Source organism: Amaricoccus tamworthensis (assembly GCF_049800875.1).
Lineage (GTDB): Bacteria > Pseudomonadota > Alphaproteobacteria > Rhodobacterales > Rhodobacteraceae > Amaricoccus > Amaricoccus tamworthensis.
Window position 1 is genome coordinate 117,924 of the sequence record NZ_JBNAFV010000008.1, and the last position, 44,493, is coordinate 162,416.

Consider the following 44,493-nt stretch of genomic DNA (forward strand, 5'->3'; position numbering starts at 1 on the left):
CCAGCTGCCATCAACGAAAGCTGAACCAGAGCTGAGCAGTCGAGACCAGAGGCGGTTTTGCCGCCCCACAGATAGGGAACACCAAGAAAACGCAGGGCGTGATCGACAAAATCCCCATTGAGCGGGGCGACATGCTGTAAAGGCACGTAGCCGCCGGACTTCAAAGCGATAAAATTACCCTCGGGAGTGCCTACACCCATTTCGCCCAGAAAATGAACTTCCGAGAGAGTGCGGGACTTTATGTCCGCCTCTGAATAAACGTGACTGCGCAGGGCCATGATACGATACTGCGGGACAATTCTTTCCCCAAGACCGGACGATAAGACAAAACCGACATAACCGTCCCGGTTGGACTGCCCGAAACTCATCCCATTCGGAGCTTCCCGATAAACGGTGAAGGGTTCTCCGCGCAGAAGTTGCGTGGCCGGACTGCTGTCGGGGCTGGGCCCCGTCGTCAGGTTCAGGACCGGAACGCTGACCGATTTCCCGGCACCTCCCGCTGCCAGTCGGTCCGGCGGCACCTGAAGCCTGGACGCGAATTTTTCAGCAAAGCTGGTCAATACCGCTCCTCCAGGACATCGAAAATGGCCCGCGCCCCCTGAAACGCGCCCCCCTTCGGTCTTGCGGGCTTGGCGGCCGGGGTCCAGCCATAAAGATCGAGATGGAGATATGTGCTGCTCTCAACAAACCGGCGGAGAAATAATGCGGCAGTGATTGATCCGGCCATACCGCCCGCCGGTGCGTTGTCGAGGTCGGCTATTCCGGGTTCGATCATGTATTCGTAAGGGTTCCAGAACGGCAGACGCCAGAGCGGGTCAGCCACGGACTGCGCGGATGCCGCAAGACTGCCGGCCAGATCCTCATCATCTGTATAAAACGGCGGCACATCCGGGCCCAGCGCCACCCGTGCCGCCCCCGTGAGAGTCGCGAGACTGATAATCAGATCAGGTGATTCCTCATCCGCGAGTGCCAGGGCGTCGGCGAGGACGAGCCTGCCCTCGGCGTCAGTGTTGTTGACCTCAACGGTCAAACCCTTGCGACTTGGAAGGATGTCGCCGGGCCGGAACGCGGGGCCGGATATGGCATTCTCCACGGCCGGAACCAAGACGCGCAAACGTATGTCGAGACCGAGTGCCATCACCATCAGCGCAAGACCGAGCGATGTTGCGGCGCCGCCCATGTCTTTTTTCATCAAACCCATTGAGGCACCGGGCTTGATGTTCAGTCCACCGGTATCAAAACAGACGCCCTTACCGACGATCGTGACCTTTGGAGCGTCGGCCCGCCCCCATGTCATGTCGAGCAGTCGAGGCTCCCTGTGCGAAGCCGCGCCGACTGCGGCGATCATTGGGAAGTTGCCTGTCTCAAGCTCTTCGCCCCGGATCACCGTCGTTTCTGCACCGTATTTCTGCGCCAGATCGAGGAAAGCGGACTCGAGTTCATCCGGGCCCATGTCGCGGGCGGGTGTATTGATCAGGTCCTGACAAAGCGCCGCGGCCTCCGCCATTGCGCGAACGCGGTCCGTACCCACGCCATCGGGACAGACCAGATTTACATCCCGTTCACCCCGTTCGCGGTAACGGTCAAACGAGTATTCGGCAAGAAGCCAACCCAAAACCTCCTGAGAGACACTCATCTCAACCGCTTCCGGGTTTAGTCTGTACGTGCCGTCAGGCAGTTTCGGAACAATTCCGGCAAGATGAAACCGGTCGCGTGAACGCGCCTGTGGCGTTCCCCATCCGACGAGTATTCCGGCTAGGTTTCCTTGCGCACCGGGCAGGGTCAAAATTTCCCCTAGGCCCGCGCCAAAACGGCTGCTTTCAACCCAGGTTTTGATCGCCGGGTCGGCAGCCTCAATCCATTTCGTCAGACCGTCAGGGTCCAGCATGGTCAGTTCAGTTGCGGTGTCTATTGCTTCGGTAAGGATAGGCATGTATGTGCTTTCTGTCGGATCGCGATGATCCTAGATTGAAAGCTTGGAAACCTGAACCCGTATTTCGGCTTCGCCACGCGCACCCGCGACGCCTGCTCCCGTCAGACGCCGTTCGACTTTCCCGTAGATTAGATGCTGTTCAGAGAGCGGACTGGTCCGCATAAACCATGACCGAGTAGAGGCTGTCCTCACCCAGACGGATCAAACGCGCACCGACCGCGCTGATCGCATTTGTGTCGCCGACCGTCACACACTGCACCAGATCCCGGGCAACACGTGCCAGAACGACCAGACCGATCTGCTCACACAGACCCGCCAGACGCGACGCGAGAATACTGACATCCTCGAGGTCGTTTTCCTCGAAAGCGGTCTGCAGAAGGCCGAGGCGATCGGTCATGTGGAACACCACTTCCTCAACGATTTCACGGCAACGCTGGTCGCCAAGGGATTGTCGAAGAATAAGGATACGCGTGGTATCAAGAGACGCATTCTCCTGCGCCTCGAATTCATAAAGCTCTGCACCCATTTACATGGCCCCCAATTTCACCCGCGGGCAAACTGCCCCATATATTTGAAACAAGTGTTAATGGAGCAGTTCTCACGGCCGGAAAGATAGTCTAAAAGTGTCCGGTAGTTTAGGTAAACTAAGTCCTGGTCACGAGAATGGTGGTGCCTCAATGCACAATGCTTCCCCGCTTCCAGGTTTTTTAATTGAGCGTCACCGCCGTTGGCGAGGAGAACTTCAGCCCGAGGTTAATGCCCGTCTGGGTGAACTCGCGGATGATGGTCAGTCACCACCCTCGATGATCATCGCTTGCTGCGACAGCCGCGTTATGGCTGCGGACGTGTTCGGCGCCGAACCGGGCGAGATTTTCGTTCACCGCAACATCGCCAACCTCGTTCCTCCCTATCAGCCGGACGGAATGCAGCGCGGCACCTCGGCCACGGTCGAATTTGCCGTGAAAGCCCTGAAAGTAAAGCACCTGATTGTTATGGGGCATTTCGGGTGTGGTGGCGTTGAGGGCTGCATGGACATGCACTGCCACCCGGAGCGTGAATCAGACCTGACGTTTGTTGAACAGTGGCTGGAAATCCTCGAGCCTCGGGTGGAACCCGTTCTGCAACGGGGTCTTGAGCGGCAGGAGGCGTTGCGGGCGCTTGAGCATGAAGCGATCCTTTTGAGCATCAGGAATCTGATGACGTTCCCCTTTGTTGCGGAAGCCGTTGAACGCGGCGAGCTGCAGCTGCACGGCATCTGGAATTACATCAAGGACGGGATTTTGGAATATTACGACGCCGGTCAGAACAGGTTCGTGGAGGTCTGAAGCCTGTCCTGTAACTTCAATGTGAAGTGCTCCGGCGAAAAAAACTTTGAACGGTTTCGGGATTTTGCAATGGTTGAGCGGAGTCCAACACAACGACCGGCCGGTCTAAAAATGCAAATGGAGAAAACCGTGAACAAGCTCGCACTCGCCTTCGGCACGCTAGCCATCCTTGCCACCCCTGCCGTTGCCGCCGAAGACCCGGTCATGGTCCGCAAAATTCTCATGCAGGGTAACGCCGCCGGTGCAGGCCTGGCCGGCGCCATGCTCAAGGGCGAGATGGAATACAGCCCCGCGGCCGGAAAAGCTGCGATTGCCTCCATGAACGCCGCGTCCCATGCCTTTGGTGACTATTTCCCGAAAGGCAGCGCAGAGGGAGACACGACCGCTGCACCTGCGATCTGGGAGGATGCAGCAGGGTGGGAAGCTGAGCTCGCGAAATTCACGTCGGCCACCTCGGCAGCGGCAGAGGCGTCGGGACGGGAGGGGCCGGCTGACCTCGACACATTCAAGGCGGCTGTCGGGCCGGTGCTTGGAACCTGTAAAAGCTGTCATGAGGGCTACCGGGTCAAACGGTAGTCATGCTCGGCTTTCTCCGACTGCTCACCGCGCTGGTAATCCTCGCGGTCGTTGGCAGCGTGACATGGTGGATCATTGCGCCGGACCGATTGCCTGCTGAAACCGTCGCGATGCTCGCCGATGGTGACGCTGTCCGGGGCGAGACCATGTTCATTGCGGGCGGGTGTGCATCCTGCCACGCGGCACCGGACAGCACGGGCGAGGCGCATCTGGAGTTGGGTGGCGGTCTGGTTCTGAAAACCGATTTCGGTGATTTCGTGGTTCCCAACATCTCGATGCATCCAGTAGACGGCATTGGTTCCTGGGACGCCGGGGATTTCGGTAATGCGATGCTCGAAGGCACGTCGCCCGGCGGCCAGCACTATTACCCGTCCTTTCCATGGACGTCGTTTGAGCGCATGGAGACGCAGGACGTTGCTGATCTTTGGGCCTATTTCCAAACGCTGCCTCCGGTGGAGGGCCCAGCTGCCAGCCACGACCTGGCATTTCCATTCAACATGCGGATCGGACTTGGTGTGTGGAAAACTGCCTTCCCCTCACCGGATCGGGCTGTTGAGATTGACGCATCTGACGCCCTGATTGCCCGCGGTCAATATATTGTGGAAGGACCGGGCCATTGCGGCGAGTGTCACAGCCCACGCAATTTTGGCGGCGCCATAGACTACGGCCGCTGGCTGGGTGGCGCACCTGCGGCCGATGGGCCGGGTTTTGTGCCGAACATCACGCAGGGAGCAGGCGGGTTGGAAGGCTGGTCAGCAGGCGATATCGCCTACTATCTCGAGTCGGGTTTTGACACTGATTTCGACTCCGTTGGCGGTTCGATGGTGGCGGTTCAGGAGAACATGGCCAAACTCTCATCAGAGGACAGGGAGGCAATTGCGGCGTATCTTATCGCAATCCCGCCTGTGGATTCCGAGCCGCGGAAGTGACCGTCTGAACTGCACCAAAGCATGCGCCACACAATTGCGTGGCGCATGGAATTCACCGCTTCAGTAATCAGGACGCTTTAGCCGCCGCCGCTCTACCACGGGGCGGCGCCTGTATGCCGACGATACTGTCGACAACGTCGATATACTGAGCTTTTGCACCGAGCTTGAAAGCAGTGGCCGCCTCGTGAATCTTTTCGAGCGAGTCGGCCCTGATAACGGTCACCTGGTCATAGCGAGCGTCGAAGCTGCTGCACACAACGTGGGTGAGCATCTCGGAGTAAGGGGTCAGTTCCTTCGCATGCGGCACCGAGATTTTGCGGATGCCATCGCGCCCAAGCCCCCAATATTCCTTACTCATTTTCAGGAACATCATGGCGATATACGGATTCTTGTCGTCAAGTGGATGCATTGCCTAAGTCCTTCGTAAAAATAGCGCGGGTTAAAGCGGGAAATTCCGCACCCTGGCTGTACTAAGAAAAACGGCAAGATCAGCCGCAGCATCTAAATTCAACGGCGGCGACCGGGTCCGACCGTGAAGACATGCTACCACAGTCGGGCCCGAAAGTCATGGTTTGGTGCCTGGTGGCCGGATACCCGGCCAAAGACCTCAGCCTTTCTTAAGAATACGGCGTCCGAGCAGCTCCGCAATCTGAACCGCATTGAGTGCCGCACCCTTGCGCAGGTTGTCGGAAACTACCCACATGTTCAGGCCGTTCTCAATGGTCGCATCCTCGCGGATACGGCTAACGAAAGTGGCAAAATCGCCTACGCATTCGACAGGTGTGACGTAGCCGCCGTCCTCGCGCTTGTCGACGACAAGGATGCCAGGGCTTTCGCGCAGGATTTCACGTGCCTCATCGGCATCAAGCGGTTCCTCAAATTCAAGGTTCACGGCTTCGGAATGGCCAACAAAGACCGGCACCCGCACACAGGTCGCGGTGACCTTGATTTTGGGATCAACGATCTTCTTGGTTTCGGCCACCATTTTCCACTCTTCCTTGGTGGTGCCATCTTCCATGAACACATCGATATGCGGAATGACGTTGAAAGCGATCTGCTTCGGATAGACGCTCGGCTCAACTTCCTGCCCTGGTACGTAGAGACCTTTGGTCTGGTTCCACAGTTCGTCGATGGCTTCCTTGCCTGAACCCGAAACGGACTGGTAAGTCGAAACCACAACACGTTTCACGGTCGCGCGGTCATGCAACGGCTTAAGCGCGACAACCATTTGCGCGGTGGAGCAGTTGGGGTTGGCGATGATGTTTTTCTTCGCGTAGCCCTCAATCGCATCCGGGTTCACCTCGGGCACGATCAACGGAATATCCGGATCGTAACGGTAGAGCGACGAGTTATCGATCACCACACAGCCGGCTTTGGCGGCGATCGGTGCGTATTTTTTCGTTGCTTCCGACCCAATGGCAAACAGGGCCATGTCCCAGCCGGTGAAGTCAAACCGGTCGAGATCCTCTGTCTTGAGTGTCTTGTCGCCAAAAGAACATTCGGTGCCCTGGCTCTTGCGAGAAGCAAGTGCCACGATCTCATCAACGGGGAATTCCCGCTCTGCAAGGATGTTCAGCATTTCGCGGCCCACATTACCCGTGGCCCCGACTACGGCGATACGATAACCCATATTTCCTACTCCGGTTACAACGGTCGCGCTTTTGCGGGTTTTATGCGCAAATGTAAATCGCTGCCGGACGAATAGTTGGCGACGATTCTGGTTTGGGCTTCACGATCCGTTTTTTCGTGCCGCCTGAACCCCGTTTTTGATGAGGCCACTTAACTGGCTGATCCTTGGCATTGTTCCCGGTACGAAGCGCGAACGGGTGTTGAGGACCGGAGACTTTCCTGGCACGGATTTGGTTTCCTCGCGGAACACGATGTAGACGCCGCTGGCAATGATGATCACCGAACCAACCGCGGTGTTCCAGTCAGCGGTTTCGCTGAAGAAAAAGTAGCCGAAAATTACGGCCCAAATGATCTGGGAATACTGCATCGGGGCAACCACACCCGCGCTTGCCGTCCTGTAGGCCATGATGTGGAACATGGCGGCAACAAAGCCAAAAATTGCCACCAGTGCAGTGCCGATCAGGTGATAGAGCGGCATGGGTTGGTACACGAAGGGCATCATGCAGCCCATCAGAATGAAGTTGGCCATCATCGGGTAGAGGAGAAGAACGGCGCTGCGCTCCTCTGACCCGATTTTGCGCATAATTACCGCGGCACCGGCTGAGCATCCGGCACCGCAAAGTGCCGCCAGATGTCCGGCTGAAAACGCTGTCGTGCCGGGATTTAGAACCACGATCACGCCGATCAGGCCGACAAAGATCGCGAGGGACCGTCTCCAGCCAACCTGCTCACCCAGAACGGGAATTGCCAGAAGGGTGATCAGCAGTGGCGAGGCAAAGATGATGGCGTATGTCTGCGCCATCGGCAAAACCGAGAACGCATAGAACACGCAGGCGGCCGTGATTACCGCGAGGGCGGTGCGCAACAGAACCAGCCAGGGATGTTTCGGGATCAGGTTGCCGTCCGTGGGATCCCGCATCAGCATGAGGGTGATCACCGGGAACTGGAACAGCGTAAAAAAGAAAATGATCTGAAAGGGTGCGTAAAAGCCACCGAGGAATTTAATGAAAACGTCGTGGGTCGAGAATATCGCAAAACCCGTCAGTGCGTAGGCCGCACCACGAACGTTTGCATTTTGGGTTGTGTGGCTCATTGCCTCACCTGCAGATCAAAATGTCGGGTATGTCCGCCTTCAAACCCTGTTCCGAATTGACCCACAAGGGAAAACTGAAACGCGGAATGCATTTATCCGGGCAGTGTATGATTTCTGCTCAAGTGGCGGGCAGACGCCAGTCAACCGGCTTTCGACCTCTTTCGATCAGCCATGAATTTGCCCGGGAAAATGGCCGTGATCCGAAAAAACCCCGGCGGGCAGATAATGGTGACGGGTGCGGAGATTCGATCACGAGGTGACGCGAATGATCAATCAGACGCTTTTTGGCTTGGGCATGGCGCCCCCAGAGAATGAATACGGTGGGGTTTGCACAGTCCGAAATGGCGGAAATCATCGCGTCCGTTACATCCTGCCAACCCCAGGCCGCGTGGGATGCTGGCTGTCCCTCCGTTACGCTCAAAACGGTATTCAGGAGCAAAACGCCCTGTTCCGCCCAAAGAACCAAAGATCCGGATTTGGGTCGCGGCAGGCCGAGATCGCTTTCAAGCTCTGTGAATATATTGCCAAGACTTCGGGGAATCGCGACGCCCGGCCGAACGGAGAAGCACAAACCATCCGCATGACCTGGCGTCGGATAGGGGTCCTGACCAAGTATGACCACGCGGATGTCCAACATGGACGTTGTGCTCAACGCCCTCAGAAGGTCTCCATCAGAAGGGGCGATTGCCAAGCCGTCGGCCCGTTCCGCACCCACCCGCGACACCAGTTCCTGAAGCCTCGACAGCGCGCCGCGATCCCGCAGCGCATCCGCCCAGTCAGTCTTAAGGGCTTGTTCCAGTTCAGACAGAGGCATCAAGGGCCGCCAGGACGGCATCCCCCATCTCGGAAGTCGAAATGGGCGTGCCGCCTTCCGGACCAAGCAGGTCCGCCGTCCGGGCACCCTGCGCGAGAACGGCTTCAACAGCGGATTCAAGCCGCGTGGCTTCCTCACCCTCGTCAAACGAATACCGCAGCGCCATGGCGAACGACAGGATACATGCGATCGGGTTTGCCTTGCCCTGCCCCGCAATGTCCGGCGCCGATCCGTGAACCGGTTCGTACATGGCTTTGGGGCGACCATTCGCCATGGGCGCACCGAGGGATGCGGACGGCAGCATGCCGAGGGACCCGGTCAGCATGGCCGCCGCATCGGACAGAAGATCACCGAAAAGATTGTCGGTGACGATCACGTCGAACTGCTTCGGCCAGCGGCAGAGCTGCATGGCACCGGCATCCGCATACATATGGCTCAATTCGACATCGGAATATTCCGCTGCGTGGATCTCATTGACGACTTTACGCCAAAGAACGCCGGATTCCATGACATTGGCCTTCTCCATCGAGCAGACCTTGTTGGACCGCCGACGCGCGAGCTCAAATGCGGAGCGCGCGACGCGGGCAATTTCGCTCTCAGTGTAACGCTGCGTATTAATTCCGATGCGCTCATTGCCCTCGGTGATGATGCCGCGGGGCTCGCCGAAATAAATGCCGGAGGTCAGTTCGCGCACGATCATGATGTCGAGGCCTGCGACCACGTCGCGTTTGAGCGATGAAAAGTCTGCGAGCGCGTCGAAACACTGGGCCGGGCGGAGGTTTGCGAAAAGATCCATTTCCTTGCGCAGACGCAGAAGTCCGCGCTCGGGCTTCAGAGAGAAATCCAGATCGTCGTAGTTCGGGCCGCCGACGGCGCCGAGCAGAACCGCATCGACTTCCTGTGCCTTAGCCATTGTCTCATCGGTCAGCGGGACGCCGTGCGCGTCATAGGCCGCGCCACCCACGAGATCTTCGGACACATCGAAATTCAGACCACGCCTGTCCCCGTACCATGAAATCACCCGACGAACCTGGGCCATTACTTCCGGACCAATGCCGTCGCCGGCCAGTATCAACAGGGATGGAGCAGTCATCAGGGCTTCCTCTAGGTCATTTTTCGATGGGCTTGCGGTAACGGCAGACCCACCCGAGGTCAAGGCAGGCCGTCAGGCCCGAAAAGGCGCAATTGCCTTATTGGGCAGGCGCACGATCACACCGGCATTGACGATGACGCATTCGGCTCCGGTGACATCCTCAACATTGAGACCGCCCTTGACGGCCCTCGCGGTGACCTGGCCAAAGGGTAGAACGGCTGCGGCGGCGTCGATGTCGACCTTCTCGGGTTCCTGTGCCGCAATGGTCAGTTCGACCGCCACGGTAGCGGGATCAATTCCAAGGCTCGAGAGAACCGTCAGTTTCGAGTGCCGGATCGCTTCCTCAACTGCGCGTTTCGCGGCTTTGGTGTAGTCGCGGTTCCGGAGGGAGTTGCCCGAACCCATCTCAAGAATGACACGTGTGACATCGTTATTCATGCCGCATCCTCCGTTTCGCCATCAGGCAGGTCCAAAAAAACACTGACAGCCGCGTTGGCCATCGTGGTTATCCCGGTGCCGTCATCGGTGGGGATCTCCATGCCGCCCTCAACGACACGCACGTCGACCATGCCGTAAGGAAAAACTGCGACGACGTCCTCTCGGACAACCTCTTCAGGTTTGGTCACGCCGATATCGACGCGGATGCGCATTTGGGTACGCTCAAGACCGAACGCATCCGCGAACAGAATAGTGTTGTGCCGAATGGCTGCACTTACCGCGCGAACGGCGGCTTTCGTGTAGTCGCCGCCACGGATATCCACTCCAGTGCCAAACTCGATAACCATGCTTTTGAGTGTCATTATCTCCCCCGACTCGCTCGTCAGGGCGGAGGCTACAGTATGGTATGCCGGGGCTAAACCAAGAAGTCAGGGAAGCACGACATCAACCCAGACGAGGCGATGCGATGAGGCAGCCACGGCCTGCGCATGCATGGTTTCGTCCGGGGCGGGCCAGAAAACACCGGCGCCGACAACTTTCAGACGGCGGTCCGGCAGGACATAATCGACCCGAAGGTTCCCCGGGCCATCCTCATCGCGCCAGTCGGCAGTATCGAGCGCGGGATTGCCGCTGTGACCGGGGTTCGCAGCCGAAACGCTACCCGCGCTTTCGGGCTGGGGATCCTGAAGCCGGGCGTGGTTCAGGAGCGGAGCAACACTATCGGACAGCCCCGCCCCGTCGACCGGGTCCCGGTTCAGGTTGCCGATGACCACGACCGGTTCAAGGGGGGCAGCTTTCGTAGCGCCCTGGTCGTCCTCGAATTGCGTTCCGTCCAGGTACTGCACCCAAAACCGCAACTCGTCCCGGTGCCGCAGACGATTTAGCATCTCATCGCCGTCAAACAATGGAGGTGTTGGATTGGATGCGAGAAGGTGAATTCTCCCAGAGGGGAGATCGACCGGTACATCCCAATGGGACCTGGAGGACAGTCTGCGCGCCTGAGCAGTCTCCGCGTCAGGCCAAAGACTTCCATCGGACCTGACCGGCAATTCGGCGCCAGGCAGGTCATTCCAAAGAAACTCCTGAAAAGTCCGCGCCTCGGAAGAGTCGATGGGATAGCGGGACAGAACCGCCATACCGCCATGACCGGGGAATTTCCCCCAGCCCCAGGCGTCATTCCAACCGAGAAGCATCCCGTCACCGTCGAGATCCAGCCCGGATGGTTCGCCAGCGTTAACACCGGCATTGAACCGATGGGGATAGGCGATCCCACCAGCGCCCTGCGCCAGCAGATCCACAAAGGCCGCCAGCGCACGCCCCTTCAGGTCATGATCAAACCCGGTGACCAACATCACGTCAGGGCGAACCTCCTGAATGACGGCGATAATACCCGAAAGCGCCTCATCGGGCTCGCGTTGAAGATCGCGCAGCAACAGACCCGCCCCGTCCCGTGTTAGTCCGACATCATAAGTTGCGATCCGCACTGGTTCTGATGCCAGGGCAGCACCGCTGAATACGAACTGAAGCAATAAGAGGGCGGCGCGTGTGAAACGGGGAAACATGTGCCAGACGCTGGGGGTTCCGTCTTAATTCCCGGTTAACCGCTCCTCGCCCGACGACGGGTTTCCTCATCTACGACTTCGCGCAGTGCTGCGACGAGCGGGTTACTGTCCGTATGCTCATGACCATATGTCAGGTTGAAAGCGTAGTCGAAACCGGGTTCGTTTTCGCCCTCGATATGCTGCATCACGGTTTCGAGACGGTCGAGAGCCTTGGCCAGTTGGGCTTCAGGGGTTCTTACGGCACTGTACTCCTCCCAAATGTCCAAAAGTTGCGAGGCCGTTTCATTCGGCAGGCCGCCCAGAATTTCCTCCATGGCTATGCGTTCATCGGCGGTTTTGTCGCACACCTGTTCCGTGGCAGGTATATCGCCGGTCACTGACTCACCGATATCGTGGATTATCAGTATCTCAAGCAGTCGCCCGAAATCGACACCTGGTGGGAAGCGGTTTTTCAGGGTTAGCGCCACAAGACACAGTCGCCACGTATGTTCGGCGGTACTTTCGCGCTTGCCCTGCGCGGTTCGCGCGCTGCGCAGGGTGTCCTTCAACTTCCCCGCCCGTTCGAAGAACGCCAGAAAGCTCCGCACGTCTTCTTCGGAAGCAGGATTTTGATCTTCCATTGCGATGCACTTTCATGTTTTGTTCTCATGCAATCACATTTGGAGCGGCAATGAAACAGCGTGTTCACCTGATTACTCTTGGAACCGACAATCTGGAGCGTGCCGCAGATTTCTATGACAGTCTCGGCTGGAAAAGGGCGGAAAACTGTCCACCAGGGCTCGTAGCCTATGACCTCTATGGAGCGACTTTGGGCCTGTACGGCCGAGAAAGCCTGATGAAAGACATTGGAATCGAGCTTCCGCCCGGGTCAGGGAGCATGACCCTCTCGTGTAACTCCCGCACCAAAGAAGATGTGGACGCGGTCATGGCCTCCGCAGAGGAGGCCGGCGCAAAAATCCTGAAGCCGCCACAGGACATGTTCTGGGGCGGATACGGCGGCTATTTTGCCGACCCCGATGCACACATCTGGGAAGTGACGTTCAACCCTTTCGCCCAGCCGGGCGAAAACGACGAATTTCAGTGGAACGGGGTGTAACCGACCCGATTACACCCTTCCGTGGCAATGTTTGTACTTCTTGCCAGACCCACAGGGGCACGGCTCATTACGTCCGCACTGCGACCAGGTCGTGGGGTCGTTCGGGTCAACACCGCCTGAAGCGACCGGTTGCGGCGTCGGCGCAGGCGCCTCACCACCAGTTGCACCGGGATGACTGGCGACTGAGCCAGCCTGCTGCGCACGGGCACGTTCCTGCATTTTTGCGATCATTGCCTGCTGCTCCTCCGCAGACATGATCTGCACATGCGCGAGCATGCGGGTCACCTCAAAGCGCAGTTTGTGCAGAAGGCTCTCGAACAACTGAAAGGCTTCGGACTTGTACTCATTCAGCGGATCGCGCTGGGCGTAGCCGCGGAAACCGACGACACTGCGCAGATGGTCAAGCGTGATCAGGTGTTCGCGCCAGTTGTTGTCTATCGTTTGCAACAGGATCTGCTTCTCGACGGACCGCATGGTTTCCGGACCATAGCGGGCGGCCTTAGCAGCCATCAACTTGTCGGTCTCGGCAGTCAGACGCTCGAGAATGCCCTCATCATCGACGCCTTCCTCAGCGGCCCATTCCTGGATCGGGAGCTTGACGCCGAAGATTTCCTCGACGCGCTTCTCAAGTCCCTCAATGTCCCACTGCTCGGCATAGGCGCGGGCGGGCACGTGTTCCCCAACGATTTCCTCCAGCACCTCATGGCGCATGTCGTTGGTAACCTCCGACAGGTCAGAGGCCTCCATGATTTCCCGGCGCTGGCCAAAAATGGCCTTACGCTGATCGTTCATGACATCATCGAACTTCAGCAGGTTTTTACGGATATCGAAGTTGCGGGCCTCAACCTTGCCCTGTGCCTTTTCGAGAGCCTTGTTTACCCAGGGGTGAACAATGGCCTCTCCCTCTTTCATGCCAAGCTTGCCCAACATGCTGTCGAGCCGCTCCGACCCGAAGATCCGCATCAGGTCGTCGTCGAGACTGAGATAGAAGTTGGTGCGGCCCGGGTCGCCCTGGCGGCCAGAACGTCCGCGCAACTGGTTGTCGATACGGCGGCTTTCATGCCGCTCCGTCGCGAGTACATACAACCCGCCAGCAGCAATCGCTTTCTCGCGGGCAGCGGCGATTTCCGCCTCCACGCGCTTGCGAATCTCGACCGGGTCGGCACCCTCGCCAGCCTTTTCCAATTCCTCAAAAACACGCATCTCGACATTGCCGCCGAGCTGAATGTCGGTACCGCGACCAGCCATGTTGGTAGCAATCGTCACCGCGCCCGGAACTCCGGCATCCGCAATGATCTTGGCTTCCTGCTCGTGATAGCGGGCATTCAGCACGTTATGTTTCACACCGGCCTTCTTCAGCAATGCTGACAGTTCTTCCGACTTCTCAATAGAGGTCGTGCCCACGAGTATAGGCTGGCCTTCCTTGTTCGCGCGGGCGATTTCTTCGGCGACTGCATCGTATTTCTCACGCGCCGTGCGGAACACCTGGTCGTCGTGGTCGACGCGGGCAATCGGTTTGTTGGTCGGAACCTCGACCACACCGAGCTTGTAGATTTCAAAGAACTCGTCCGCCTCGGTCGCGGCCGTACCGGTCATGCCGCCGAGTTTTTCGTAAAGGCGGAAGTAGTTCTGGAATGTCACGCTTGCCAGAGTTACGTTTTCCGGACGGATCTGGACACCTTCCTTGGCCTCGATAGCCTGGTGCAAACCCTCGGAAAGCCGGCGGCCTGCCATCATGCGGCCCGTGAACTCGTCAATCAGAACAATCTCATCGTTACGAACGATGTAGTCCTTGTCCCGTTTGAACAGCACATGCGCCCGAAGCGCCTGGTTCACGTGGTGGACGATATTGGTGCTTTCCGGGTCATAGAGCGTCGCGCCATCTTCGAGGAAGCCGAGTTCGCGCAGACGATTGTCGAGGAACTCGTTGCCCTCTTCCGTGAAAGTCGTCGAGCGCTGCTTTTCGTCAAGTTCATAGTGTTCCGGCTGCAGTTCCGGGATCATTTTGTCGATGGAGGTGTAAAGCTCCGACCGGTCCTCACTGGGACCGGAGATGATGAGCGGCGTACGGGCCTCATCAATCAGAATTGAATCCACCTCATCCACAATCGCAAAATAATGGTCGCGCTGCAGAACCTGGGTCAGTTCCGACTTCATGTTATCCCGCAGATAGTCGAAACCGAGCTCATTGTTGGTGGCGTAGGTCACATCCGCGTTATAGGCGGTTTTCTTCTCGTCCTCCGGCATGCCCGGCACGACGACACCGACCGTCAGTCCAAGAGCGTCATAAACCTTGCTCATCCACTCCGCGTCACGGCGGGCGAGGTAATCGTTGACTGTAACGACATGAACGCCACGACCGGTCAGCGCATTGAGATACACCGGCAGGGTCGCCATCAGCGTCTTACCCTCACCGGTTTTCATCTCGGAAATGTTGCCCTGGTGGAGGAAAATACCACCCATCAACTGCACGTCGAACGGCCTCAGACCCAGCGCGCGCCGGGCGGCTTCCCTAGCGTTTGCAAAGGCTTCCGGCAAAAGTGCGTCGAGGGACTCACCCTGGACAATCCGGTCCCTGAATTCCTGCGTTTTGTTCAGAATACCCGCATCGTCGAGCGCCTGGAATTCCGGCTCCAGCGCATTGATTTTGTCCACGAGGGGCCTGGTCGCCTTGATTTTTCGGTCATTGGGAGTTCCAAAAACCTTTTTAGCAATGGTACCAATTCCAAGCATCAAGCCGTCGTCCCTAACTGTTTTCAGGGATGCTCCCGCGCACCACCCGCTGACATTTCAAATCCGGTCGAACTGAAATGACGGGGGCGCTTGTCCACCGACGCCGATCGGTCTAAGTCAGCGCGAGGCGCGCTTCACACCCATTTCAACCGCAGCCTGGGATGTAAGCGGCGTTACCGCGCCTGTCAACGGCACCGCCCAGGAACGGGACGGTCCTGGGTAAATTGGTAAACTTGCGTCGAAAGCGACGCGACGAAACGGAGAACTACAATGCGCAGCCTACTGACCTCGACCGCACTGGCGGGTCTGCTCACCGTATCGGCGGCCTTCGCACAGGATGCCGAATACGACGCGTCCACCGTACTCGCAGATGTCGACGGCACCGAAATCACGCTGGGCCATCTGATCGCTACCTACGATCGGCTGCCTGAAAACTACCGCTCAATTCCAGCGGAGCAGGTGTTTCCGGGACTACTCGAACAGCTCATCGACCAGACGCTGGTCGCGAACGAACAGATGGAAGAGCTGGGTGAGCGTCCCTATCCGGTCCAGATCATTCTGGAAAATGAAAGCCGAACCCTCATGGCTGGAGTAGGTCTTGAGGAGATTCTGACTGGTCCCGTAGAAGATGCGGAGGTTGAGGCCGACTACGAGGAATTCGTCGAGAATTTTGCACCCGGCCCCGAGTTCAACGCGTCGCACATCCTCGTTTCCGACGAGGAACTTGCCACGTCGCTTAAGGCGGAAATCGATGGCGGACGTGATTTTGCGGAAGTAGCGGTTGAAAACTCTTCGGACGGCTCCGCCGCAAATGGCGGCGAACTGGGCTGGTTTGGCCTGGGTCAGATGGTGCCGGAATTTGAGGGAGCGGTTCGTGAGATGTCTCCCGGTGAAGTTGCTGGTCCGGTCCAGACGCAGTTTGGCTGGCACCTGATCAAGCTCAATGACACCCGGGAAACCGAGCCGCCCGCCATTGAGGAGGTTCGTTCCGGTCTCGAAAACCAGGTGCGGATGGAAAAGCTGCAGGACAAACTCGACGGTCTGCGTGAAAATGCGACAATCGATATCCCGGAGCATGGTGTTCCGGCGGCAGCCATCCAGGATTCCTCAATTCTCGAAAGATAATCTGGAAGATGAGTACAACCGGCATCGTGTCCCCGCTGGCCCCGGCCGAATTTCCCTCTCTACCTGAAATTGAAGGGGTTCGCTTCTCCGCCGCAGAGGCGGGCGTAAAATACAGGGGTCGGCTCGACGTGATGCTGGCTGAAATTGCGGCCGGGTCGGCCATGGCCGGGGTGTTCACCCGGTCGTCGACCCGGTCCGCACCCGTACTCTGGTGTCAGCAAATCCTGGAACGCATTGGCTCCGGCGAGGGTGGCGATGGCGGCTATGCCATTGTTGTCAATTCGGGAAACGCCAATGCCTTCACCGGAAAGCGTGGCGACGGATCCGTTGAGGCGACGGTCAATGCCGCATCGGAAACGCTCGGGATTCCCGAACACCACGTTTTTCTCGCCTCAACCGGAGTGATCGGTGAGCCTCTCCCGCACGAGAAGATCGCTGACGCAATGGAGGGGCTTCGCGAGAGTCTGGATCCGTCCGCAATAGATCTTGCGGCTCAGGCGATCATGACAACTGATACCTTCCCCAAGGGCGCATCGGCATCGGTCGAACTGGATGACCATTCCGTGAAGATCGCCGGAATCGCCAAGGGCTCGGGGATGATCGCACCGGATATGGCGACGATGCTGGTCTTCATCTTCACCGATGCGCCAGTGGCACAGCCGCTTTTGCAGGAACTGGTGAGCCGGATAAACGAAACCACCTTCAACGCAATCACCGTGGATGGTGACACCTCGACATCTGACAGTCTGGTCATGGCCGGCACGGGCAAGGCCGACATCCCGCCGCTCACTGATCCGGCCGATCCCCGCGTGGCCGCATTCGAAGCCGGTCTGCGTAACGTGATGCTGGAACTTGCACACCAGGTCGTGCGGGACGGCGAAGGTGCAACAAAATTCGTTGAGGTTCACGTCACCGGCGCTGAAAGCGACACGGCGGCCCGTACCGTTGGACTTGCAATTGCAAACTCGCCACTGGTCAAAACGGCCATTGCCGGTGAGGACCCCAATTGGGGCCGCGTTGTGATGGCGGTGGGAAAATCCGGTGAGAAGGCCGATCGTGACCTACTTTCGATTTCCTTTGGGGGCATTCTGGTCGCTGAAAATGGTTGGGTTGCCGAGACCTACACAGAAGAGGCTGGTGCCGCGTATATGAAGAATGCCGAGATCGCCATTAATGTCGATTTGGGGATCGGAAGCGGTGAGGCCACGGTCTGGACCTGTGATCTGACCCATCGTTACATTGAGATAAACGCGGATTACCGGTCCTGATGATCGTTCTTGTTTCCGCCGTGGCGCTCGTCGACCGTGACGGGCGCGTTCTCCTTGCCCAGCGCCCGGAGGGGAAATCTATGGCCGGACTATGGGAGTTTCCAGGCGGCAAGGTGGAAAACGGAGAAACACCTGAAGCGGCCCTTATTCGGGAGTTGCGCGAGGAACTCGGCATTGAGACCTGGTCGAGTTGCCTGGCTCCGCTCACATTCGCCAGCCACACCTATGATGACTTCCATCTGCTCATGCCACTTTATGTCTGCCGAAAATGGGAGGGCGTGGCGCAGGGCAAGGAAAACCAGGCTCTCAAATGGGTACGCACCAGGGACATGGGCAATTACCCCATGCCCGCAGCCGATATTCCTCTGGTCGCCGCCCTGAGGGAACTTTTGTAGGCTGTAGCGACTGTTGACCTGCGATGGCTTTTCGCGGAGGCTTTCGGCAATCTAAAGGGAGCCAACAGTGTCGATTGATTTTCTACTTACTTCACTCGTTGTGGTGCTCCTGCCGGGCACAGGTGTCATCTACACGCTTGCCATTGGATTGAGCAGGGGGTTCAGGGCGAGCGTTGCCGCAGCGTTAGGATGCACCCTCGGTATCATTCCGGCCGCTCTTGCGAGCATCGTCGGTCTTGCCGCACTGCTTCACACCAGCGCGATCGCGTTTCAAATTCTAAAATATTCAGGTGTGGCTTACCTGTTCTATATGGCCTGGAAAACCCTGCGCGACACGGACGCGGTGGACCTGTCGGAAAGCGCGGAGAAATCAGGATACGGGCGAATTGCCGTCAATGCGACCCTGCTCAACGTGCTCAATCCGAAACTGTCGCTGTTTTTCCTCGCCTTTTTACCGCAGTTTCTGTCACCGGAGGCAGCTGATCCAGCAATGTCTCTCGCTCTGTTGGCGTCGGTCTTCATGGCGATGACATTGTTGGTTTTCATCCTCTATGGCGCATTGGCGGCCTACGCACGGGACTACGTAGTCAGGCGTCCATCCACAATGCAGTGGTTCCGGCGGTGCTTCGCCGGAACCTTTGGTTTTTTGGGAGCAAAACTGGCGCTTTCGAATTAGGATCAATCCGGAATCTGAGTACAGGTCTCACCAGTGGTGCGATTTTCCTAATTGATGACCATGTGCGGTTGACCATTGGAAGTTTTTTCAACTGTCCTGCCATTGGGTCCAAGGGTTGCTGATACACGGGACCGCGTCACCGGCATTCCCTCAATTCCAGCGACTTCCACAGGGCAGTCGAAATTAAGGGTCACCCGGTGCCAGCCGTCAGCCCCAACTGAACTCACGGCATGGACCTGCCCGGTAAAGGGCCTGCCGAGGTAAAGCCCCTCCACACGCTGGCCCAGCGCAAATGTATACGTAGCTGGCCGGTTACCGCTGGCGGCATGTAGCGTATTCCAGTCCCGGTACCCGTATTGTCTGGCGAGCATTTCGAGCGACTTGCTGTGCCCAATGACGGTTCCTTCAGCCGCAAGGCTGGAGCGCAGGCGTTTAGCCTGATCCTTGAGAACGGAAATCGCAGGTAAACTGATATTAGTCATCACAAACCCCTATCGTGTCTGGATGCGGATATTCGAATGGTGCCCGCGTTGCCATTGGACCGCAAACAGCCGGAATTCGGCGATTGTGATCTGAAAAAAGGACTTCACCATGACTTTCGTCAGCGGACGGCAGGGGCCTTTACCCTGACGCCGCAGATAGGGACGCTGGCGACACCTGTCAAGACATCAGGCCGTAACGGCCAGGTCTGGTCCAAATTTCAGGTTCTGCAAAAAGAGCGCCAAAACTACGGCCGCACCAACCACCTGCACCATAATCGCAAACGGCCAGAGGCAGGCCAAACCGGCAACCAAAGCGACGACCCGGAGAACAGGATTGAGCCGTCTTTCCATGCATCCCTGCATCCCCGCCGCAAGCCCGTAAATTCCAAACACCGCAAATCCAAACACCAGGAGGGCCTGCGACCAGTCACCCGAGAGCAGTGGCGTGTATGCAAACAGAACCGGTACGATATAAAGGCCCTTGGCAAGCTTCCAGCTGGTGATTCCCGTCGCCATCGGAGGTGATTTTGCGATGGCCGCGGCAGTAAAAGCTGCAAGACAAACCGGTGGCGTCACGTTGCTGTCCTGGCTCAGCCAGAACACGATCATATGCGCGGAAAGCAGTCCGGCCAAAGCAGCCTCTCTTGAGACAACAGAGTCGCGCAAGGGCCCGGCAATCTCCAATGGCAGCGAAGCCACCAGTGCGGCGGCTTCCTCACGTGGCACCGGCCCGGCCAACATTGTCATCGCATCCGGGTTGGCCAACATCAAAAGAGGTTTCGATGCCTCGGGAAGCGTTCCGGACGCTATCGAATCAATCACGGTGAGATCGGAAATCATTCCTGCCAGCGCCGGCGCGGACAACGTGGCCAGAACAATGTAGGCAGCGGTAACCGGCAAACCCATTCCGAGAACCAGCGACGCCAGGCCGATCAGGATAATTGCCAGCAGCAGGCTGCCGCCGGACCAGTCAGCGATCATCAGCGAAAAGGTGTTTCCTACACCCGCAGTCGCAATCACATTGACAACCAGACCAACCGAACAGAGCAAAATCGCGGATGTGACCATGTTTCGCGCGCCCGACTCCAGTGCGCTGATGATGCCTCTAATGCCCATGGGGCGCTTGGTCAGCCAACTCGAAGCGATTACGGTCACGATGCCAATTACGGCGGCGTATGACGGCGTGAACCCCGACACCAGCAGCCAAATGAGCACACCAACAGGTATGATGAAGCTTGCGCCTCCGTCCTTCAGCGCGTCACCCAGGGTGCGGCCCTCAGACGGGAGCGGCTTGAGGTTCAGACGACGCGCCTCAATGCGCACGAAAAAAGCAACCGACAGAAAATAGAGGAGTGCGGGCAGTGCCGCTGCGACCACGATCTTGTCGTAAGAAATCTGTGTGAAACTGGCCATCACGAATGCACCCGCACCCATGATAGGCGGCATCAGCTGACCACCGGTGGAACTTGCAGCCTCGACGCCCGCGGCGAATTTTGGGTGATAGCCGGCACGTTTCATCAAGGGAATTGTGATCACGCCTGTGGATGCCGTGTTCGCGATTGCAGAGCCCGAGATCGTACCCGTGAGACCACTGGCAACGACCGCCACAAGACCTGGTCCTCCGGTTAACTTGCCAGCGACCGTTCTTGCGAGGTCGATGACGAACTCGCCAGCTCCGGACTGTATCAGGAAGGCGCCAAAAATGATGAAGAGGAACACATAGGTCGACGATATGCGCGCAATGGTACCAAACAGCGCATCGTCGCCATAAATTGACCGAAAGAGCACTGTCTCAGTCGAAAGACCTGGAAAACCAAAGACGCCTGAAATCCAGGAACCCCAAAAGGTCACGTAGGTTAGCGCAAGTATGATCAAAATCGGTATGACCATGCCGGCAGACCGCCGGGTGAGCTCAATCGCACCTAGGATCACGACAATACAGGCGACCCAGTCGAATGCCGAAAGTCGCACACCTCTCTCATAGATCCAGTCCTCAGCAAAGGCGAGGTATATCGCCGCCCCTGCCGTGAGAAGTCCGATCGCTACGTCCACGGCGATAGCCGTCCGACCGGCTTTCCAACCATCCGTGCGGATCATTGGGAATAGAACAGCGGCCAGTATGGAGAAGCCCGCAAAATGGAAGATGTTTCGTTCCGTTTCTGCGAGCCAGGGAAATATCGCCAGGAACATGTGGGAAACTGACAGGAACACGGCCAGAACGGAAATTAGCCGGCCCAGCCCGCCGGATAGAACACGCTGGCCGGCCGGACCAGCCTCCGGATCGTCACGTTCCATGATGTTTCCTGTCAATTTCGTCGCCTAATAAGCGCACCCGGCCGGGACCGCTTTGATTCTGGATCAAGTGAAGCGCTTACTCCGCAATCAGGCGATCGGGGATTTCGAGACCTGCCTCAGTGAAGTAGCGCGCCGCACCGGGATGCAGGGGCAGAGGCAGACCAGCAATGGCCTTTTCCAGCGCCATGGCCTGGGTGGCCGGATGGATCGCATTGAGGAATGGAAGATTCTCGTAGATCGTCTTCGTGATGAGATACACGTTCTCCTCAGGAATATCATCGCGCACGGCGAGGAAATTCGGCTGGGCGATGGTGTTCACGTCCTCTTCCTGACCTGGATAGGTGCCTGCCGGGATGACAAACCGGGTCCAGAGATCCTTGCCGGCGTCGGCAGCTGCGACTTCCTCATCGGTGAAGTTCAGCATTGTTGCGCCATCACCAACAGTCGCGAACAGCTGGGACAGTGCACCGGTTGGAATACCCGCGGGAATGGAAATTCCTTTGACCTGACCATTCTGCAAAGCCTCAGCAGACGGGCCGTAGCCGCCCTCAACAAGCTCATAGTCGGAATAGATGTCTACACCCAGGCCATCGAGTATTGTGGCGTTGGAACCAATGGTACCGGAATTCCGCCTACCGAGCGCCGTCGCCTCGCCTTTCAGGGCAACGAAGTCCGCCATGGTGCCGGTTTCGGCCGCATCCGAGGTAACTACGAACTGCTCGACGTTCTGCCAGAGCATTGAAACGGATCTCAGGTTCGATTGCGGGCCATCGGCCTCGATGGGCCCAGTTCCTGTCGAGGCGTAAAACCCATAAAGACCCTGCAGAATGGCGAACTGAGCCTCATTTTCGCGTAGAAGGCGGATATTTTCACCCGAGCCGGCGGAATTAATAGCGGACATGCCAATTTTTTCGCCCGGTTCAAGCTTGACCTTGGTCAGTGTGGAAAGCGCCACGCCCACCGGATAATAGGTGCCGCCAGTCGAGGCTGTGGCAAGAATGTAGCTTGCCTCCTCGGCAACCGCCGTCTGGCCCGCAAGGCCACCAGCCAACACGGCGGCCGAGGCAAAAAGTCTTACAGATTTTTTCATGTTGCGGTTTTTCTCCCTGAACAGTTTCGAACTCTTTCGATACACTATCACGGCAGTTTTCATGAGACGCAACCTTCGCGTATCGGGGTTCAAGCTGTGATTTTTGGCAACGGACGCTGCCGCTGCATACGATGTGGTCCGTTTGCCTAGGGGACCGAGGCATTACCTCGGTCACCCGGGCACAGCTGGTCGAATAGAAAAGGGCTAATGCTACCCACGTACTGCTGAGCGAACGAGCCCAAGGGACTGGATTGAACGAGGCAGTCCTGATCTCAAGGCATCGGCTCCTCCGCACAAAACCGAAATCCTGTCGCGGACCGATGCCATCAGAATCGATCCGGACAAGGATGGCAAAGTTCGCTTGAAATTCGAAATCCTGTTAGCGCGACGGTATCCAGCAACGTGCCTCACCCGCGACCGCGTTCAGCGACGTGGTTAACAATACGCTCGATCCCCGGTGCGACCTTGGACACGGGGATCGACGAATAGCCCAGCCTGAAAAATTCAACCGGCGCATCGGGCCCATAGAAAAAGGGCGCTCCTGGCTCGATCAACACGCCATGCCCAAGAAGTTCAAGCGCCAATTCGCCAGCATCCATTCCATTGGGAAATTTCAGCCAAAGGCTTGAGCCGCCAAACGTTGCGGCTCCGGCGATCCTCACATCACTGCCGGCCAGCGTTCGTTCAGCTTCGCGTCGTCGCCGCGAATATTCCCTCCGCAATTTCGTGACCAAAATGTCGTAGTGGCCCTGCGCCAGGAAATAGGCCGTCGTGCGTTGCAGGTGTCCAGGAGGGTGACGCAACTGAATGGTGCGAAGCTCGCGGGCTTCCGCGATGAATTCGCGCGACCCGACCAGATATCCAAGCCGGAGCCCCGGAAAGAGCGCCTTTGAAAAGCTGCCGATATACAGAACCCGCCCGTCGCGATCCCACGACTTCAGGGCGGGGCTCGGGGCTTCGAGGAAGCTCATTTCGAAATCGTAATCGTCTTCGATTACGACAAAGTCTTCGCTGTGCGCTTTTGCCAGGAGCGTTTCCCGCCGGTCCCGTGACATCGTCGTTCCCGTGGGAGCCTGGTGGCTCGGGGTGACAAAGACCGCTGTCGTGCCATGGGGTATGTTTTCGGGGGGAAGCCCGTCGCCGTCGATGTTGAGTGGAACAACCTCGGCCCCCCGCCATCGCAGGGCCTGGGCGACATCGGGGTACCCTGGGTTCTCACAAACCGCGCGCATCGGCTTTCTGGCGAGCAGCTCAACAATCATCCACAAAGCGTTCTGCGCGCCAATCGTCACGAGAATTTCGTCCGGGCTGGCGTTAATGCCGCGCCTAGGGAGGATTCTCGCCCTGATGTAATTTACCAGAACCGGATCATCGGCATCCGCCAGATCACCGGCCATCTCCACAAAATCGCGTTTGCCCATGGCCTGCCTTGAGCAGTCACGCCAGGCCGTATGATTGAACAAATCGGAGTCCATCTGACCGTAAGCGAAGGGATACGGGTATCGGCGCCAGTCGACCGGCTTTTGCACCCGGTGACGCTTCGCAAGTGAACTGTTGAGCAGCCTGCCCCAATCGACGCCTCTGGATTTTTCGGTGGTCCCAGGAGCCGATTTTGAGGCGTCAGCAATGTCCATCTCCGCCACGCTGTAGGCCCTGCGGCTGTGTGACTGAAGATAACCCTGTGCAACAAGCTCCTGATAGGCGAGAGTTACAGTCATGCGGGCGATTCCCAAATGCTGCGCCAGCCTGCGGGATGACGGCATCATGGCACCCACGCGGGCCTGCCCGGACAGGACAGACGTCACAACCGTTTCCCGGATCTGGGCCTGAAGAGATCGCGAACTGTTGCGGTCTATGAAGAATATCTCGGGTGGAAGCCGCGGCGTGGTCATTGCGACAGAATGACGCGAGACTGGTCTAAGTCAATCTGAATTCTGGCCCTAAGGGGAGTCACGTAAAACAAACTACGGCTTCTATGGGGAAAAACATATCACAGGGGACACCGCCCGCGTTGCGAGAAGTCCCGAAATTCCAACCTGGAGGTAACAATGGTACTATTCAATCAGATCAGGACCGCCGCAGCCGTACTGGCCGCGACCACGATACTTGCGGCAACTTCGGTTGACGCGAAAAACTTCAAGATCGCCGTTGGCGACAGCGGTGGAAGCACCCAGGAAGTCGGCGGCCTCGCATTCAAGGAAAAACTCGAGGAGCTTTCCGGCGGCGAGCACACGGCAACACTCTTCCTGAATGGTCAGCTCGGCTCCGAGCAGGACACCGTCAACGAAGCAGCGATTGGCACACTCGACATGTCGATCCTTGCCATCAACAACGTAACGCCCTTTTCGCCGACCGTAGGCATTCTGTCCCTGCCCTACATGATGCTCAGCCTTGAGGATGCGGAAACGCTGACCCAGGGACCGATCGGTGAGGAACTGGTTCAGAACACAATTGAAGACGCCGGTGTTCGCATCATTGGCTGGACCTATGCCGGTTTCCGCCGTTTGACCAACTCCAAGAAACCTGTTCAGTCCGTGGCCGACCTTCAGGACCTTGTCGTACGTGTTCCCAAAAACGAAATCATGATCGATACCTACAAGGCCTGGGGTATCAGCCCGACGCCAATGGCATGGTCGGAAACATTCGCCGCACTGCAGACCCAGGTGGTTGATGGCCAGGACACGCCATACATCACGATCAACGCAATGAAGTTCTATGAGGTGCAGCAGTACGCAACCAACCTGCGCTACCTGTTCCTGATCGAGCCGCTCATCATCTCCGAACAGGTTTTCCAGGACCTGTCCGAGGACGACAAGGCGATCATCATTGAGGCCGGCAAGGAGGCCACCAAGGCATCCGCACAGTACCTGCGCGACAAGGAAGCCGAAATTCAGCAGTCCCTGATCGATGAGAAGGGCATGGAAATTGTTGACCCCGAAAACGATGAACAGGAATTCATCCAGCTGGCAACCGAAGCCGTCTGGCCAAAATTCTACGACAGCATCGGTGGCGTCGAAAAACTGAATGCCGCTCTCGAGGCCATAGGACGCGATCCGGTTGCTGAATAAGTCGTAGTCACGGGACCTGGGGGCGCCGCTGGAGGGGCGCCCTCTAACAGAGCGGGGGTAAAATGAAGAAATTCTGGCATATTGCGAACAACATTGAGAGCTACATCTGCCGTACTCTGCTCTCGATTTTCGTTTGCCTTCTTTTCATGCAGGTGATTGCCCGATCCGTTTTCGGTCATTCCTTCTCCTGGGTGGAAGAACTTTCAGTCTACATGTTTGTCTGGTTTGTATTCTTTGGAGCAAGCTACGCGGCTAAACTTGGTGCGCATAACCGCGTAACCTTTCAGTTCAAGTTTCTTCCGTCCGGTTACATCAAATATATCGAAGCTTTCGCCGATCTGTTCTGGCTGGTTTTCAATGTTTATTTTGTCTACTTGGCCCTGGACTTCATTTTCAACCGAATGAACCGATTCCAGTCTTCGCAGACAATGGGATTTCACCTCAGCTGGGTCTACATCGTTTTGCCCATCGCCTTCACCCTTATGACCATCCGCATTCTCCAGGTGAACTATCACAGGATCATCCTGGGAGAGGAAATGCGGGATCCGGACGAAATTGATCTGGATGCGGTCAAGGCTGAAACCGACGGGTCGAAACACTGATGCCGGGCAGGGAATAGATACATGGAAAGTCAAATCATCCTGATCCTGTTCGGATCGTTCCTCGGACTGCTGTTCATCGGCGCGCCCATCACCGTGGCGCTCGGTGTATCCACGCTGATTTCGTTCGTCTATCTGGGCGAGAATCCGATCAAGTTTGTGCAGATTGCCTACACCTCGGTCGGATCCTTCCCGCTGATGGCGCTGCCGGCCTTTATCCTGGCCGGCGCGCTCATGGAAGCCGCGGGTCTGTCCCGAAGACTGATTAACGTGGCCGAAAGTTTCGCCGGACCTTTCACCGGCGGCATGTCGGCCGCCACGGTCATTGCATGTCTGTTCTTCGGAGCGATTTCAGGGTCCGGCCCCGCAACCACCGCTGCCGTCGGCATGCTGATGATCCCCGCAATGATCCAGCGCGGATACGGCAAGGGTTTTGCTTCCGCCGTTACCGCCTCCGCCGGTGGATTGGGCATCGTCATCCCGCCATCCATCCCGCTGATCATTTTCGGTATCGCCGCACTGGGAATGCCGCCTCCCCCCGCCGCCGTTGAAGCCCACGGAACCTTTCAGTCCGTATCGATTCCGAAGCTGTTCATCGCCGGATTTGTCCCAGCCTTCGTGATTGCTGGCAGCCTCCTGGTCATGAACTACATCATCGCCAAAAAGCACAACTACTCGGGCACAACTGATGGATGGTCCGCACGCCATATCTGGTGCGAACTCTACCGTGGGTTTTGGGCGCTCATGGCTCCGGTGGTTATTCTCGGTGGGATCTACTCGGGTTTCTTCACGCCGACGGAAGCAGCCATCGTGGCAATCTTCTACACGCTTGCCGTTGGTGCGCTGATCTACCGTGAACTCTCGTGGGAGAAGCTTTTCAACGCGTTAGAGACCACCACCTGGCTGACCGGTCGTGTCCTGCTCATCATGTTTACCGCCACGGTTTTCGGACGCCTTTTGGTGGAAAACCAGATTCCGGCCGTGATCGCGCAGGGAATGCTCGCGTTCACCGACAACATTTACATCATCTGGACGCTGATCATTCTCTTCCTCCTGTTCGTGGGAATGTTCATGGAGACCCTAGCGACCATTCTGATCCTCGTTCCGGTCATGCTCCCGGTCGCCTACAGCGTCGGCATTGATCCGATTCATTTCGGCGTAGTCATGATCTGTACCCTTGGCATCGGCTTTCAGACGCCGCCACTCGGTGAAAACCTCTTCATTGCGTCGGGCATCTCGAGAATCTCGATTGAGCACATATCGCTCCGTGCCCTGCCCTTCGCGCTTGTAAACACAATTGCGATCTTTGTGATCGCGTTCGTTCCCGAGCTCTCGCTCTGGCTCCCCCGGTTCTTCGGCTACTGATCCGCTGATCTGAAAAGGCCTGTTCTGATGTCACAAAAAATCACCCACATCCTGTTCGCCACGGACCTTTCGAGGAATTCGGCTCATGCCATGGTTCATGCGGCAAACCTGGCGCAGGCCACGGGTGCGCGACTTCATGTCCTGCATGTGGCCGAGCCGTTGAGTGATGACGCGCGCATTACTCTGCAGCTCTTCCTGCAGGACAAAACAGCCCGGCGGGATGCGATTGAGATGCGGAGCAGCCACCTTCGGGAGATCCTGCAGGAACGCCAGAAAAAATTCTGGGCGGCACTTCCAGAGGATGACCGCGGCGCCCAGGAGCTGGTGGACTCGATAGAGATCATCGAGGGCCATCCCGCGGAAGTAATTCTGCGCCGTGCGGCCGAGCTGAACTGCGACCTGATCGTTCTTGGAGCCCATGACCACGGCTTCAGCCGAACGTTCCTCGGGACGGTTGCGAAACGGGTACTGCGACGCGCGGAAATACCAACACTCGTTGTGCCCTACATCGAAGACTGAAAAAATTTATCACTGTTTATCAAGGAGGTGGCTTATGTCAGGCACACTGACCGCCCAGGATCTGTCCGATACGTTCGACGCATTTAACCGTCATGATGTTGATGGTGTCATGAAAGTCTTTGCCGACGACTGCGTATTCTACACGGTTGGTGGAGACGAGGTCTATGGCACCAAAATCGAAGGCGCCGAAGCAATCGCAAAGGCATTTTCTGGCGTTTGGGCCGCCATGAAGGACGCCCACTGGGATCATCACAGCCATTTCGTGCACGGAGACCGCGCCGTATCCGAATGGACCTTTTCCGGAACCGATGCTGATGGAATGCGGGTGGAAGCGCAGGGAGCGGATCTCTTCACGCTTCGCGACGGCAAGATCATCGTAAAGCAGGCGCTTCGCAAATCCCGGCCGCCCTTCAAAGCCTGAGATCAGGCTGACCCCGCTTACCCCTCACAGAGAATCAGGACAATGCCCTACCGCCCCCGCCATTGGCCAAAAGCCAGCTACGATCCCCGCTACGACCCCATCGTCGACGCGGGCCCGGGTCATAACCGGGATCATGCGCCGACCTATTGGATCGGTACGGCCGGACCGGCGCCTGAAGACGACGGCCCGGTGTCGGCAGATATGGATGTTGACGTTGTCGTTGTAGGTTCCGGATACACTGGACTGTCGACGGCGATCCATCTTGCGAAGGAACACGGCATTAAAGCCACCGTTCTTGAGGCGAATACAGTTGCCTGGGGATGTTCAACGCGCAACGGCGGACAGGCCCAGATTTCGTCCGGCCGTCTTAAGCGGTCTCAGTGGATAGAGCGCTGGGGCGTAGATGTTGCGAAGAAAATGCACGTTGAAGTCTCCGAAGCTTTCGAGCTTTTCAATGACCTGATCTATTCCGACGACATCGACTGCGACCCCCAGACCGGTGGGCATTACTATATTGCCCACCGCGAAAAAGTGATGCCGAAACTGCAGGCGGAAAGCGACCTCCTGAACAACACGTTCGGCTATGGCTCAAAGGTCATCGGGCGCGAAGAACTTCACGAGCGGCATGTGAAGGATCAGGAAGCCGCCGGGGCCATGTGGGAACCGGACGGAACCAGCATCCACGCGGCAAAACTGGCCTTCAGCTATGTTCGGCTTGCCCGCAAACTTGGTGCGACCATTCATACCGCAAGTCCTGTTCTGGGATGGAAAGTTGTGAACGGCGTTCACCATCTGACCACGCCAGGTGGTACGGTTCGGGCACGGGCCGTCGCTTTGGCAACCGCCGGCTACACTCCACCAGGCCTGAATGACCGTACGAAACACAGACTCATGCCGATTCTGTCCAATTCGATTGTCACTCGTCCGCTCACGGACGAGGAGATGGTCGAATGCGGTTTTCAGACCAAATCACCTCTGACCGACACCAGAACGCTGCGGCACTATTACCGGTTCCTGCCGGACAATCGCGTGCAGATCGGCAGTCGCAGCGCAATCACCGGAAGTGACGCGGAAAACCCCAAGCACCTCGATCTGCTAAAGAAGGGTCTGTACCGCAAGTTTCCAGCACTAACGGATATCGATCTCGACTATTCCTGGTGGGGATGGGTCGATGTCAGCCATGACATGATGCCGCGCATTTTCCAGCCGGATAAAGACAGCACCATCTACTACGCGATGGGGTATGGCGGTAACGGCGTCATGTATTCCGCGCAGGCCGGGAAACGACTGGCCCAGCTTGTTGCGGGCAAGGGTCAGGAACTGGATCTGCCCATTTTCACCTCGCCGCTCCCAAGCCACGGAATTCTCACACCTTTCCGTCGGATGGGGCAGAGGATCATGTACCACTGGTACCATCTCCAGGACGAAATTCTCTAATCACCACTCCAGAATCTTTTTTTGCAAAAAGGGACGCAAGAACAATGAAAATGACAACCGAGGAAGCCTTCGTAAAGGTTCTTCAGATGCACGGAATCGACAATGCTTTTGGTATTATCGGTTCGGCAATGATGCCCATTTCCGACCTTTTCCCGGATGCCGGGATCAAGTTCTGGGACTGCGCGCACGAAACCTCCGGCGGTATGATCGCTGACGGTTACACCCGCGCTTCGGGTAAAATGTGCATGGCGATTGCCCAGAACGGTCCAGGCATCACGAACTTCGTGACGCCGGTCAAGACCGCCTACTGGAATCACACCCCCATGCTGCTCGTGACACCCCAGGCCGCGAACAAGACCATTGGTCAGGGTGGTTTCCAGGAAATTGAACAGATGAAACTGTTCGAGGACATGGTCTGCTATCAGGAAGAGGTCCGCGACCCCTCCCGCATGGCTGAAGTTCTCAACCGGGTGATCGAAAAAGCATGGCGCGGCTGCGCTCCGGCACAGATCAACGTGCCGCGTGACTACTGGACCCAGGTTATCGACATTGAACTGCCGCAGATCGTACGCCTTGAGCGCCCGACCGGTGGACGTGCCGCCGTGGCCGAGGCTGCCAAAATTCTCTCCGAGGCGAAATTCCCGGTCATCCTTAACGGCGCCGGTGTTGTTATCGGTGGCGCAATCCCCGCATCGGCCGCCCTTGCGGAACGCCTCGATGCTCCGGTTTGCTGTGGCTACCAGCATAACGATGCATTTCCGGGCTCGCACCCTCTCTCCGTTGGCCCGCTCGGCTACAACGGATCCAAGGCTGCAATGGAACTGATCGCCAAGGCCGATGTTGTGCTGGCGCTTGGCACGCGCCTCAATCCGTTCTCGACCCTGCCGGGCTACGGAATCGATTACTGGCCGAAAGACGCAAAAATCATCCAGGTGGACATTAACTCCGACCGCATCGGCCTGACCAAAAAAGTCACGGTTGGTATCCAGGGTGACGCAAAAACCGTTGCCGAAGACCTGCTTTCTCAACTCTCGGATGATGCCGGTGATGCCGGACGCGCCGACCGCAAGGCACTGATCGCGGACACCAAGTCCCGCTGGCTGCAGCAACTCAGCTCGATGGACCACGAAGAGGATGATCCTGGCACCAACTGGAACGAGCGCGCCCGTAACCGTCAGCCCGAGCGCATGAGCCCGCGCATGGCCTGGCGTGCGATCCAGTCCGCTCTACCGAAAGATGCCATCATCAGCTCCGACATCGGCAACAACTGCGCCATCGGCAACGCCTACCCCACGTTTGAGGAAGGCCGGAAATACCTGGCACCAGGCCTGTTCGGGCCGTGCGGATACGGCCTTCCCGCCATTCTCGGCGCAAAAATCGGCTGTCCCGATGTTCCCGTAGTTGGTTTCGCCGGTGACGGCGCCTTCGGTATCTCCATGAACGAGATGACCGCCTGCGGCCGCGGCGACTGGCCAGCCATCACCATGGTGATCTTCCGCAACTACCAGTGGGGTGCGGAGAAACGTAACACCACACTCTGGTTCGAGGACAACTTTGTTGGCACCGAACTGAACCTCGACGTGAACTACGCCAAGGTTGCGGAGGGTTGCGGCGTCAAGGGCGTCCAGGTGACCGGCATGGAGGCTCTCACCGACGCGCTGAACACCGCAGTTAAGGAACAGATGAACGACAACGTGACGACGTTCATCGAAGTGGTTCTTAACCAGGAACTCGGTGAGCCATTCCGCCGTGACGCAATGAAAAAGCCGGTCAAGGTTGCCGGCGTTTCCAAAGAAGACATGCGCCCGCAGCAGGCCATCTGACCAGCTAGGCCCACCAAGCCAGTCACCGGGGGAAACCCCGGTGGCACACTGATTTCGGTATTACCCATACACGGGACGTCGGTTTCCCAATCGGGTGTTGTTACAGGAGTTCACCAAAATGCCCGCCGGCACCGTTTCCCATGACAGTCCATTTGAAAAAACCCGGACGTTTTTCTCCAACAACGGATACGGTTTTCTTGTTTCCGTGGTTGTCGCAGTCGCCGCCCAGTTTTTGTCCGAACATTACGGCGCACCCGCTATGCTCATGGCACTCCTTCTGGGAATTGCCTTTCACTTTCTGGCCGAGGAAGGCCGCTGCGTAACCGGTATCGGGTTTACGTCCAAAACGGTGCTTCGAATCGGAGTGGCGTTACTTGGAGCGCGCATCAGCGTCGATCTACTCATTGGCCTCGGCCCAAAAGTGATCCTTCTAATCGTATTGGGTGTCATTCTGACCATTCTTTTCGGATTACTTGGCGCAAAGATCCTTGGACGCGGTTGGCGTTTCGCACTCCTGACCGGAGGCTCGGTTGCAATCTGTGGCGCCTCCGCCGCCATGGCCATTGCAGCAGTGCTTCCGCGAAATGAGCATTCTGAACGAAACCTGATTTTCACGGTCCTGGGTGTGACTGTGCTCAGCACACTCGCCATGATCGTTTACCCGATCATTACGGATGTCCTTCAACTGAGCCATCTCGAAACGGGGATCTTTCTCGGCGGTACGATCCACGATGTTGCCCAGGTTGTGGGTGCGGGTTTTTCCGTGTCGGAAGAAACCGGTGAGACCGCAACGCTCGTAAAGCTCATCCGCGTCACCATGCTGGCCCCGGTCGTGCTCATCTTCTCGCTCATCATCCGCAGCCGTACCGAGAACGACGACACCGATACCAGCAAACGTCCCCCGCTCATTCCGTTCTTTGTTTTGATGTTCCTCCTGCTGGCCGCCGCAAACTCCTTCGGCCTTATCCCCGCTATCGTTCAGGAAGCCCTGAGCAGCATGTCACGCTGGGCCCTCCTGATTTCCATCGCTGCCGTCGGCATGAAAACATCGCTGAAAACGATCCTGGACGTTGGCGGACAGGCCATCATCCTCATTGTCGCGGAGACCGTGTTCATCGCCGGTTTCATTCTCTACGGCATCACACATTTTACCGGATAGGAGACCAGAAGATGTCCGGAGCCGTGATCAGCTTCCAAAACAATATTGAGAAATCAAAACGTCGCCTGGCGGACCTTCCAAACCGGGTAGTCGACGGCGACCCCCATCACGAAACCATGATGCACTTCACCAGCCCGGACGGAAAACTCCTCGCCGGCACCTGGACCAGCACGCCCGGCAAGTGGATTGCATTTACAGATCGTGACGAGTTCTGCGTGATCCTTTCGGGTCATGTGAAACTCGAGTCTGAAGATGGGTCGGTGCAGGAATTTCGCGCAGGAGATTCGTTTCTCATTCCTGACGGATTTCGCGGCTGGTGGAATGTTGTGGAGACAACCACCAAACATTTCGTCATCCGCGACCATTCCTGATAAATAGCGAAAAACAGCGGGGGAATGCCCATTGACACCCCCCGCTACCATCTGTAAATCCCCGCCATCGACACCTGCCCAGGTGGCGGAATTGGTAGACGCGCTGGCTTCAGGTGCCAGTTTCCGAAAGGAAGTGGAAGTTCGAGTCTTCTCCTGGGCACCAAGACACCCAAAAATCTTATATGATTTCAGCGTGTTATAGCTTTTTAAGTTGCCTTGGAGGTAGCACAAAAGGTAACACACGTGTCTATCGTTGTCGCAAAACTCGGTGCTTTCACTCTGATGGCCGATCATATTTATCAGAAGAAGGCGGGCGGGAGGTTTTACTTCCGGAGACGAATTCCTGATGACGTCGTATCTCATTATCCCGGCAAAAAGAGACCTGCCTTTATCGTCTTTTCACTGAAGACAAATGACCCTCTGGAAGCAGGCAAAAAGGCAACCCGAGCCGCAATTGATCAGGATGCGCTTTGGAAGGCTTATCGGTCAGGTGACACTGTCAAGGGACCAGAAGAAATTGAGGCCGCAACCGAGCTTTTGAGGTCTTACGGCCTGAAGTCTGGTGATGCCAAAGTTCACGGCCACGGCCATCCCGGCCTTGATCCGTTCTACAATGAACTTTCGTTGATTTCAGTAATGATGGGTGGCCCCGAAGGCGACCACGAATTGCAAACCAAAGGCAATGGACACGACTATCTGCCACCGGTCTACAGGTCTGCTGCTGAGCTACTGCAAGGCCAACAGGCCCCTGTCTTCCTATCGAGGGCTCTGGCTGAATACATGGAACGCCATGAAGAGACTGAATCACATGGCGCTGGGCGGGACCGCACCAGAGTAGTGATGGATTTCATCAAACACGCGGGGGATTTACCGGTAGATCAATACAGCCGCACCCACGCCAATCAATTCATCAGGTATCTTAATGAGAGCAGACAAAACGCCAAGTCCACCATCCGGCGGCGCTTGGTATCCCTGCGACCGGTACTCAAGGAAGCGATAAGAGAACATGAACTCGAAGACAGGGGAATATTTGACAAGGTGGTAATTCCCGCAACCGCAAAAAAATCCAAAGAAAGGCTTCCCTTCACCGCTTCTGAACTAAATCTCATTCAGCGCTCGTGCCTAGCAACCGACGACGACATACGATGGCTCGTTTCCATCCTGTCTGACACCGGTATGCGCATGGCCGAGGCTGTTGGACTGATGAGGAACGACGTATTTCTAAATGATCCAATTCCTTATGTTCATGTACAGCAAAACGCCCTGCGAGGCATAAAGAATGCAGGTTCCAACAGGCGCATTCCTTTAGTTGGCGGTGCCTTGTGGGCCGTAAAAAAGGCCTTGGGTCATTCTGAAAATGGCTGCCTGTTCCCAAGGTACGTTGGTTACAAATCGCCACCACACATCAAAGCCACCCATGCGTCCAACACCATCAACAAATGGATTAGGTCTTTTGATCTGGAAAATCCGCGCCAGAAATCTGCCCATTCTTTCAGACATTCACTCGCCGACCGGTTACGTGCGGTAAAGTGCTCCGAAGAAATCAGACATGCGATCGGAGGGTGGGCAACAGCCAATGTTGGTCAGAGTTATGGTGAGGGTTTTCCTTTGTCAGTGCTGGTGGAGTACATGAACCAGATCACCATTCTTGATTGGCCCATAGATACGGGAATAGGGGATGGAAATGGACAGCAATAGTCCCTTGGATCACCCTGAACCTCCATTGGATCAGTCTAAAGCAGCCATACCGTCGGATTGGCCCCGAGAGGTTCTTGAGTCAGCGCGGATGATGACTTTGGTGGCAACGCCCATATCTCCTGAAGCAATCGCTATGGTGGAAAATCTGGTAGAATTGACAATCGAGGTCGAAAAAAAGTAGCACCCCGCCAAAGATCCCGACGAAAGGACGACCATGATGCCCTTTTGCTGGCAATAGGTGCATTCGCGGGTGACCTCCTGTCTCATGCCCACAATGAGGCCAGCCATGGATTCGGATATTTCTCGATCAACCCGAAAGCATTGAAAGGGACCAAGGCCACCCATACCAACGTGACCACCATCATCAATTTCTGGAAGCATGCTGGCCTCATTGAAACGACCAAAGGCTTTCAGCGGCGCATCGAGTTTGATGACGGCGCATCATGTAGAGAAAGTCGGTCCGTGCGTTACCGGGCTACCGACGCACTGCTCTCAATGTTCAGAGAACATTCCCTCACACCTGAGAATGCCCGGTCCCACTTCAAACCTGATTTGTCCACTGCTGAGGTTTTAGTCCTTAGGTCGAAGCGGATGAGAAAGGGCAACAAGTCCATTGGTGGCGATCTCATACCCTTTGAGGCCACACATAGAACCACACAGCTGGCAAACGAAATCAGAGAGATCAACGCCTGCCTCGAAAATCATTCATTCGCTCCTATGGACCCTCCTTGGTTCCGAAGAACGTTCAATGAAGGTACAAAGAAAGGGTATAGATGGGACAAGGGAGGCAGGCTCACTGTTCCAGGCGATGAGGGGTACCAGCGATGGAAGCCAGAGAAACGGCTTACGATCAAAATTGATGGCAGTCCAATTGTCGAAATGGACGTCAAGGCATCGCATATGTCCATCTTTTATGGGCTAATAGGCAAGCCGTGGAACACTTCGAAGGACCCCTACGATATTCCAGGTATGGATCGTTCCTTTGTAAAAAAAATGGTAATCAGGATTTTTGGAATTGGTGAGTTACCCAAGAAGTGGCCCAAGGGGATGAAACAGGAGTACGCGGAATTAATGGAGTTAGATGTCCAAAAAACCCCACCCATCTCCGAAATTATCGCACGGATTACTGAGGTTCACCCTGACATGATTTCTCTGAAAAGGCTTGGAATCTATTGGGCTGCACTTCAATACTTGGAATCTACGGCGATCATTCAAACTATGCTGGAGCTGGTTAGAAAGCACGACATACCCAGTCTTCCTGTACATGATAGTCTGATTGTACCCATTGAGTTTGCTTCCCTGACGGAAAGCCTGCTGATAAATTCTTATCAGAAACACTGTGGATGTAATATTAGTGTAGTCCCGAGATACAGTGATTGAGATTGATGGCAGACAAATCGGTTAAGAATGTGATTTTATTAATGCTGTAAATGGTCATCTAGTTGATGTGACTTGTGACGACTTTAAGTTAGACTTAATGGTAACTGTTAGGCGTAAGGAATAAGGCAATTAAAACAACAATTTACGGAATTTATCCAAAACAATTATTGAAAAGCGAATTACTGCTGACCTTCCATTCTCCATTGGACTGAGTCTAAAGCAGAACCATCTTCTCAGGCTTGCATTGGACTGAGTCCAAAGGAAAACATGGAACTTTAGGTAACAATTTTAGCAGGATGATCTTTGGGGATCGTAACCCTAATGAGGGACACGGGGTATTATTGTGCTGAGTAATAGCCCCACCGTCTCAGGTGGAAGCAAAAGTACCACTAACTGCACTTAGATCCCCGGCCGACACCCACAAAAAGCGAGGCCATCGGATTTCCTAAACCCCCATAATTGTTGACATAATATACGAACAATTACCCCAAGTAATGTAATGTACAGTATGGTTTTTTTCATATCTAAATTGGAATTAATTTATAAAATTTAACACTATATTTTAAACTACAATAGTATTGTAAAATAAATTAACTCGATACTTTAAAAAAAATAATAATAACAGAACTAAAGACCCAATTTTTTGAAAGGGCCGTTTTAAAAGGGCGACGGGGGTCTTTTGGTTTTCAATTTTGCAGCTCACCTTGATGGCTTCAAGTGCCACAGGGCGCTAAGAGTCCCTGAGAGACTCCATGAGTAGCCCCAAGATGACTGACTACGGGACACTGCCACACAAATCTCAACGTCTCTCTGTGCGGCTCTCAGAGTCCCCCACAAGTAAAGCCTGTCAGGTGCGAGACATTTGATTGGCACAGTGTCGGGGAACACTCCAAGGAGCATTGAACTTGACGAATAGTCGGAAGCAATGGGTAATTGTTTGTCGGACACACTAATGTCTTTCCGCCAACCCGATTAGTTCAAAGCCTCAATGCGCTGGGCAACCGACCCAAGCATTGTCTCAATAGACCTTGGTCATATGAGTCACCTTACGCCCAGCGCCAATTCGTCTCAAATAAATTGGTATTGACTTTTGAGACATACGGCATGATGACATCTTAGACTCTATTGAGACAATCCAAGGAAACTCGCCATGCTCGTAGGCTATGCAAGAACATCAACACTGGATCAGTCGGCCGGACTGGATGTACAGCTCGACCAGCTCGCCTCAGAGGGTTGTGAGAGGGTATTCAAGGAACAGGTGTCCTCAGTCGATATGAGAGCCAGGGAGCAGCTTGACGCGGCTCTGGACTATGTCAGGGACGGAGACTTTCTGGTGGTCACAAAACTGGACAGGCTAGCACGGTCCATGAGCCACCTTCTGGACATCACTAGAAAACTGGAATGCAAACGGGCTCACCTTAGGGTCATCGGGTTGAACCTTGACACATCTACAGCCACCGGGAAGCTGATGCTGAACCTTCTGGGAAGTGTGGCTGAGTTTGAACGAGAAATCATGCTTGAACGACAAAGGGAGGGGATCGCAAAAGCAAAAGCTGCGGGAAAGTACAAAGGCAGAAAGCCAACGGCTATGGCTAAAACCGACGAGGTCAAAAGGATGATGGCTGAGGGAGTCTCACCAACTCAAATTGGCCAAGACTTGCAAATAGGGAGAGCGTCCGTGTACCGCATCATAAAACAACTGCGATATCAGCCGGAAAAAGCGAAATTGGCGACAAAATAGATTCACAAAAGTCCGTCTATCTCATTGAAACACGATAAAAAAAAATAAAACCAGTCGTGAAAACAAACTTTGGTGGAAAACGTGGAAGAAGAGTTAAAAATAAAATCAAAAGAATTTCAAAAATGGCGCAAAGAATTATCCAACTGCAAGGAGCTTTTTGCAGCGGCTTTTGACGAACTCCACAACATATTATTAGAAATATCAAAGAACAACGATCGCCCAGTCAAGCGCCATTACGATTATCCCAGATTAAAAATTCAAGCAAACGGTTTTCCTCAATTCTACCCGCAAAGCTGGATCGATGAAAACGCCCCAATAAACTACATGAGCCTAATCCGATCAGAAAGTTTTCTAGCCGATGCATTTGGCATACGCAGAAGCGATTTAGAATTCCCACTGGCCAACCGGTTTGCTGATTTTCTTCGCGGTCACAATATTGGGAAGAAGTTGGGACTTAAGCCTGATCCAGTAGATGGAAATTACTACAATAGACCAGTAGAAAAACTTATCGAGTCCGCGGTAGAACGCTACATTCAAATATATGGATTGAAAAAAGAAATAAACTGCAAAAACAGAACCACCATTATTTCTCCCCTAATAAGAAGTTTGATTCAAGAAGAATATTTTGTTAGCCTAATTGTGCCCATAACTTTGACAAATTTTGACGCCAATCACTTTCAACTCACACCATCGAGTTACGTGTTTAGAATGCCAAAAAACTTACAATTATCCCGCGGAATACTAAATAGTGTGGGCTCTGGAACGGAAAAATGCGTCGTTTCTGCTGCAACTCATGCATTCCTGTCAAATGGATGGAGTGTATACGGTGATCAATTTTCGGACATCACCAAATCTTTAGCTCAGCATTCGGACTCCATAATTCATGAGATCGATCGTTTTTTGGAGCTTTAAGAATTGTTACTGAAATCGAGACTGGATACGCTCAGTTGCTGTACGCTCCGAGAAAATGGGCTATGGAATACTTTTGTGACCTTAGGCCCTTGTACGGTGTTTGTATCAGAAAATACCCAAGCTCCTTTGACAACTTTGGCTGGACGTCCCAACGGCCAACCGTGACCAAAAGTGATCTCAAGGATATCCGACAAACATACAATGATATTTTGGCCAATGATAACGAGTCCATGAGATTAGCTTTGTCACGGTTGAACGGTTGTATGATGAGAGCCGACGACGCGGACGCAATTCTTGATGGAACGATTGGATTAGAACTATTACTTGGAGATTCAGACCCTCAAGCAACGTCTTTTAAACTTCGGATGAGAGCAGCAGCGCTAACACATTTGGATGCGGGCGGTTTAGTCGACCCACAAGAGATGATTGGCAAAGTAAAAAGGCTATATGAAGCCAGGTCAAAAATTGTTCATGGACATACTAAGAAAAAAAGTAAAAATGTTCTGCAATTATTAAATAATGAACACAAGAATGAGCGCAGATTGGCTTATGATTTGCTTCGATATGTCATTAAAATACTGTTGAAGCATCCTCATTATATAAATCCTATAAAACTGGACTCGGATTTGCTGTCAGGAGATTTAACTAAACATCGAAAGCTGTAGGTGGTCACCCCATTCGGGTGGGAACTCGGATTACCTAGCTTGGGCGATGCGAAATTTCAAAGTGACATCAAACTGCAGGGGAGAAGGAAGCAGCCGTCGACTATAGAACGAAGCAGGAAATTCCGCACAAAGAATCTCATGGCTACAGCCAATGAAGATGAAGTCAAAAAAATGGCAAAATATTGCCTAATTCACGTATCCATTTTGAGAATTGCTCAATTGATAGCCGCGTAGCAGTGAGAAGGAAATCCACACATTTGAGCCTAGCATCATCGTCTAAAGCACAACGAGCCTACGAAACTGCCGTACGCTTGATCCGAGACGCAGTAGATACCGATAGTGAATTCCTCGACATCGGTGGCGATCGGATGAATGGCAACCACATTTTTTGCGATCTTGAGGAAATCCCATCTGAAATTTTAGGCCTCGATTCACTACGAATACTCAACCTGCGAGATACCCGAATTTCGGATCTTTCAGTTTTGAATGATTTACAACAACTATCGGTACTCAATTTAGGAGGGAGCAAACTTTCGGACTTATCGTCGATCTCAGGATTGAAACAGATAAGATCCCTAGAACTTGATCATTCGCAAGTATCTGACTTGAGTCCGTTGGCAAATTTGACAAAACTTAATGAGTTAAACTTAAAAGGATTGGCTGTATCCAACATTGATCATCTAGATAGTTTGGTTCAATTAAAAAACTTAAATTTAAACAGTGCAATAATTGATAGTCTTGAAGACCTTCCTTTTCTAAAGGAACTTACAAATCTCGATATTGGCAGCACGCAAATTGATGAATTAGGTCCGATAGTAAAACTAGAAAATCTCAGATACCTTAATGCCGATAGCACAAAAGTCTACAATATAGATCCAATTTCCGATCTGAAATCGATAAAATTCATTAGATTCGGAAGTACGTACGTAGAAAACATTGATTCACTATCTTCTTTAGAGAACGTCTCTTCAATTGAATTTAACAGCACCAGAGTAGCTAATATCACCGCATTGTCTGAAATGCGAAAACTGAAAAAAGCTCATATGGCATTTACGGATGTTGAGGATTTGACACCCCTTGCCGGATTAACTGAGTTGAAATCCTTAGCGATTGCGGGAACGAAAGTTGCAAATATTGAGGTGCTTTCTGGTCTAAAATCTCTTTCCGACTTGAGTATTCAGGAAACTAAAATCAAAGATATAACGGTTTTGTCTGGTTTGACAAATTTGACGGCACTGCGCATTGATTCCAGCGGAGTTGAAGACCTGACGCCACTGAAAGACCTTTCATCACTAATTCCAACCCAAGACTCCGGTCACTACGATGGTCTATTTTTTTCTAGGTGCGAAGCCTGCAAGCGTGATCCAGCCGGTTTGGGTGAGCTTGCGAAAATATTCGACAGTTCTGAACGTACACATAAAACGTTGGAATATCTCCAAACTTTCGCTTCCACCACCGAATACACTTCTGGAATCCCGGCAGCTCCATCCCAAGATGATGTCTTGGAAGTATCGCCAAATCCCCAAGAGGGAGGAAGGCTTGACGTTCTAAAAACGTCACCTTCTCCCGATGAAGTTTCCGGGGACCTGAAGCATGTGCTTTACTTTCGTCTTTTGGATCGCCTAGCGGACCTTTGTTCAGCTACCGGAAACCAACACTATCAAATCACACGTCGAGTGAGGAAGTTTCTCGATCGACTTCCAGATCAGTTGGAGTCAGCAGATTTAGTTGAAGTCTATCTGGAATTGGACTGGTTGCGTGGGATTTACGAACACAGAGACCTGGCAAACGAAAATGGGCCTTTCTCTATTTCGGTTATTTCCACATTACACGAAATTAATACGCTCGGTCCAGGACTGGTGCTCGGAAATTCTGAGATAGAAAAACTGGAAGAACGGCGAATAAAATTTACTCAGAAAGCTCTATCTAGTGAATTAGATCAGGCTCAAATCCTGCTCTCGGAATCAATTGCCAGAGAATCCGATCTATTTGGCTCAACTCTCCGACGTTACGAGAACGCGGTTTCTGACACGCAGACCCCCTTTGGACCGCGACAAACTCTAGTTCAGAGATTGCTCAATCGTAATGTTCTGATTGCATCGGGCATGAGTATCGTGGGCATTTCTGGCAGCGGCGTCTTGCAAGGTACATCGTACGACATTGCACAGTGGTTGGTTCACAACCGCCATTTGGTAACGGATGCTGCCATTCCTTATGGTGAGGCATTTTTGCATTGGTTTTCTTTCGTAATTCAGAGGGCTCAAGAACTAACAGCGTTGGCCCAATCTTCCCAAGTATTGTCGAATAAGATCAGAAAATAATCGAAATGTTACGTACGCTCAAATCTTCGTCGTACCGTAAGCGGTGTTTTGATCCCACCTTCCTGAAGGCTTCCTGATCTGCGAGTCCGTTTCCGAGTATAGATTGGAATTGGAGGCTGGGTTGGTAGGAGATATATCGCTCCATATGGAGGATACTGGCCGTATGGATGTCATGGTCGGTCCTTCCGGGAAACGGCGCTGGTCTGATGCCTATAAGGGCCGTGTGGTCGCCGAAACACTGGTGCCGGGTGTTACCGTCAATGAAGTGGCGCGGCGGCACGAACTGCTGCCAAATCATTTGTCGGCGTGGCGTCGGCTGGCGAAGGAAGGCAGGCTGGCGGTTCCGGATCTGGCCGGAGCGGAGTTTGAGTTTGCGTCGTTGGTGGTTGAGCCTGTGACCGCGCCGGCTCCCGCCGCGTCCAGTGATGCGGTTGAGATCCTCTGTGGCGATGTCACGGTTCGTCTGGGGGCTGATACATCTCCCGAGCGGATAGCGGGGATTGTTCGTGCCCTGTCCGGGTCCGGATGATCTTCCCATCACAACGGGTTCGGATTGTTGTGGCGACGAAGCCGGTGGATTTCCGCAAGGGCCACAATGGACTGGCGGCTCTGGTAAAAAATGAACTGCATAAGGAGCCGTTCACCGGAACCGTTTTTGTGTTCCGCTCGAAACGTGCGGACCGTCTGAAGCTGCTCTACTGGGATGGGACGGGACTGGTTATGACGTACAAGCGGCTGGAGGAGACGACTTTCACGTGGCCTGCGGTTCGAAACGGTCTGATGTCACTTAGCCACGCGCAGTTTGAGGCCCTGTTCTGCGGTCTGGACTGGCGGAAAGTGAAGGCCCTGTCGGCCCGTCCACCGACTGCGGCAGAGTAAAAAACCATCCTTTACCCTGGTCCCCGGGCACTGGTTTTGGTAGTCCGGGATCATGATTTCGACGGCTGATCTTCCGGATGACGTGGATGCGCTCAAGGCCATGATCGTGGCGCAGAGTGAACGGAATGACCGTCTGGAAACTCTGGTTGCATCCCTCAGACAGGCCCTGTTCGGACGAAGATCCGAAAAATCCGATCCTGACCAGTTTGAACTGGCCCTCGAAGATCTTGAGACCGGTATTGCTGAGGTGGAAGCCGAACGTGAGGCTGATCCAGCGGGTGCGCAAACCCGGACCTCAAAGCCGCGCGCAACCAACCGGGGGGCGCTGCCCAAACACCTGCCGCGCATTGAGGAGGTGGTCGAGCCGGACAGCACGATCTGTCGTTGCGGTACCGAACGCCATGTTATTGGCGAAGACGTGAGTGAACGTCTGGACATTGTGCCGGCACGGTTCCGGCTGATTGTGACCCGACGCCCGAAATATGCCTGCCGTTCCTGTGAGGACGGTATCGTCCAGGCCGCCGCACCGGCACACCTGATCCCGGGCGGCATGCCAACCGAAGCCACCATTGCCCATGTGATCGTCAGCAAATACGCGGATCATCTGCCCCTGTACCGGCAGGCGCAGATCTACGGACGTCAGGGGATTGAACTTGACCGCTCCACACTGGCTGACTGGGTTGGTCGCGCGGCATTCGAGCTGCGACCCGTTTTTGATGCCCTGATCTCCGACCTGAAAAAATCGCCGAAGCTGTTCATGGATGAGACCAGAGCCCCTGTTCTTGATCCTGGCCGGGGAAAGACGAAAACCGGATACTTCTGGGCGCTGGCCCGCGACGACCGGGCGTGGGGTGGAGATGATCCGCCCGGTGTCACGTTCACTTACGCGCCCGGACGATCCGGCCAGTATGCGGATCAGATACTGCAGGACTTCCGCGGCATTCTGCAGGTTGACGGGTATGCCGGCTACAACCGGCTGATCAGGCGGCCGTCACAGGGTATTCAGCTGGCCTACTGCTGGGCGCATGCGAGGCGGAAGCTCCACGAGGTTGCCCGGACTGGAACCACACCGATCGCCGATGAGGGTTTGCGACAGATTACCGCCCTCTACAGGATCGAGAAAGAGGTCCGCGGCGAAAGCCCCGCCAGGCGGTTGGCTGCAAGACAGGAGCGCTCCAAACCCGCCCTTGAGGCATTCGGGACATGGCTCACGGCAAACCGTGCGCGGGTGTCAGCCAAATCGCCCCTTGGAGAAGCCCTGAAATACATCGCCAAATACTGGGACGGCCTCTGCCTGTTTCTGACCGACGGGCGCATCGAGATGGACTCGAACCCCGTGGAGCGAACAATCCGCCCCATCGCTCTAAACAGGAAAAACGCACTCTTCGCGGGTCATGATGCCGGAGCACAAAACTGGGCAATCATGGCGTCCCTTATCGAGACCTGCAAACTCAACGCCGTCGATCCCCACGCCTGGCTGACCGAAACCCTCACCGCAATTGTGAACGGCCACCGACAGGCCAACATCAAAGCACTGCTGCCGTGGAACCATCAACCGAAGGTGTGATCAGGACTTCGCTTAC

43 protein-coding genes and 1 tRNA gene (1 of these 44 cut by a window edge) are annotated in these 44,493 nt (G+C 55.2%); 27 read left to right on the plus strand and 17 right to left on the minus strand.

Translation table 11 applies throughout. From position 1 onward, the window contains the following. From ACP15P_RS13970 to ACP15P_RS13980, 3 genes are all read right to left on the minus strand, one after another. A protein-coding gene (locus tag ACP15P_RS13970; RefSeq protein WP_424929130.1) for a C40 family peptidase crosses the window boundary here: on the minus strand, positions 1-521 show its 5' portion. Its footprint begins 259 nt before the window's first position; the window shows 521 of its 780 coding nt (coding positions 1-521); it begins with the start codon at positions 519-521; its stop codon lies off the left edge, out of view. 35 nt (positions 522-556) lie between these two features. Beyond that, positions 557-1,933 (minus strand): leucyl aminopeptidase family protein, encoded by a 1,377-nt coding sequence (locus tag ACP15P_RS13975; RefSeq protein WP_424929091.1) that lies wholly within the window; start codon positions 1,931-1,933, stop codon positions 557-559. 139 nt (positions 1,934-2,072) lie between these two features. Beyond that, positions 2,073-2,459 (minus strand): hypothetical protein, encoded by a 387-nt coding sequence (locus tag ACP15P_RS13980; protein WP_424929092.1) that lies wholly within the window; start codon positions 2,457-2,459, stop codon positions 2,073-2,075. Positions 2,460-2,610: 151 nt separating this feature from the next. On the opposite strand from ACP15P_RS13980, the gene ACP15P_RS13985 reads away from it, so the two are divergent. The 3 genes from ACP15P_RS13985 (at position 2,611) to ACP15P_RS13995 (ending at position 4,763) form a co-directional block, all read left to right on the plus strand. Further along, positions 2,611-3,258 (plus strand): carbonic anhydrase, encoded by a 648-nt coding sequence (locus ACP15P_RS13985; RefSeq protein WP_424929093.1) that lies wholly within the window; start codon positions 2,611-2,613, stop codon positions 3,256-3,258. 129 nt (positions 3,259-3,387) lie between these two features. Beyond that, the gene (locus ACP15P_RS13990; protein ID WP_424929094.1) at positions 3,388-3,834 is read left to right on the plus strand and encodes a c-type cytochrome; all 447 of its coding nucleotides are present in this window, start codon (positions 3,388-3,390) and stop codon (positions 3,832-3,834) included. 2 nt (positions 3,835-3,836) lie between these two features. Beyond that, complete coding sequence (locus ACP15P_RS13995) at positions 3,837-4,763, plus strand: c-type cytochrome (RefSeq protein ID WP_424929095.1); 927 nt, start codon at positions 3,837-3,839, stop codon at positions 4,761-4,763. 67 nt (positions 4,764-4,830) lie between these two features. Here the strand turns inward: ACP15P_RS13995 and ACP15P_RS14000 are convergent, their stop codons facing one another. From ACP15P_RS14000 to ACP15P_RS14040, 9 genes are all read right to left on the minus strand, one after another. After that, positions 4,831-5,172 carry a hypothetical protein gene (locus tag ACP15P_RS14000; protein ID WP_424929096.1) on the minus strand — a complete coding sequence of 114 codons (342 nt, stop codon included), beginning with the start codon at positions 5,170-5,172 and terminating at the stop codon, positions 4,831-4,833. Positions 5,173-5,370: 198 nt separating this feature from the next. Continuing rightward, on the minus strand, positions 5,371-6,393 hold the full coding sequence (locus ACP15P_RS14005) for an aspartate-semialdehyde dehydrogenase (RefSeq protein ID WP_424929097.1): 1,023 nt from the start codon (positions 6,391-6,393) through the stop codon (positions 5,371-5,373). Positions 6,394-6,492: 99 nt separating this feature from the next. Further along, entirely contained in the window at positions 6,493-7,485 is a 993-nt protein-coding gene (locus tag ACP15P_RS14010; RefSeq protein WP_424929098.1) for a DMT family transporter, read from the minus strand. 118 nt (positions 7,486-7,603) lie between these two features. Beyond that, positions 7,604-8,299, minus strand: a complete 696-nt coding sequence (ung, locus tag ACP15P_RS14015) for a uracil-DNA glycosylase (RefSeq protein WP_424929099.1) — start codon at positions 8,297-8,299, stop codon at positions 7,604-7,606. Further along, entirely contained in the window at positions 8,286-9,392 is a 1,107-nt protein-coding gene (gene leuB, locus ACP15P_RS14020) for a 3-isopropylmalate dehydrogenase (protein WP_424929100.1), read from the minus strand. The genes ung and leuB overlap by 14 nt, the downstream gene beginning before the upstream one ends. Positions 9,393-9,464: 72 nt before the next feature. Next, entirely contained in the window at positions 9,465-9,830 is a 366-nt protein-coding gene (locus ACP15P_RS14025; protein WP_424929101.1) for a Lin0512 family protein, read from the minus strand. Then, positions 9,827-10,192 (minus strand): Lin0512 family protein, encoded by a 366-nt coding sequence (locus tag ACP15P_RS14030; RefSeq protein WP_424929102.1) that lies wholly within the window; start codon positions 10,190-10,192, stop codon positions 9,827-9,829. Before ACP15P_RS14030 ends, ACP15P_RS14025 begins: the two co-directional genes overlap by 4 nt. A gap of 66 nt (positions 10,193-10,258) precedes the next feature. Next, entirely contained in the window at positions 10,259-11,263 is a 1,005-nt protein-coding gene (locus ACP15P_RS14035) for an endonuclease/exonuclease/phosphatase family protein (protein WP_424929103.1), read from the minus strand. A gap of 164 nt (positions 11,264-11,427) precedes the next feature. Then, positions 11,428-12,012 carry an HD domain-containing protein gene (locus ACP15P_RS14040; RefSeq protein WP_424929104.1) on the minus strand — a complete coding sequence of 195 codons (585 nt, stop codon included), beginning with the start codon at positions 12,010-12,012 and terminating at the stop codon, positions 11,428-11,430. Between the two features lie 50 nt (positions 12,013-12,062). Here ACP15P_RS14040 and ACP15P_RS14045 point away from each other — a divergent pair, with 50 nt between their 5' ends. Continuing rightward, positions 12,063-12,488 (plus strand): VOC family protein, encoded by a 426-nt coding sequence (locus ACP15P_RS14045; RefSeq protein ID WP_424929105.1) that lies wholly within the window; start codon positions 12,063-12,065, stop codon positions 12,486-12,488. 9 nt (positions 12,489-12,497) lie between these two features. Here the strand turns inward: ACP15P_RS14045 and secA are convergent, their stop codons facing one another. Beyond that, positions 12,498-15,221, minus strand: coding sequence for a preprotein translocase subunit SecA (secA, locus tag ACP15P_RS14050; RefSeq protein WP_424929106.1), 2,724 nt, complete (start codon positions 15,219-15,221; stop codon positions 12,498-12,500). A gap of 270 nt (positions 15,222-15,491) precedes the next feature. Between secA and ACP15P_RS14055 the strand changes: the two genes are divergently transcribed. The 4 genes from ACP15P_RS14055 to ACP15P_RS14070 all read left to right on the plus strand — a co-directional run bounded on the left by ACP15P_RS14055 (position 15,492) and on the right by ACP15P_RS14070 (position 18,685). Beyond that, positions 15,492-16,346: a peptidylprolyl isomerase gene (locus ACP15P_RS14055; protein WP_424929107.1), complete on the plus strand. Its 855-nt coding sequence runs from the start codon at positions 15,492-15,494 to the stop codon at positions 16,344-16,346. Between the two features lie 8 nt (positions 16,347-16,354). Further along, positions 16,355-17,614, plus strand: coding sequence for a bifunctional glutamate N-acetyltransferase/amino-acid acetyltransferase ArgJ (gene argJ / locus ACP15P_RS14060; protein ID WP_424929108.1), 1,260 nt, complete (start codon positions 16,355-16,357; stop codon positions 17,612-17,614). Further along, on the plus strand, positions 17,611-18,009 hold the full coding sequence (mutT, locus tag ACP15P_RS14065; RefSeq protein ID WP_424929131.1) for an 8-oxo-dGTP diphosphatase MutT: 399 nt from the start codon (positions 17,611-17,613) through the stop codon (positions 18,007-18,009). Before argJ ends, mutT begins: the two co-directional genes overlap by 4 nt. A gap of 67 nt (positions 18,010-18,076) precedes the next feature. Then, complete coding sequence (locus ACP15P_RS14070; RefSeq protein WP_424929109.1) at positions 18,077-18,685, plus strand: LysE family translocator; 609 nt, start codon at positions 18,077-18,079, stop codon at positions 18,683-18,685. 47 nt (positions 18,686-18,732) lie between these two features. Here the strand turns inward: ACP15P_RS14070 and ACP15P_RS14075 are convergent, their stop codons facing one another. From ACP15P_RS14075 to pdxR, 4 genes are all read right to left on the minus strand, one after another. Then, positions 18,733-19,167 carry a glyoxalase superfamily protein gene (locus ACP15P_RS14075; protein WP_424929110.1) on the minus strand — a complete coding sequence of 145 codons (435 nt, stop codon included), beginning with the start codon at positions 19,165-19,167 and terminating at the stop codon, positions 18,733-18,735. A 186-nt stretch (positions 19,168-19,353) separates the two neighbouring features. Beyond that, entirely contained in the window at positions 19,354-21,462 is a 2,109-nt protein-coding gene (locus tag ACP15P_RS14080) for a TRAP transporter permease (protein ID WP_424929111.1), read from the minus strand. A gap of 76 nt (positions 21,463-21,538) precedes the next feature. Continuing rightward, entirely contained in the window at positions 21,539-22,552 is a 1,014-nt protein-coding gene (locus ACP15P_RS14085) for a TAXI family TRAP transporter solute-binding subunit (RefSeq protein ID WP_424929112.1), read from the minus strand. A gap of 407 nt (positions 22,553-22,959) precedes the next feature. Further along, complete coding sequence (pdxR, locus tag ACP15P_RS14090) at positions 22,960-24,444, minus strand: MocR-like pyridoxine biosynthesis transcription factor PdxR (RefSeq protein WP_424929113.1); 1,485 nt, start codon at positions 24,442-24,444, stop codon at positions 22,960-22,962. A 156-nt stretch (positions 24,445-24,600) separates the two neighbouring features. Between pdxR and ACP15P_RS14095 the strand changes: the two genes are divergently transcribed. From ACP15P_RS14095 to tnpC, 19 genes are all read left to right on the plus strand, one after another. Further along, positions 24,601-25,620, plus strand: a complete 1,020-nt coding sequence (locus ACP15P_RS14095; protein ID WP_424929114.1) for a TRAP transporter substrate-binding protein — start codon at positions 24,601-24,603, stop codon at positions 25,618-25,620. A gap of 62 nt (positions 25,621-25,682) precedes the next feature. Then, positions 25,683-26,222, plus strand: a complete 540-nt coding sequence (locus ACP15P_RS14100) for a TRAP transporter small permease (protein ID WP_424929115.1) — start codon at positions 25,683-25,685, stop codon at positions 26,220-26,222. Positions 26,223-26,243: 21 nt separating this feature from the next. After that, on the plus strand, positions 26,244-27,584 hold the full coding sequence (locus ACP15P_RS14105) for a TRAP transporter large permease (protein WP_424929116.1): 1,341 nt from the start codon (positions 26,244-26,246) through the stop codon (positions 27,582-27,584). Between the two features lie 27 nt (positions 27,585-27,611). After that, complete coding sequence (locus ACP15P_RS14110; protein WP_424929117.1) at positions 27,612-28,103, plus strand: universal stress protein; 492 nt, start codon at positions 27,612-27,614, stop codon at positions 28,101-28,103. A gap of 34 nt (positions 28,104-28,137) precedes the next feature. Further along, positions 28,138-28,524 carry a nuclear transport factor 2 family protein gene (locus ACP15P_RS14115; RefSeq protein WP_424929118.1) on the plus strand — a complete coding sequence of 129 codons (387 nt, stop codon included), beginning with the start codon at positions 28,138-28,140 and terminating at the stop codon, positions 28,522-28,524. Between the two features lie 42 nt (positions 28,525-28,566). Beyond that, a complete protein-coding gene (locus ACP15P_RS14120) occupies positions 28,567-29,961 on the plus strand; it encodes an NAD(P)/FAD-dependent oxidoreductase (protein WP_424929119.1) in 1,395 nt (464 codons plus the stop codon). A gap of 44 nt (positions 29,962-30,005) precedes the next feature. After that, complete coding sequence (gene xsc, locus ACP15P_RS14125) at positions 30,006-31,784, plus strand: sulfoacetaldehyde acetyltransferase (RefSeq protein ID WP_424929120.1); 1,779 nt, start codon at positions 30,006-30,008, stop codon at positions 31,782-31,784. A 118-nt stretch (positions 31,785-31,902) separates the two neighbouring features. Further along, positions 31,903-32,943, plus strand: coding sequence for a YeiH family protein (locus tag ACP15P_RS14130; protein WP_424929121.1), 1,041 nt, complete (start codon positions 31,903-31,905; stop codon positions 32,941-32,943). Between the two features lie 11 nt (positions 32,944-32,954). After that, positions 32,955-33,314: a cupin domain-containing protein gene (locus ACP15P_RS14135; protein ID WP_424929122.1), complete on the plus strand. Its 360-nt coding sequence runs from the start codon at positions 32,955-32,957 to the stop codon at positions 33,312-33,314. A gap of 76 nt (positions 33,315-33,390) precedes the next feature. After that, positions 33,391-33,477: transfer RNA gene (locus ACP15P_RS14140), tRNA-Leu, on the plus strand. An 80-nt stretch (positions 33,478-33,557) separates the two neighbouring features. Continuing rightward, the gene (locus ACP15P_RS14145) at positions 33,558-35,012 is read left to right on the plus strand and encodes a DUF6538 domain-containing protein (RefSeq protein ID WP_424929123.1); all 1,455 of its coding nucleotides are present in this window, start codon (positions 33,558-33,560) and stop codon (positions 35,010-35,012) included. Positions 35,013-35,237: 225 nt separating this feature from the next. Beyond that, the gene (locus ACP15P_RS14150; protein ID WP_424929124.1) at positions 35,238-36,392 is read left to right on the plus strand and encodes a hypothetical protein; all 1,155 of its coding nucleotides are present in this window, start codon (positions 35,238-35,240) and stop codon (positions 36,390-36,392) included. Between the two features lie 1,150 nt (positions 36,393-37,542). Continuing rightward, complete coding sequence (locus ACP15P_RS14155) at positions 37,543-38,133, plus strand: recombinase family protein (protein WP_424929125.1); 591 nt, start codon at positions 37,543-37,545, stop codon at positions 38,131-38,133. Positions 38,134-38,214: 81 nt separating this feature from the next. Next, positions 38,215-39,045 (plus strand): hypothetical protein, encoded by an 831-nt coding sequence (locus ACP15P_RS14160; protein ID WP_424929126.1) that lies wholly within the window; start codon positions 38,215-38,217, stop codon positions 39,043-39,045. A 161-nt stretch (positions 39,046-39,206) separates the two neighbouring features. Beyond that, positions 39,207-39,710: a hypothetical protein gene (locus ACP15P_RS14165; RefSeq protein ID WP_424929127.1), complete on the plus strand. Its 504-nt coding sequence runs from the start codon at positions 39,207-39,209 to the stop codon at positions 39,708-39,710. A 257-nt stretch (positions 39,711-39,967) separates the two neighbouring features. Beyond that, complete coding sequence (locus ACP15P_RS14170; RefSeq protein WP_424929128.1) at positions 39,968-42,031, plus strand: leucine-rich repeat domain-containing protein; 2,064 nt, start codon at positions 39,968-39,970, stop codon at positions 42,029-42,031. A gap of 145 nt (positions 42,032-42,176) precedes the next feature. Then, positions 42,177-42,560 (plus strand): IS66-like element accessory protein TnpA, encoded by a 384-nt coding sequence (tnpA, locus tag ACP15P_RS14175; protein ID WP_424928839.1) that lies wholly within the window; start codon positions 42,177-42,179, stop codon positions 42,558-42,560. Next, on the plus strand, positions 42,557-42,910 hold the full coding sequence (tnpB, locus tag ACP15P_RS14180; protein WP_424928840.1) for an IS66 family insertion sequence element accessory protein TnpB: 354 nt from the start codon (positions 42,557-42,559) through the stop codon (positions 42,908-42,910). Before tnpA ends, tnpB begins: the two co-directional genes overlap by 4 nt. A 52-nt stretch (positions 42,911-42,962) precedes the next feature. Then, entirely contained in the window at positions 42,963-44,477 is a 1,515-nt protein-coding gene (tnpC, locus tag ACP15P_RS14185; protein ID WP_424928841.1) for an IS66 family transposase, read from the plus strand. The last annotated feature ends 16 nt before the right edge of the window (positions 44,478-44,493 follow it).

Excerpts from the sequence above, each read along its gene's own strand:
- ACP15P_RS14120 (WP_424929119.1), top strand. The coding sequence starts at position 28,567 with ATGCCCTACCGCCCCCGCCATTGGCCAAAAGCCAGCTACGATCCCCGC.
- ACP15P_RS13995 (WP_424929095.1), top strand. The coding sequence starts at position 3,837 with ATGCTCGGCTTTCTCCGACTGCTCACCGCGCTGGTAATCCTCGCGGTC.
- ACP15P_RS14135 (WP_424929122.1), top strand. The coding sequence starts at position 32,955 with ATGTCCGGAGCCGTGATCAGCTTCCAAAACAATATTGAGAAATCAAAA.
- argJ (WP_424929108.1), top strand. The coding sequence starts at position 16,355 with ATGAGTACAACCGGCATCGTGTCCCCGCTGGCCCCGGCCGAATTTCCC.
- ACP15P_RS14085 (WP_424929112.1), bottom strand. The coding sequence starts at position 22,552 with ATGAAAAAATCTGTAAGACTTTTTGCCTCGGCCGCCGTGTTGGCTGGT.
- ACP15P_RS14010 (WP_424929098.1), bottom strand. The coding sequence starts at position 7,485 with ATGAGCCACACAACCCAAAATGCAAACGTTCGTGGTGCGGCCTACGCA.
- xsc (WP_424929120.1), top strand. The coding sequence starts at position 30,006 with ATGAAAATGACAACCGAGGAAGCCTTCGTAAAGGTTCTTCAGATGCAC.
- tnpA (WP_424928839.1), top strand. The coding sequence starts at position 42,177 with ATGGAGGATACTGGCCGTATGGATGTCATGGTCGGTCCTTCCGGGAAA.
- ACP15P_RS14130 (WP_424929121.1), top strand. The coding sequence starts at position 31,903 with ATGCCCGCCGGCACCGTTTCCCATGACAGTCCATTTGAAAAAACCCGG.
- ACP15P_RS14025 (WP_424929101.1), bottom strand. The coding sequence starts at position 9,830 with ATGAATAACGATGTCACACGTGTCATTCTTGAGATGGGTTCGGGCAAC.
- ACP15P_RS14075 (WP_424929110.1), bottom strand. The coding sequence starts at position 19,167 with ATGACTAATATCAGTTTACCTGCGATTTCCGTTCTCAAGGATCAGGCT.
- ACP15P_RS14045 (WP_424929105.1), top strand. The coding sequence starts at position 12,063 with ATGAAACAGCGTGTTCACCTGATTACTCTTGGAACCGACAATCTGGAG.
- ACP15P_RS14040 (WP_424929104.1), bottom strand. The coding sequence starts at position 12,012 with ATGGAAGATCAAAATCCTGCTTCCGAAGAAGACGTGCGGAGCTTTCTG.
- ACP15P_RS14080 (WP_424929111.1), bottom strand. The coding sequence starts at position 21,462 with ATGGAACGTGACGATCCGGAGGCTGGTCCGGCCGGCCAGCGTGTTCTA.
- ACP15P_RS13985 (WP_424929093.1), top strand. The coding sequence starts at position 2,611 with ATGCACAATGCTTCCCCGCTTCCAGGTTTTTTAATTGAGCGTCACCGC.
- secA (WP_424929106.1), bottom strand. The coding sequence starts at position 15,221 with ATGCTTGGAATTGGTACCATTGCTAAAAAGGTTTTTGGAACTCCCAAT.
- ACP15P_RS14005 (WP_424929097.1), bottom strand. The coding sequence starts at position 6,393 with ATGGGTTATCGTATCGCCGTAGTCGGGGCCACGGGTAATGTGGGCCGC.
- ACP15P_RS14000 (WP_424929096.1), bottom strand. The coding sequence starts at position 5,172 with ATGCATCCACTTGACGACAAGAATCCGTATATCGCCATGATGTTCCTG.
- ung (WP_424929099.1), bottom strand. The coding sequence starts at position 8,299 with ATGCCTCTGTCTGAACTGGAACAAGCCCTTAAGACTGACTGGGCGGAT.
- ACP15P_RS13980 (WP_424929092.1), bottom strand. The coding sequence starts at position 2,459 with ATGGGTGCAGAGCTTTATGAATTCGAGGCGCAGGAGAATGCGTCTCTT.
- ACP15P_RS14110 (WP_424929117.1), top strand. The coding sequence starts at position 27,612 with ATGTCACAAAAAATCACCCACATCCTGTTCGCCACGGACCTTTCGAGG.
- ACP15P_RS14055 (WP_424929107.1), top strand. The coding sequence starts at position 15,492 with ATGCGCAGCCTACTGACCTCGACCGCACTGGCGGGTCTGCTCACCGTA.
- leuB (WP_424929100.1), bottom strand. The coding sequence starts at position 9,392 with ATGACTGCTCCATCCCTGTTGATACTGGCCGGCGACGGCATTGGTCCG.
- ACP15P_RS14105 (WP_424929116.1), top strand. The coding sequence starts at position 26,244 with ATGGAAAGTCAAATCATCCTGATCCTGTTCGGATCGTTCCTCGGACTG.
- ACP15P_RS14095 (WP_424929114.1), top strand. The coding sequence starts at position 24,601 with ATGGTACTATTCAATCAGATCAGGACCGCCGCAGCCGTACTGGCCGCG.
- pdxR (WP_424929113.1), bottom strand. The coding sequence starts at position 24,444 with ATGACCACGCCGCGGCTTCCACCCGAGATATTCTTCATAGACCGCAAC.
- tnpB (WP_424928840.1), top strand. The coding sequence starts at position 42,557 with ATGATCTTCCCATCACAACGGGTTCGGATTGTTGTGGCGACGAAGCCG.
- tnpC (WP_424928841.1), top strand. The coding sequence starts at position 42,963 with ATGATTTCGACGGCTGATCTTCCGGATGACGTGGATGCGCTCAAGGCC.
- ACP15P_RS14155 (WP_424929125.1), top strand. The coding sequence starts at position 37,543 with ATGCTCGTAGGCTATGCAAGAACATCAACACTGGATCAGTCGGCCGGA.
- ACP15P_RS13975 (WP_424929091.1), bottom strand. The coding sequence starts at position 1,933 with ATGCCTATCCTTACCGAAGCAATAGACACCGCAACTGAACTGACCATG.
- ACP15P_RS14100 (WP_424929115.1), top strand. The coding sequence starts at position 25,683 with ATGAAGAAATTCTGGCATATTGCGAACAACATTGAGAGCTACATCTGC.
- ACP15P_RS14030 (WP_424929102.1), bottom strand. The coding sequence starts at position 10,192 with ATGACACTCAAAAGCATGGTTATCGAGTTTGGCACTGGAGTGGATATC.
- ACP15P_RS14115 (WP_424929118.1), top strand. The coding sequence starts at position 28,138 with ATGTCAGGCACACTGACCGCCCAGGATCTGTCCGATACGTTCGACGCA.